Annotated in this window: 60 protein-coding genes (1 of these 60 running past the window's edge); 37 read left to right on the plus strand and 23 right to left on the minus strand. The window is 65.2% G+C overall.

What is annotated here, in order from left to right; translation table 11 throughout:
* Positions 1-32: 32 nt before the first annotated feature.
* The gene (locus B4F51_RS23805) at positions 33-1,433 is read right to left on the minus strand and encodes a GntP family permease (RefSeq protein ID WP_296229287.1); all 1,401 of its coding nucleotides are present in this window, start codon (positions 1,431-1,433) and stop codon (positions 33-35) included.
* A gap of 149 nt (positions 1,434-1,582) precedes the next feature.
* Positions 1,583-1,930 carry a hypothetical protein gene (locus B4F51_RS23810; RefSeq protein ID WP_296229289.1) on the minus strand — a complete coding sequence of 116 codons (348 nt, stop codon included), beginning with the start codon at positions 1,928-1,930 and terminating at the stop codon, positions 1,583-1,585.
* Between the two features lie 179 nt (positions 1,931-2,109).
* On the opposite strand from B4F51_RS23810, the gene B4F51_RS23815 reads away from it, so the two are divergent.
* Positions 2,110-3,441 (plus strand): MFS transporter, encoded by a 1,332-nt coding sequence (locus B4F51_RS23815; protein WP_296229290.1) that lies wholly within the window; start codon positions 2,110-2,112, stop codon positions 3,439-3,441.
* Positions 3,442-3,478: 37 nt separating this feature from the next.
* Here the strand turns inward: B4F51_RS23815 and B4F51_RS23820 are convergent, their stop codons facing one another.
* Positions 3,479-4,231 (minus strand): oxidoreductase, encoded by a 753-nt coding sequence (locus tag B4F51_RS23820; RefSeq protein ID WP_296229291.1) that lies wholly within the window; start codon positions 4,229-4,231, stop codon positions 3,479-3,481.
* Between the two features lie 302 nt (positions 4,232-4,533).
* On the opposite strand from B4F51_RS23820, the gene B4F51_RS23825 reads away from it, so the two are divergent.
* A complete protein-coding gene (locus B4F51_RS23825; protein WP_003272088.1) occupies positions 4,534-4,818 on the plus strand; it encodes an HU family DNA-binding protein in 285 nt (94 codons plus the stop codon).
* An 81-nt stretch (positions 4,819-4,899) separates the two neighbouring features.
* Here B4F51_RS23825 and B4F51_RS23830 read toward each other — a convergent pair whose 3' ends face one another.
* The 7 genes from B4F51_RS23830 to B4F51_RS23860 form a co-directional block, all read right to left on the minus strand.
* Positions 4,900-5,478 (minus strand): HutD family protein, encoded by a 579-nt coding sequence (locus tag B4F51_RS23830; protein WP_296229292.1) that lies wholly within the window; start codon positions 5,476-5,478, stop codon positions 4,900-4,902.
* Positions 5,459-6,421, minus strand: a complete 963-nt coding sequence (hutG, locus tag B4F51_RS23835) for a formimidoylglutamase (protein ID WP_296229293.1) — start codon at positions 6,419-6,421, stop codon at positions 5,459-5,461. The genes B4F51_RS23830 and hutG overlap by 20 nt, the downstream gene beginning before the upstream one ends.
* Positions 6,418-7,221 carry an amino acid ABC transporter ATP-binding protein gene (locus B4F51_RS23840; RefSeq protein WP_296229294.1) on the minus strand — a complete coding sequence of 268 codons (804 nt, stop codon included), beginning with the start codon at positions 7,219-7,221 and terminating at the stop codon, positions 6,418-6,420. The genes hutG and B4F51_RS23840 overlap by 4 nt, the downstream gene beginning before the upstream one ends.
* Positions 7,218-7,886 carry an amino acid ABC transporter permease gene (locus B4F51_RS23845; protein ID WP_296229295.1) on the minus strand — a complete coding sequence of 223 codons (669 nt, stop codon included), beginning with the start codon at positions 7,884-7,886 and terminating at the stop codon, positions 7,218-7,220. The genes B4F51_RS23840 and B4F51_RS23845 overlap by 4 nt, the downstream gene beginning before the upstream one ends.
* A gap of 18 nt (positions 7,887-7,904) precedes the next feature.
* The gene (locus B4F51_RS23850) at positions 7,905-8,660 is read right to left on the minus strand and encodes a glutamine ABC transporter substrate-binding protein (RefSeq protein ID WP_296229297.1); all 756 of its coding nucleotides are present in this window, start codon (positions 8,658-8,660) and stop codon (positions 7,905-7,907) included.
* A 48-nt stretch (positions 8,661-8,708) separates the two neighbouring features.
* Complete coding sequence (locus tag B4F51_RS23855; protein WP_296229298.1) at positions 8,709-9,470, minus strand: IclR family transcriptional regulator; 762 nt, start codon at positions 9,468-9,470, stop codon at positions 8,709-8,711.
* Positions 9,471-9,584: 114 nt separating this feature from the next.
* Positions 9,585-10,103: a hypothetical protein gene (locus B4F51_RS23860; RefSeq protein ID WP_296229300.1), complete on the minus strand. Its 519-nt coding sequence runs from the start codon at positions 10,101-10,103 to the stop codon at positions 9,585-9,587.
* A 254-nt stretch (positions 10,104-10,357) separates the two neighbouring features.
* On the opposite strand from B4F51_RS23860, the gene B4F51_RS23865 reads away from it, so the two are divergent.
* From B4F51_RS23865 to B4F51_RS23875, 3 genes are all read left to right on the plus strand, one after another.
* The gene (locus B4F51_RS23865) at positions 10,358-10,906 is read left to right on the plus strand and encodes an ester cyclase (protein WP_296229302.1); all 549 of its coding nucleotides are present in this window, start codon (positions 10,358-10,360) and stop codon (positions 10,904-10,906) included.
* Between the two features lie 144 nt (positions 10,907-11,050).
* Positions 11,051-11,971, plus strand: a complete 921-nt coding sequence (locus B4F51_RS23870; RefSeq protein ID WP_296229303.1) for a DUF2167 domain-containing protein — start codon at positions 11,051-11,053, stop codon at positions 11,969-11,971.
* Between the two features lie 10 nt (positions 11,972-11,981).
* Complete coding sequence (locus B4F51_RS23875) at positions 11,982-12,707, plus strand: site-2 protease family protein (RefSeq protein ID WP_296229304.1); 726 nt, start codon at positions 11,982-11,984, stop codon at positions 12,705-12,707.
* Between the two features lie 101 nt (positions 12,708-12,808).
* Here B4F51_RS23875 and sodB read toward each other — a convergent pair whose 3' ends face one another.
* On the minus strand, positions 12,809-13,387 hold the full coding sequence (sodB, locus tag B4F51_RS23880) for a superoxide dismutase [Fe] (RefSeq protein ID WP_296229306.1): 579 nt from the start codon (positions 13,385-13,387) through the stop codon (positions 12,809-12,811).
* Positions 13,388-13,532: 145 nt separating this feature from the next.
* Positions 13,533-14,933 (minus strand): exodeoxyribonuclease VII large subunit, encoded by a 1,401-nt coding sequence (gene xseA / locus B4F51_RS23885; RefSeq protein ID WP_296229404.1) that lies wholly within the window; start codon positions 14,931-14,933, stop codon positions 13,533-13,535.
* 1,102 nt (positions 14,934-16,035) lie between these two features.
* On the opposite strand from xseA, the gene B4F51_RS23890 reads away from it, so the two are divergent.
* From B4F51_RS23890 to B4F51_RS23920, 7 genes are all read left to right on the plus strand, one after another.
* Entirely contained in the window at positions 16,036-16,656 is a 621-nt protein-coding gene (locus B4F51_RS23890) for a MotA/TolQ/ExbB proton channel family protein (protein ID WP_296229307.1), read from the plus strand.
* Between the two features lie 25 nt (positions 16,657-16,681).
* Positions 16,682-17,113 carry an ExbD/TolR family protein gene (locus B4F51_RS23895; RefSeq protein ID WP_296229308.1) on the plus strand — a complete coding sequence of 144 codons (432 nt, stop codon included), beginning with the start codon at positions 16,682-16,684 and terminating at the stop codon, positions 17,111-17,113.
* A 29-nt stretch (positions 17,114-17,142) separates the two neighbouring features.
* Entirely contained in the window at positions 17,143-18,192 is a 1,050-nt protein-coding gene (lpxK, locus tag B4F51_RS23900; RefSeq protein WP_296229309.1) for a tetraacyldisaccharide 4'-kinase, read from the plus strand.
* Positions 18,193-18,251: 59 nt separating this feature from the next.
* Positions 18,252-18,440: a Trm112 family protein gene (locus B4F51_RS23905; protein WP_296229310.1), complete on the plus strand. Its 189-nt coding sequence runs from the start codon at positions 18,252-18,254 to the stop codon at positions 18,438-18,440.
* An 18-nt stretch (positions 18,441-18,458) separates the two neighbouring features.
* Positions 18,459-19,265, plus strand: a complete 807-nt coding sequence (kdsB, locus tag B4F51_RS23910; protein ID WP_296229311.1) for a 3-deoxy-manno-octulosonate cytidylyltransferase — start codon at positions 18,459-18,461, stop codon at positions 19,263-19,265.
* A 334-nt stretch (positions 19,266-19,599) separates the two neighbouring features.
* Positions 19,600-20,268: an adenylate kinase gene (gene adk, locus B4F51_RS23915; RefSeq protein ID WP_296229313.1), complete on the plus strand. Its 669-nt coding sequence runs from the start codon at positions 19,600-19,602 to the stop codon at positions 20,266-20,268.
* Between the two features lie 171 nt (positions 20,269-20,439).
* The gene (locus tag B4F51_RS23920; protein ID WP_296229315.1) at positions 20,440-21,198 is read left to right on the plus strand and encodes a 3-hydroxyacyl-CoA dehydrogenase; all 759 of its coding nucleotides are present in this window, start codon (positions 20,440-20,442) and stop codon (positions 21,196-21,198) included.
* Between the two features lie 9 nt (positions 21,199-21,207).
* On the opposite strand, the gene B4F51_RS23925 is transcribed toward B4F51_RS23920, so the two are convergent.
* On the minus strand, positions 21,208-22,101 hold the full coding sequence (locus B4F51_RS23925; RefSeq protein WP_296229316.1) for a LysR family transcriptional regulator: 894 nt from the start codon (positions 22,099-22,101) through the stop codon (positions 21,208-21,210).
* Positions 22,102-22,209: 108 nt separating this feature from the next.
* On the opposite strand from B4F51_RS23925, the gene B4F51_RS23930 reads away from it, so the two are divergent.
* Complete coding sequence (locus B4F51_RS23930; RefSeq protein WP_296229319.1) at positions 22,210-23,229, plus strand: bile acid:sodium symporter family protein; 1,020 nt, start codon at positions 22,210-22,212, stop codon at positions 23,227-23,229.
* Between the two features lie 15 nt (positions 23,230-23,244).
* On the opposite strand, the gene B4F51_RS23935 is transcribed toward B4F51_RS23930, so the two are convergent.
* The 3 genes from B4F51_RS23935 to tsaE are packed head-to-tail and all read right to left on the minus strand — an operon-like array spanning position 23,245 to position 25,893.
* A complete protein-coding gene (locus tag B4F51_RS23935; RefSeq protein ID WP_296229320.1) occupies positions 23,245-23,784 on the minus strand; it encodes a GNAT family N-acetyltransferase in 540 nt (179 codons plus the stop codon).
* Positions 23,784-25,322 (minus strand): N-acetylmuramoyl-L-alanine amidase, encoded by a 1,539-nt coding sequence (locus B4F51_RS23940; protein WP_296229321.1) that lies wholly within the window; start codon positions 25,320-25,322, stop codon positions 23,784-23,786. The genes B4F51_RS23935 and B4F51_RS23940 overlap by 1 nt, the downstream gene beginning before the upstream one ends.
* A gap of 4 nt (positions 25,323-25,326) precedes the next feature.
* Positions 25,327-25,893, minus strand: coding sequence for a tRNA (adenosine(37)-N6)-threonylcarbamoyltransferase complex ATPase subunit type 1 TsaE (tsaE, locus tag B4F51_RS23945; protein WP_296229405.1), 567 nt, complete (start codon positions 25,891-25,893; stop codon positions 25,327-25,329).
* Between the two features lie 16 nt (positions 25,894-25,909).
* Between tsaE and queG the strand changes: the two genes are divergently transcribed.
* From queG to plsY, 7 genes are all read left to right on the plus strand, one after another.
* Complete coding sequence (gene queG, locus B4F51_RS23950; RefSeq protein WP_296229322.1) at positions 25,910-27,091, plus strand: tRNA epoxyqueuosine(34) reductase QueG; 1,182 nt, start codon at positions 25,910-25,912, stop codon at positions 27,089-27,091.
* A 250-nt stretch (positions 27,092-27,341) separates the two neighbouring features.
* Positions 27,342-28,016, plus strand: a complete 675-nt coding sequence (locus B4F51_RS23955; RefSeq protein WP_296229323.1) for a chalcone isomerase family protein — start codon at positions 27,342-27,344, stop codon at positions 28,014-28,016.
* Between the two features lie 86 nt (positions 28,017-28,102).
* Positions 28,103-29,080, plus strand: coding sequence for a tripartite tricarboxylate transporter substrate binding protein BugE (locus tag B4F51_RS23960; RefSeq protein ID WP_296229325.1), 978 nt, complete (start codon positions 28,103-28,105; stop codon positions 29,078-29,080).
* Between the two features lie 62 nt (positions 29,081-29,142).
* Positions 29,143-29,619 (plus strand): methylated-DNA--[protein]-cysteine S-methyltransferase, encoded by a 477-nt coding sequence (locus B4F51_RS23965; RefSeq protein ID WP_296229327.1) that lies wholly within the window; start codon positions 29,143-29,145, stop codon positions 29,617-29,619.
* Positions 29,616-30,560: a site-specific tyrosine recombinase XerD gene (gene xerD, locus B4F51_RS23970; RefSeq protein WP_296229329.1), complete on the plus strand. Its 945-nt coding sequence runs from the start codon at positions 29,616-29,618 to the stop codon at positions 30,558-30,560. Before B4F51_RS23965 ends, xerD begins: the two co-directional genes overlap by 4 nt.
* Positions 30,561-30,582: 22 nt before the next feature.
* Entirely contained in the window at positions 30,583-31,074 is a 492-nt protein-coding gene (ybaK, locus tag B4F51_RS23975) for a Cys-tRNA(Pro) deacylase (protein ID WP_296229330.1), read from the plus strand.
* A gap of 70 nt (positions 31,075-31,144) precedes the next feature.
* Positions 31,145-31,771: a glycerol-3-phosphate 1-O-acyltransferase PlsY gene (gene plsY, locus B4F51_RS23980; protein WP_296229331.1), complete on the plus strand. Its 627-nt coding sequence runs from the start codon at positions 31,145-31,147 to the stop codon at positions 31,769-31,771.
* On the opposite strand, the gene B4F51_RS23985 is transcribed toward plsY, so the two are convergent.
* The gene (locus tag B4F51_RS23985) at positions 31,768-32,784 is read right to left on the minus strand and encodes a GlxA family transcriptional regulator (RefSeq protein WP_296229332.1); all 1,017 of its coding nucleotides are present in this window, start codon (positions 32,782-32,784) and stop codon (positions 31,768-31,770) included. The genes plsY and B4F51_RS23985 overlap by 4 nt on opposite strands.
* Positions 32,785-32,963: 179 nt before the next feature.
* On the opposite strand from B4F51_RS23985, the gene B4F51_RS23990 reads away from it, so the two are divergent.
* Positions 32,964-35,348: an acylase gene (locus tag B4F51_RS23990; protein ID WP_296229333.1), complete on the plus strand. Its 2,385-nt coding sequence runs from the start codon at positions 32,964-32,966 to the stop codon at positions 35,346-35,348.
* Between the two features lie 63 nt (positions 35,349-35,411).
* On the opposite strand, the gene B4F51_RS23995 is transcribed toward B4F51_RS23990, so the two are convergent.
* Positions 35,412-35,897: a YajQ family cyclic di-GMP-binding protein gene (locus B4F51_RS23995; RefSeq protein ID WP_296229334.1), complete on the minus strand. Its 486-nt coding sequence runs from the start codon at positions 35,895-35,897 to the stop codon at positions 35,412-35,414.
* 105 nt (positions 35,898-36,002) lie between these two features.
* On the opposite strand from B4F51_RS23995, the gene murB reads away from it, so the two are divergent.
* A complete protein-coding gene (murB, locus tag B4F51_RS24000) occupies positions 36,003-37,031 on the plus strand; it encodes a UDP-N-acetylmuramate dehydrogenase (RefSeq protein ID WP_296229335.1) in 1,029 nt (342 codons plus the stop codon).
* On the opposite strand, the gene B4F51_RS24005 is transcribed toward murB, so the two are convergent.
* Positions 37,028-38,077: a patatin-like phospholipase family protein gene (locus tag B4F51_RS24005; RefSeq protein WP_296229337.1), complete on the minus strand. Its 1,050-nt coding sequence runs from the start codon at positions 38,075-38,077 to the stop codon at positions 37,028-37,030. The genes murB and B4F51_RS24005 overlap by 4 nt on opposite strands.
* A 107-nt stretch (positions 38,078-38,184) precedes the next feature.
* Between B4F51_RS24005 and B4F51_RS24010 the strand changes: the two genes are divergently transcribed.
* Positions 38,185-38,502: a pyrimidine/purine nucleoside phosphorylase gene (locus B4F51_RS24010; RefSeq protein ID WP_296229339.1), complete on the plus strand. Its 318-nt coding sequence runs from the start codon at positions 38,185-38,187 to the stop codon at positions 38,500-38,502.
* A 67-nt stretch (positions 38,503-38,569) separates the two neighbouring features.
* Positions 38,570-39,907, plus strand: coding sequence for an argininosuccinate synthase (gene argG / locus B4F51_RS24015; protein WP_296229340.1), 1,338 nt, complete (start codon positions 38,570-38,572; stop codon positions 39,905-39,907).
* 81 nt (positions 39,908-39,988) lie between these two features.
* On the opposite strand, the gene argF is transcribed toward argG, so the two are convergent.
* A complete protein-coding gene (argF, locus tag B4F51_RS24020) occupies positions 39,989-40,915 on the minus strand; it encodes an ornithine carbamoyltransferase (protein WP_296229341.1) in 927 nt (308 codons plus the stop codon).
* A 368-nt stretch (positions 40,916-41,283) separates the two neighbouring features.
* Between argF and B4F51_RS24025 the strand changes: the two genes are divergently transcribed.
* A complete protein-coding gene (locus tag B4F51_RS24025; protein ID WP_296229342.1) occupies positions 41,284-41,607 on the plus strand; it encodes a DUF3579 domain-containing protein in 324 nt (107 codons plus the stop codon).
* A 117-nt stretch (positions 41,608-41,724) separates the two neighbouring features.
* Here B4F51_RS24025 and rpsT read toward each other — a convergent pair whose 3' ends face one another.
* Positions 41,725-41,991 (minus strand): 30S ribosomal protein S20, encoded by a 267-nt coding sequence (gene rpsT / locus B4F51_RS24030; protein WP_039600094.1) that lies wholly within the window; start codon positions 41,989-41,991, stop codon positions 41,725-41,727.
* 311 nt (positions 41,992-42,302) lie between these two features.
* Here rpsT and murJ point away from each other — a divergent pair, with 311 nt between their 5' ends.
* Both murJ and B4F51_RS24040 read left to right on the plus strand, forming a co-directional pair.
* A complete protein-coding gene (gene murJ, locus B4F51_RS24035; RefSeq protein ID WP_296229343.1) occupies positions 42,303-43,856 on the plus strand; it encodes a murein biosynthesis integral membrane protein MurJ in 1,554 nt (517 codons plus the stop codon).
* Complete coding sequence (locus B4F51_RS24040; protein WP_296229344.1) at positions 43,856-44,701, plus strand: SirB1 family protein; 846 nt, start codon at positions 43,856-43,858, stop codon at positions 44,699-44,701. Before murJ ends, B4F51_RS24040 begins: the two co-directional genes overlap by 1 nt.
* Before the next feature lie 3 nt (positions 44,702-44,704).
* Here B4F51_RS24040 and B4F51_RS24045 read toward each other — a convergent pair whose 3' ends face one another.
* A complete protein-coding gene (locus B4F51_RS24045) occupies positions 44,705-45,355 on the minus strand; it encodes a VTT domain-containing protein (protein WP_296229345.1) in 651 nt (216 codons plus the stop codon).
* A 126-nt stretch (positions 45,356-45,481) separates the two neighbouring features.
* On the opposite strand from B4F51_RS24045, the gene mutL reads away from it, so the two are divergent.
* From mutL to B4F51_RS24090, 9 genes are all read left to right on the plus strand, one after another.
* Complete coding sequence (gene mutL, locus B4F51_RS24050) at positions 45,482-47,380, plus strand: DNA mismatch repair endonuclease MutL (protein WP_296229346.1); 1,899 nt, start codon at positions 45,482-45,484, stop codon at positions 47,378-47,380.
* Positions 47,381-47,387: 7 nt separating this feature from the next.
* Positions 47,388-48,371, plus strand: coding sequence for a tRNA (adenosine(37)-N6)-dimethylallyltransferase MiaA (gene miaA, locus B4F51_RS24055; protein WP_296229347.1), 984 nt, complete (start codon positions 47,388-47,390; stop codon positions 48,369-48,371).
* A complete protein-coding gene (locus B4F51_RS24060; protein WP_296229348.1) occupies positions 48,368-48,898 on the plus strand; it encodes a GNAT family N-acetyltransferase in 531 nt (176 codons plus the stop codon). The genes miaA and B4F51_RS24060 overlap by 4 nt, the downstream gene beginning before the upstream one ends.
* 94 nt (positions 48,899-48,992) lie before the next feature.
* Complete coding sequence (locus B4F51_RS24065) at positions 48,993-49,733, plus strand: 2OG-Fe(II) oxygenase (RefSeq protein WP_296229349.1); 741 nt, start codon at positions 48,993-48,995, stop codon at positions 49,731-49,733.
* Positions 49,734-49,744: 11 nt separating this feature from the next.
* Entirely contained in the window at positions 49,745-50,410 is a 666-nt protein-coding gene (gene alkB, locus B4F51_RS24070; RefSeq protein WP_296229350.1) for a DNA oxidative demethylase AlkB, read from the plus strand.
* A gap of 1 nt (position 50,411) precedes the next feature.
* A complete protein-coding gene (locus tag B4F51_RS24075; protein ID WP_296229351.1) occupies positions 50,412-51,053 on the plus strand; it encodes a DNA-3-methyladenine glycosylase family protein in 642 nt (213 codons plus the stop codon).
* Between the two features lie 95 nt (positions 51,054-51,148).
* A complete protein-coding gene (gene ada, locus B4F51_RS24080; RefSeq protein ID WP_296229352.1) occupies positions 51,149-52,243 on the plus strand; it encodes a bifunctional DNA-binding transcriptional regulator/O6-methylguanine-DNA methyltransferase Ada in 1,095 nt (364 codons plus the stop codon).
* A complete protein-coding gene (locus B4F51_RS24085; protein ID WP_296229354.1) occupies positions 52,240-52,503 on the plus strand; it encodes an Ada metal-binding domain-containing protein in 264 nt (87 codons plus the stop codon). Before ada ends, B4F51_RS24085 begins: the two co-directional genes overlap by 4 nt.
* Positions 52,504-52,541: 38 nt before the next feature.
* Positions 52,542-52,973, plus strand: coding sequence for a hypothetical protein (locus tag B4F51_RS24090; protein ID WP_296229355.1), 432 nt, complete (start codon positions 52,542-52,544; stop codon positions 52,971-52,973).
* A gap of 74 nt (positions 52,974-53,047) precedes the next feature.
* Here the strand turns inward: B4F51_RS24090 and purM are convergent, their stop codons facing one another.
* Positions 53,048-54,118 carry a phosphoribosylformylglycinamidine cyclo-ligase gene (gene purM / locus B4F51_RS24095; protein ID WP_296229356.1) on the minus strand — a complete coding sequence of 357 codons (1,071 nt, stop codon included), beginning with the start codon at positions 54,116-54,118 and terminating at the stop codon, positions 53,048-53,050.
* 154 nt (positions 54,119-54,272) lie between these two features.
* Here purM and B4F51_RS24100 point away from each other — a divergent pair, with 154 nt between their 5' ends.
* On the plus strand, positions 54,273-54,626 hold the beginning of the coding sequence (locus B4F51_RS24100; protein ID WP_296229357.1) for an AI-2E family transporter. Its footprint extends 717 nt past the window's final position; only the first 354 of its 1,071 coding nucleotides appear in the window; it begins with the start codon at positions 54,273-54,275; its stop codon lies off the right edge, out of view.

A 54,626-nucleotide genomic window follows, 5' to 3' on the forward strand; every position in this document is an offset into this window, starting at 1 on the left:
TGAAACAAGGGATGGACCAACAGCAAAAAACCTCAAACCATCCCAGTCGCATAAAACATCGCAATCACAAAAAACACCGCCGCCGTCTTAATCAACGTCACGCAAAACACGTCGCGATATGCCTCACGGTGCGTGAGGCCGGTCACGGCCAGCAGCGTGATCACGGCGCCGTTGTGCGGCAGCGTATCCATGCCCCCCGAGGCCATCGCCGCCACCCGGTGCAGCACATCCATCGGGATGCCCGTCGCCTGCGCAGCCTGCACGAACTGATCCGCCATCGCGGCCAGCGCGATGCTCATGCCGCCCGAGGCCGAGCCGGTAATACCTGCGAGCGTGCTCACCGTCACGGCTTCGTTGACGAGCGGGTTCGGAATCGCACGCAATCCCTCGGCCAGCACCAGGAAGCCCGGCAGCGCAGCAATGACGCCGCCGAAGCCGTATTCCGACGCAGTGTTCATTGCCGCCAGCAGCGCACCGCCCACGGCCGCTTTGCTGCCCTCTGCAAAGCGATCCTTCACCGCACGGAAACCGAATACGATCACCACGACGATGCCGATCAGCAGCGCGGCTTCCACTGCCCAGATGGCCGTCAGCTTGTCGGCCTCGACGGTCAACGGTTTCGGCAGGCCCGGCAGCGCGACGGTGACGACCTTGCCGTACCACGTCGGAATCCAGCGCGTGAACAGCAGGTTCATCACGCCCACCAGCACGAGCGGCGACAGCGCGATCAGCGGATGGGCGAGCTTGCCGTCCTCGGCGGTTTCGGGCTCGTTGACGAGCTTGGCGAGGCCGTGGCCATAGCCGTGGCCATTGCGCGCGGCCACGCGGCGGCGCCATTCCAGGTAGGCCATGCCCACGATGATGATGAACATCGCACCGGCCGTACCCAGCCACGGCGCGGCCCACGAGGTGGTGTGGAAGAACGTGGTGGGAATGATGTTCTGGATCTGCGGCGTGCCCGGCAGCGAATCCATCGTGAACGAGAATGCGCCCAGCGCAATCGTGCCCGGGATCAGGCGCTTGGGGATGTTGCCCTGGCGGAACATCTCGGCGGCAAACGGATACACCGCAAACACCACCACGAACAGCGACACGCCGCCATACGTCAGCAGTGCGCACACCAGCACGATGGAGAGCATCGCCCGCTTGGCCCCCACCACGCGGATGACGGAGGCGACGATCGCGCGCGAGAAGCCCGACAACTCGATCACCTTGCCGAACACGGCACCGAGCAGGAACACCGGGAAATACAGTTTGACGAAGCCGACCATCTTGTCCATGAAGATGCCGGCAAACACCGGCGCCACGGCAGATGGATCGGTCAGCAGCACCGCGCTCAGAGCGGCCAACGGTGCAAACAGGATGACGCTGTAGCCGCGGTACGCGGCGAACATCAGAAACGCTAGCGCGGCTAGCACGACGATGACGGACATCGACAATCTCCTCGCATTCTTTTCTTTTTAAGAGCGACGGATTGTATGACGCGATGCAGCAGATTCCTGTTACGCAATCACGCGTATTGAACTGGCGGCGGAATTGGCGTCTGGCCGCACAGGACGCGCGTCTTCGTCATGATGACAATTCAGTGACGATGGCCCCAGCCGCTGTGTCCCCCACCCCGTCCGCTCCAGCCGCCATGTCCCCAGTTCCGGCCACCCCAACCACGATGGCAACCCCAGCATCCGCCACCGCCGATCCACACACTCCCGAAAATCGGCGCCGGATACACCGCGGGGCCGTAGTAGTAATAAGGATCGTATGAATACGCCGGATAGGCAGGCGCCGGCGCGACGGCCGCAGGAGCGATCGGATTGCCATAGGCGTCATAGTAAGGGGCAACCACGCAGCCGCCCAGCAATGCGGCCGCGCATGCGGCCAGCACGCCCGGCAGGAAGGCGGCAACGCGACTGCGATGCGATGTCGGGTCCATGATGTGCTCCGTCGAGTGCATGTGCATATGCATTTGACACCGTTTGGCCCATCCGATTCCAAGGACTTGTGACGCCGGCGCTGCCAATCGCTGCGGGATCACTTACCATGACCGCTTCGCCGCCGCGCGGGGGGGAGAGATCGCGGCGGGGGAACCCACAACAATTGGAGGACACATCCATGCAAGCCACGGCAACGCCCACCCAGGGCGCTCGTGCACCGGCTCCGGCCATCTCCGCCACCACCCGACGTAAGGCCATCATTGCCGCCACCATCGGCAACGGCCTCGAGTGGTTCGACTTCACGGTCTACGGCTTCTTTGCGCTCATCATCGCCAAGCTGTTCTTTCCGACTGGCAATGAACTCACCTCGTACCTGCTGACCGCCGCCACGTTTGGCGTGGGGTTCTTCATGCGGCCGGTCGGCGCCGTCGTGCTTGGCATCTACGCCGACCGCGTGGGCCGCAAGGCGGCGCTCACGCTGACCATCATGATGATGGCGCTGGGCACCGCCATCATCGGGCTGGCCCCAACGTACTCGCAGATCGGCATCGGCGCGCCGATCCTGATCGTCATCGCACGACTCATCCAGGGCTTCTCGGCCGGCGGTGAAGTCGGCGGCGCCACGGCGTTTCTGATCGAATACGCGCCCGACGACAAGCGCGGCTACTTCGCCAGTTGGCAACAGGCAAGCCAGGGCATCTCGTTCATCCTTGGCGCGGCAATGGGCGCACTCGTCATCAACGGGTTGTCGCCCGAACAGGTCGACACCTGGGGCTGGCGCATTCCTTTCCTGTTCGGGCTGCTGATCGGGCCGGTCGGCATGTACATCCGCTCGCACCTGCACGAGCCGCCGGCGTTTGAAGAGCAGAAGGCCAAGGCCGCCAAGGAATCGCGCCTGGCACCGCTATCGCAGGTGTTCCGCGATCACCCGCGCGAAGTGCTCGGCGGCCTGGGCGTGACCATCCTCTGGACGGTCTGCACCTATACGCTGGTGTTCTACATGCCGACGTATGCCAAGCAGCAGCTTGGCCTGCCGCTGGGTGCGACGTTCCAGTCCACGGCGCTGTGCGGCGTGATCATCTTCGTGCTGTGCCCGATCATGGGTACGCTGTCCGACCGCATTGGTCGCAAGCGCATGCTGGGTACCGTGGCGCTCATCATCGCGGCCGCCGCGTATCCGCTCTTCCACTGGCTGAACGTCAACCCGACCGTGCAGACGCTGCTGCAGGTGCAGGTGATCCTGGGCGTGCTGCTGGCCGCTTTCACGGGGCCGGCACCAGCAGTGCTGGCCGAACAGTTCCCGACGGCAGTGCGCTCGACTGGCCTGTCCATCTCGTACAACCTGGCGGTGACGGTGTTCGGCGGCTTTGCGCCGCTGATTGTCACGAAGTTGATCGAGGCCACCGGCAGCAAGCTGGCGCCGTCGTACTACGTCATGGTGGCCGCCGTGATCAGCGTGTTTGCGCTGGCCCTGATGCACGACCGCACGGGCAAGCCGATCGAGAAGTAATCTCGTGTAATCGACCCGATCGACAGCGGCCGGTGGCTCAAACCACCGGCCGTTCGTCTTTAGCGGCAAGCAACGCCGCGTTTTCGACTACGCGCACACCCGGCGCATCCACGCGCGCCGCCGTTACCAGCGCCGCCGCCACCGATTCCGCAGGCACCGGCCGCCAGGGCTTGGGCACGAGCGATCCGATGGCGCGCGACAGATTCTGTGCGATCCGTTCCCCCAGACGGAATTCGGTCCGCTTGCCGAGCAGCAACGAAGGCCGCACGACCGTAACCGACGGAAAGCCGATCGACAGGATCTCCGCTTCCACCTCGCCCTTGCAGCGATTGTAAAAAACGCTCGAGCGAGCATCCGCGCCCAGCGCGCTGACCAGCAGGAAATGATGCGCACCGGCCGCGAACGCGCGCCGCGCCAGCTCCGCCGGATACTCAACATCAACCCGCCGGAAGGCCGCCTGCGAGCCGGCCTGGCGGATGGTCGTGCCCAGCGCGCAGATGACGATGTCGGCAGCGAATTCGGACTGCGCCTCAGGCGCACCCAGCCGCTCGAAATCGACCACGCGCTCGCGCAACCGGCCCGGCATCGCCTGCCCGGCAGTCAACGCCCCAGGGCGGCGCACCAGCGCGGTCACACTGCCGGCCCAGGTTTGTGCAACCAGACGGCGCACCACGGCGCGACCGACCAATCCGTTGGCACCGGCCACCAGCACGGCCGGTCCGCGCGGCTGCTCGGCGGCATAACCATCAGCCGCGGGGCCTTGTGCGACAGGCGTTTGCGAACTCGACATGATGTTCTCCATGAGGTTTGCGCTGGTCGCCAAAAACACAGTGTACGGCGGCTGGCGAGCAAACTTCCGACGTGCCGGGTGCGCGTTTGCGGTGCGCAAAGCGTTTTCTGAAATGCAAACAAACCCTGTCGATATCAGGTGTTTCCCGGATGCCCACCCCGCAAACGTAGACAGGACAAGTGTCGGCTGCGAGCAACGGCCCGCAAAGCCTTGCAGTTAGGGGATTTGCAACCCTTCACAACGGTGATATAAAACGGGTCGCAGTACAACGCTGTCCAACAAACCTGAAGTGGGGAACTGACATGACGACCAAATCCGAACTCGTAGCCGCCATTGCGAAAGACGCTGAACTGAGCAACGCCGCCGCCGAGCGCGCACTGAACTCCGCGCTGGAAAACATCAAGAAGACCGTCGCCAAGGGCGGCACCATCACGCTGGTTGGCTTCGGTTCATTCTCGTCGGGCAAGCGTGCTGCACGCACCGGCCGCAACCCGCGCACTGGCGAAGCCATCAAGATCCCGGCAACCAAGACCGTGAAGTTCACGGCTGGCAAGGGCTTCAAGGACGCCGTGAACAAGAAGAAGTAAGAGTCTTCTGCCGCGCCCCACGGGGCCGGGAGACTTGCAAGGGACCCTCCGGGGTCCCTTTTCTTTTGATCGAACGCAACGTCAAGCGATCGGCCAGAGCGCGACCAGATACCCAACCGACCCGACGCGGGCGACCAGCGTTTCGCCACCAGCGGGTGCATCCAGCCAGACCGCCGCGCCCTGCGGCACGTCGAAGCCTCCCGCCGACAGCGTACCGTGCACGCAATACACCAGCCATTGCATGCCCGGACGCGTCAGCGGCAACGACCGGCGCTCGCCTGCGGCCAGCGCAATCGCCTCGGCGTGATGCGCCCAGGCGTTACGCCGCGTCATCACGTTGAAATCCGATAGCGGCGCATCGAGCGTGGCGTGGATCTCCACTTCACCGGGAAAGCGCGCCGGCGCTTCGCCCGGCGCGAGCGAAACCATTTCGCCATCAGCGCGATGCATCGTCAGCCGCCCGCCCGCGATAACCGCTAGCGACCGGTCGATGCCGGCAAAGCGCGAGAACGGCCCGGCTGCGTCCACCTGGGCGGTGCTCACGCGCCAGTCGAAGTTGTCCAGCGTGGCGCCGGCCGGCGCGATGGCGATCTCGGTGGTGACGCCGCCACCGTTCTTCCACGGCATGCGGCGCATCGCATCAGCGGGGATCAGCTTCATGGCGGCCCAATAGGTGATACGCCAGACGTGCGGCTACGCGCACGGTGCGGCGGTCCTGGTCGTATTCGGGATTGGTTTCGGCGATGTCCGCCACGCGCACCTTGCCGGTGGCGCAGACATGCCGCACGAGTTCTTCGAGCACCGGCAGCGTGACGCCGTATGCGGCAGGTGCTGACACGCCGGGCGCCACGGCGGCGGCCAGCACGTCCATGTCGATGGTCAGGTAGATGTGATCGGCGCCGGCCAGCCATGCATCCAGATCGGCCATGCGGGCGTCGAGGTGGCGCTCCTGCACGCTCGCATCTTCCACGTAATGCGCGTGCAGTGCGTTAGCGCGGTCGAACAGCGCGGGCGTGTTCGACAGGCGGCTCACGCCCAGGCAGCAATATGTCAGGTCGATACCGTGCGCGGCGCAGTCTTCGGCGATCTGGTCGAACGGCGTACCGGAGTTGCCAGGGCGGCTGGTGCGCAGGTCGAAATGCGCGTCGAAATTGACGACAGCCAAGCGCCCGCGCCAGCCCTGTGTCTGCCAATGCTGGCGCAGCCCCTGATAGGTGCCGAACGCAACTTCATGACCACCGCCCAGCACGACCGGATGCGCGCCCGCATTGAGCAGACGGAACACCGCGTCGCCAAGCACGGTTTGCGCATGCTCCAGATCGCCGTCGTCGCAGGTCACGTCGCCGGCATCGGCTAGCCGCGTGAGGCCATGTGCCGGCACGTTGGCCAGCGCGCGGCGGATCTCGCGCGGGCCCTGCGCGGCACCGGCGCGGCCGTGGTTGCGCACCACGCCTGCGTCACACGCAAAGCCGAGCACGGCAGGTGCGCCCGACAGGTTCATCGCATCAGCGGGCCGCACAACCTGGAACAGGCGCGTCACATCACCGCGCTCATCCGTGTCGTGGCGACCCTGCCAGACGGAAGCATCGAACGTCATCATCATGACCGCGTTAGCACCGCTTGCAGGAACGACCGCGTACGCGCTTCCTTGGGCGCGCCGAAAATGGTCGAGGGCGGCCCGGCTTCGACGATGCCGCCGCCGTCCATCACCACCACCACGTCGGCCACCTCGCGCGCAAAACCCATCTCGTGCGTGACGACCAGCATCGTCATGCCCTCCTTGGCGAGCAGCTTCATTACCTGCAGCACCTCACCGACGAGCTCCGGATCCAGCGCAGACGTCGGCTCGTCGAACAGCATCACCTTAGGCTGCATCGCCAGCGCACGAGCAATCGCCACGCGTTGCTTCTGGCCGCCGGAGAGGCTTGCGGGCATCGCATCCGCCTTGTGCGCGAGACCAACCTTCTGCAGCAATTCACGGGCCTCGGTTTCGGCCTCTTGCTTCGATTTGCCGCGCAGCATGCGCGGGCCGATCGTGATGTTGTGCAGCACCGAAAGGTGCGGGAACAGGTTGAACGACTGGAACACCATCCCGACCTGCTGGCGCAGGTGGTTCAGATCGTGCTCGGGCAGCAGCGTGCCGTTGTCGATCAGCCGCTTGCCGCAGATGTCGATGGTGCCGCCTTCGGCCACTTCCAGCCCGTTGCAGCAGCGCAGGAAGGTGCTCTTGCCCGAACCGCTGGGGCCGATCACGACCACCACCTGCGACGCATCGACCTCGAAGTCGATGCCTTTGAGCACGGTGTGATCGCCATACGATTTGGTCAAGCCGCGGATCTGGATCATCGGTACATCCAGCGCGGATTTGAGAGTTTGCGGGTGAGCCGCATTTGTCATGCTCATTGCACCATGCCTCCCGCACGGATGTTGCGTTCAAGCCGATGGAGCAAATAGCTGGCAGCACTGGTCAGCACCAGATACACCAGCGCAATCGCCAGATACACCTCCAGCGAGCGATACGACACGCTGATGATCTTCTGCCCTTCGTGCATCAAGTCGTGGATGGTGAGCAGCGACACCAGCGCCGAGTTCTTGATGAGCGCGATGAACTCATTGCCCAGCGGGGGAATCATCCGCACCACGGCCTGCGGCAGGATGATGGCGCGCATCGACTGCGCCGACGACATGCCGATCGAGCGCGCCGCCTCCATCTGCCCGCGATCGACCGACTGGATCGCACCGCGCACGATCTCCGACACATACGCGCCCGAGTACACGCCCAGCCCCAGTACGCCGCACACAAAGGCCGGCAGCAGGATGTCGAACTGCGGCAGCCCGAAGAACAGCAGGAAGAGCTGCACCAGCAGCGGCGTGCCACGGATGAACGTCACGTACACCGTGCAGATGCCGTAGATGAAGCGCCGGCGCGGGTTCAGCCGGCCGATGCCGACCAGCAAGCCCAGCACGCAGCCGAGCACCAGCGCGGCGGCCGTCACCTCCACGGTGACGAGCGCTCCGCGCAGGATGTCCGGCCAGCCGGCCAAGACGGGAGAGAAATCGAGTTCCATCAGCGTGCTCGTGCGTCGTTACTTGGCGGCCGCGCCAAACCACTTCTTGAGGATCTGGTCGTACGTGCCGTCGGCCTTGATCTTCTCCAACGCGGCGTTCAACGCCTTGGTCAGTTCGGGCTGGTCACGGCGCACGGCGATGCCGTATTCCTCGGTGGTCAATGCCGGCTCGACGATGCGCAGGCCGGGGCGCGCACGCACGTAGTACGCCGCGGCCGGGCGGCCCGTGACAGCGGCGTCGGCGCGGCCGATCTCAACCAGGTTGAACATCTCTTGATTCTTCTCGACTTCCACGCGCTCGACCTTCGGGTAGTTCTCACGCAGGTAGTTGACCGACTTGGTGCCCACCTGCACGCTCACTTTCTTGCCGTTCAGATCGGCCGGCGTCTTGACGGCCGTGTTGCCCTGCTTGACCAGCGCCACGAGGCCGCCGTGGTAGTACGGCACCGTGAAGTCGACCACCTTCTTGCGCTCCTCGGTGATGTAGATACCCGAGATGGCCACGTCGAAGCGGCGCGAGATCAGGCCCGGCACGAGGCCCTTGAAGTCGATGTCGGTCCACTCGACCGGCCGGCCCATGGTGCGGGCCAGCGCTTCGATCAGGTCCACATCAAAGCCGGTGCGCTTGCCGTTCTCGACAAACTCCATCGGCGCGAAAGTGGCGTCGGTGGCCACGCGCAGCGGCTCACCCGCAGCGTGAGCAACCGAGGCAAAAGACGCCGCAGCGGACAGCGCCACGGCACAAGCCAGCATGAAACGACGGCGATTCCCCATGAGTGGTCTCCTTGTGTGCATGTGGGGTGAGAAAAACGATTCGAAGATTCAGACGTCTTGCAGCCGTGCCGAAATGGACGCAGCCGCAGCCACGGTCATGTCGATCAGGCGCTGCTCCTTGCCGCGCACGCGCGTGGCGGGCGCCATGAGCGTGATGGAGCCGAGCGCGTGGCCTGGCAGCCGGAATACCGGCACGCTCACACCCCAGACGCCCGGGTCCACTTCGCCTTCGGACAGCGCATAGCCGGCGGCACGAATATCGGTGAGTTCAGTTTGCAGTTGCGCCTGCTGGTCGCGATCGATGGCCAGCAGGTCGGCAAGAATGGCGCGCGCCGCAGTCGGCGGCATGAAAGCAAGCAATGATTTGGCGGAGGCGCCGGCCAGCAGCGGCACGCCGCGCCCCTTTTCGAACGAGCAGCGCAGCGATTGCTGACTCTCGACCATCTCCAGGCACACAGCCTGGTCTTTGACGGCCACCACCAGCCCGACCGATTCGCCCGATGCGACCGCCAGCTTGGTCATGCCGATGCGCGCCTCCTGCACGAGGTGCGAAGCGTGGTCAAAGCCGAGCGCAAGCTGCAGACTGATCGGCCCAGGCGCATAGGTGCCGGCCGATTCGAGCACGAAGCCCCAGCGCTTGAGCATCGCCACCTGGCGGTACAGCGTGCTCTGCGGCAGGCCGGTCAGTTCGACCAGCTCACGCGCCGCAACCGGGCGGCCGTGGCGCGCAATGGTGGCGAGCACCATCAGCACGCGGTCCGCACCGGCGGTGGGTTGTGCTGCAGGTTGTGCTGACCCGGGCTCGGTCATCGCAAAAGCTCCGCTCCGTGGCGTGGAATGCGACGGAGAATGCGACGGTTTTCTCAAATCATCAATGAATGATTCCCGCTCAATGGGAATATTTCGCAAATTCGGTATTTACACCTAGAACGCCTCAATCACATTCCAACCGTCTGCGTTCAGGCGTGCCTCCAGAAAAGCAACCGCGGCGTGGGCGGATGCCTCGCTACGGCACGTGGCCAGCGCGGCGGACAAGGGCGCGGCCAGTCCGTTGAGAAAGTCGATCGGCGCCTCGGGCCCCTCCGCGATGTAGCGCTGCAAAGCGGAGAATGCGCCGGCCTGGCTCAAGCGCCAATCGGCGCTCGATGCCTGCCGCACATGGCGTCCTGCCAGCGGCATGGCCGGCGCAGGTTTCGGTCGCGCCTTGGGCTTGGGCGCGGCCTTCACCGGCGCACGCCCAACCACATAGCCTTCGGCAAGCAGGCGCACGAAGTCATCGGTGTCCGGGCTGGCGCTGCTCAACTGCGCCAGGATTTCCGCTGCCGAGCGCTCGCCGTTGACCAGCAGCAGGACTGCGCGCTGGCGATGCGTCAGGTGCCCGCTGCGCGCTTGCAGTTCCTGCGTACCGCGCTCGGTGCGCGACGGGATTTGGCTCAGGTCCATCGTCTCCCTTCCTTGCTCTTGATATGACTGTTCGATGAAGGGGCAGTCTAGAAAAAACCGGCGCAGCGCGGATCGCTGGAACGTCGTGGGACGTGGCATACCGACTATCACGTGCGCGGCATTGCGTTTGCGCAGTCGCTCAGCTTGGGCGTGCATCGTCAAATCAGAATTGAAACTGGATCGACGCAAAGGCCGTTTATCGTGCCCGGAGAGCCCTCTACAGTGCAGCGCATCGCAACCCATTGGAGTCAACCATGTCCGTCCGCCCCACGATCGTTCGCCCCGCGCTGCTGACCGCTGGCGCGCTCACGCTGCTGGCCGCGCTGCCAGTCTTTGCTGCCACGGACGATGCCGACCTGATCCGAGCTGAACATGTGGCCGCGCCCGACACCCCCCAGGCCACCGCCGCCGTGCTGGCCGCACGCCGCTACGCTACGTTCTGGCACACCGGCGATGCGCGCTATGCCTCGGCAGCGCTATCGCCCAACTTTGCCGACCGCACCCTGCCCGCCGGACGCGCGCAGGGCACGCAAGGCCCGCTCGATGCCTCCAAGGCATTCCGCGCGGCGGTGCCCGACATGCGCGTGCAGATTGAAGACATGATCGTTGCCGGCGACCGCGTGGCAGTCCACCTGCGTTTTCGCGGACACTTCACCGGGCAGTTCGGCACCACGCGGGGCCAGAATCAGCCGATCGACTTCCAGGCCTTCGATTTGTATCGCGTCGCTGACGGCAAGATCGCCGAGAACTGGCACCTGGAAGACAACCAGACGTTGCTGCGGCAGATGGGCCTGCAGCCATGATCGACACGATTTCCCACGGCTTCGTTAACACACATTAACAGGCCGCCACCCCGCTCCCGCTATGCTTCTGCCGAGCTTGCAGTCCGCTGAGTGACTGCAGCCACGAGCCAACCAACACACACAAGAAGTCTTCAGGAGAAGCACATGGGAATGGGGTTTCAGGGCGCACTGCGCGCCTGGGCGAGCACGCTTGCCTGCGCATCGATCATGGGATGGGTGAGCGTCACGGCGGCCCACGCGCAACAGGCCGGCAATCCGGAACAGGAAATGAAGCAGGCCTGGGCGGTTGCCAAGGCCGCTGCCCAACTCGGCCCGACCTCGATCACGCTGCGCGACCAGGCCACGCTCAAGATCGGCGCGAACGAAGTCTTCATCCCGCAGCCAGCCGCCGGGCAGCTCATGCACGCCATGGGCAACAGCAACAACCCCGACATGCTCGGCCTGGTCATGCCGACCGCCGAGGACGATGATTGGATGGTCGTTGCCAAGTACGAAGCCTCGGGCTACATCAAGGATGACGACGCGAAGGACTGGAACGTCGACGACCTCTTCAAATCGCTCAAGGAAGGCACCGCCGCCGCCAACGAAGAGCGCGAGAAGCGCGGCATCCCTGCGCTGGAAATCCAAGGCTGGGTCGAGCGTCCGCACTACGACGCCGCCACGCACCGCCTGATCTGGTCAATGGCCGCGCGCTCCAAGGGCCAGCCCGCCGACGATCCGGGCGCGGTCAACTACAACACCTACGCGCTGGGCCGCGACGGCTACATCAGCCTGAACCTGATCACCGCGCGCGACCATGTGGATGCCGACAAACCGGCCGTGCAGAAGCTGCTGGCCGACCTCGACTTCAAGGACGGCAAGCGCTACGCGGATTTCAATTCGAAGACCGACAAGGTGGCTGAATACGGCCTGGCCGCGCTGGTCGGCGGCATTGCCGCCAAGAAGCTGGGTATGTTTGCCGTGATGGCCGCGTTCCTGGCCAAGTTCGCCAAGGTCGCGATCCTGGCGGTGGCGGGCTTTGGCGCGGCCATCGCCAAGTTCTTCAAGCGCAAGCCGAGCGCCTGAGGGTCATACCGTGGCCAAGTTGCTGATCCTGCTGTTCTCGGGACTGAAGTTCGGCAAGCTGCTGACCACCGGCGGCACCATGCTGCTGTCGGTGGCGGCGTATGCCTTTGTGTTCGGCTGGCGCTACGCGGTGGGCTTCGTGGTGCTGCTGTTCATCCATGAGATGGGCCACTTCATGGCGGCGCGCCAGCGCGGACTGGCGGTAGGCGCACCAACCTTCATCCCGTTCGTCGGCGCGTGGATCGACCTGAAAGAACAGCCGATGGACGTCGAGACCGAGGCGTACATCGGCCTGGCCGGCCCGGTTGCCGGCACGGTTGGCGCGATGCTCTGCTACGGCCTCGCGCGCTACGCCGATAGCCAGTTGCTGCTGGCGTTGGCCTACGCGGGCTGCTTCCTGAACCTGTTCAACCTGATCCCGCTCGCGCCGTTCGACGGCGGGCGCATCACGGCGGTGCTGTCGCCGCGCATCTGGTTTCTGGGAGTGCCGGTGCTGGTGGCGCTGTTCGCCTGGCGGCCGAGCCCCATTCTGATCCTCGTGGCGGTGTTGGCCGTTCCGCAACTGATGAAGGCCTGGCGCTATGATCCGCACGCGCCGGAAAATCGCGCCTACTACAGCATCTCCAACGAATCACGCCTGACTTCTACCGTGTACTACCTCGGCCTGGTCGTCTTCCTGGCGATGATGAGCCATGAGCTGCACGACATGCTGGGCAACGTGCGCTCGGTGAGTTGAGTTGCACGGAAACGAAGCGCGCATAAAAAAACCTCCGCCCGTAAGCGCGGAGGTTTTTTCTTGGCGCTGAGTGTTGATACTCGGCGCGCGGGCGATTCGCCTTAGGCGAAGTTCGCGGCGACGAAGTCCCAGTTGACCAGGTTCCAGAACGCCTCGACGTACTTCGGACGGGCGTTGCGATAGTCGATGTAGTAGGCGTGTTCCCACACGTCGCAGGTCAGCAGCGGCTTGGCGTCCGTCGTGAGCGGCGTGGCGGCGTTGGAGGTCGACACCAGGTCAAGCGAGCCATCGGCCTTCTTCACCAGCCAGGCCCAGCCCGAACCGAACGTGCCGATGGCCGTCTTGGTGAACTCTTCCTTGAACTTGTCGAAGCTGCCCCACTTGGCATTGATGGCGTCAGCCAGCTTGCCGGTCGGTGCGCCGCCGCCGTTCGGCTTCAGGCCGTTCCAGTAGAACGTGTGGTTCCACACCTGCGCGGCGTTGTTGAACACACCGCCCGAGGACTTCTTGACGATGTCTTCCAGGCTCAGGTTCTCAAACTCGGTACCCGGGATCAGGTTGTTCAGGTTCGTGACGTAAGTCTGGTGGTGCTTGCCGTAGTGGAACTCCAGCGTCTCTTTGGAGATGTGCGGAGCCAGAGCGTCGAGCGCGTACGGCAGCGGGGGGAGCGTGTGGGCCATTGTTCTTCCCTTTTGTGGGTTGCGTGGGTTGGGAGCGACGATTGTAGGAGACTTGCAAAACCGGCGCAAACCGCGCGCCGAATCGTCGGAATACCCGCGCACCAGGTGCGGAATCGGGCAAAACGGCAATGTCGTCATGCGCCGCTTACATATCGAGCTTGGGCTGCGCCTGGGCGATCTCGATATCGACCGCGCCCAGCGCCAGCCGCGCCTCGATGCGTGCCCGGGCATGCAATGCATTCGGATCGCGGATTGCATGCCCCTTGGCGTCGAGCAGCACCGCGTAGCCGCGCTCCAGGGTGCGCTGCGGCGCCAACATCTCCAGGCCGGTGTGCTGACGCACCAAACGCTCTTGAGCGCGGATCAAGGTCTCACGCATGGCACGTGCCAGCGTGGCCTCGGCCTGCTGCAGCGCGCCGCGCTGCCGGGTGGCATCGGGGCGCGCGGCGGTCAGACGCATCGCCAGCAGGCGCTGCACGTGCTCGGCACGCTGCACGCGGCCCGTCAGGGCAAAGCGCAGGCGCCCTTCCAGGTGGGACAGTTGCGCATGACGCTCGCGCATCTGCGCCTGCGGGCTGCGCAGGCGGCGCGCGAGCCAGTCGACGGTCTGCGCGCGACGGTCCAACTGGCGGCGGAACTGGGCCGACAGCGCATCCCAGTCGCGGGCCACATCGCGCAGCATGCGGGCACGGTCGGGGCTGACGAGTTCCGCCGCCCCCGTGGGCGTGGGCGCACGCACGTCGGCCACAAAATCCACGATGGTCACATCCGTCTCGTGCCCGACGCCGGCCACGATGGGAATCTCGGAGGCCGCCACGGCGCGTGCAACCGGCTCTTCATTAAAGGCCCACAGGTCTTCAATGCTGCCGCCGCCCCGGCACAGGATGACGACGTCGACTTCTGCCCGGGCATTGACCGTCTCCAACATGGCGGCGATGCGTTCGGCAGCCCCGGCGCCCTGCACCGGCACCGGATAGACGACCACGGGCACATGCGGCGCACGCCGGCGCAGCGTGGTCAGCACGTCGCGCAGGGCCGCCGCCTGCAGCGAAGTCACCACGCCGATCGCACGCGGGTGCCCTGGCAGCGGCCGCTTGCGCTCGGCATCGAACAGGCCCTGCGCCTCCAGCGCGGCCTTCAGCCGCAGGAAAGCCTCATACAGATTGCCCAGGCCGGCACGACGGATAGCCTCGACGCTCAGTTGCAGTTCGCCGCGCGCCTCATACAGCGTGACTACCGCCCGCACCTCGACGGCCTCGCCCTCGCGCGGGGTGAAATCAGCGTATTGATTGCGGCCCTTGAACATCACGCAGCGGATCTGCGCGCCGGCATCCTTGAGCGAGAAATACCAGTGGCCGCTGGCCGCGCGCGTGAAGTTGGAAATCTCCCCACGCACCCAGCCGAGCGGGAAGTTGCGTTCGAGCAGCCCGGCAATCCGCCGGTTGACCTCGGTCACGGTCAACACGTCCTGCCCGCCCCGGTTGGGTGCGGACGGAGGCGACGCCGGAGTCACAGAAGCCGCTGGCGTGGCGGCGGGCGCATCCATCCAGAACGGGCGGCGGGAAGATGGCGACGTGGTCATAAGTGGTTGAAGCAGCGCAAAACGATGGGACCTTGGGGCGACTTCTACCTTGAATAGGGGAGGCAATGCTCGCCGGCGGGGCTACCTGTCCACAGCATAATGCCATTGTCAAGCTTGACAGACCTTGCATGACGCGCTCTCTGCATTTGGACGCAACCCGTTGATTCTTATGATAAATCCGCCCATGTCAAAATTTCAGCAGGGCAAGTAATTTCGTTGTGCGTCAAGCATTTAGCGCACGCGCCCCAAGGATGTTCACAAAGTTATCCACAGCGACACTGGAAAACCGCAAAGTGATGCCTGGGCAGTGGATAAATCGACGGCGGATCGCCCGCGTCCGGAGGCTTCTCCCCCGATTCTCTCGTGGAAAACCCTGCTGCCTATTTTTTGAGCGCGACACCCAACACCCTTTTGAATCAGTCACTTAAGGTGCTTGTTCAGGCAATGTCCACAACCGGTCCACAAGACTGTCCCGCTCCGGTGTGGATTATCGGCCAGATTTGCGGCGCGCCACCCGGCTTATCGGCCGATTCGGCACCGGGAGCCCGGTTGCATCATTTTTGAGCACGACATCGAACTTCCTTTTGCATCAAGCACTTAGTGTGCTTGTTCTGACGATGTCCACAACCCATCCACAAAACTCTCCCGCGGCAATGTGGATTACACGCCGGTTTCGGGGACTTTTCCGGGGCCGCTACCCGGTTCGCCCACAAACCGGTCCTGACAGCCACGTTGCATATTTTTTAAGCACAGCCAAGAACTTCCTTCTGCATCAACGACTTAGCTTGCTTGTCCGGGCAATGTCCACAGCCCGTCCACAAGACTGTCCCGATCCGTTGTGGATTGCGCACAGGCCAGCCTTGATGACAGCGCGTTGACCGTCGCGCAGTCGCGTCGCCCCTGCGCGCCATCGTGTTGCCGAGGCTGGTCCGACGCGCTAGAGTGCTGCCTGTTTTTGCCGCAACGGACCGCGTTCGGGGACGCGGACGGCACGAACAGCGATCGGGGACGTGCCAATCGCGCTCCCGAATCACACTCCTTTCACAACGACAAAACGGGTTGTCCAGTGTTTTCCATCATTCAAGCCGCCGGCTGGCCGATCTGGCCGCTGTTGATCGCCTCGGTATTTGCCCTTGCGCTCATCATCGAACGCTTCGTCGCCTTGCAACGCAAGAAGATCATTCCGCCCAAGGTGTATGACGAAGCCCTGACCGTGGCGCACCAGCGCAAGGCCACGCCGGAGGTGGTGAACACGCTGGAGCAAGGTTCGCCGCTGGGCCGCCTGCTGGCCGCCGCGCTGCGCCACGTGGTGCTGCATCCCAACACCACGCGTGACGCCGCCAAGGAAGTGGTGGAAGAAGCCGGCCAGAACGTCGCTCACCGCCTGGAGCGCTACCTCAACGCGCTCGGCACAATCGCCTCGGTGGCACCGCTGATGGGCCTGTTTGGCACCGTGGTCGGCATGATCGAAATCTTCGGCAGCCAGACCGCCGCCGGTACCAACCCGCAAACGCTGGCACACGGCATCTCCGTCGCCCTGTACAACACCGCGCTGGGCCTGGTCGTGGCCATCCCGACGTTGATCTTCTGGCGCTACTTCCGCGGCGTGGTCGATAACTACGTGGCCGAGTTGGAGCACCTGTCGACCATGTACCTCGACGCGATCCTGCCGCCGCGGCGCGGCTGACGCGGCAACGCAACTGGAACACGCCATGCGCTTCCGCCCGCGCCACGCCCGCGAAGAGCCGGAGATCAACCTGATCCCGCTGATCGACGTGCTGCTCGTGATCCTCATCTTTTTGATGATCACGACCACGTATTCCCGCTATACCGAACTGAAGGTCAACCTGCCGACCGCCGACGCCGAGAAGGCGACAGAGCGCCCCGGCCAGATCGTCGTGTCCGTCACCGCCAACGGCGTCTACTCCGTGGACAAGCAAGTGCTCGACACGCGCGACGTCACCAGCCTCGCCGATGCGCTGCGCAATGCCTCGGGCAATGCCGGCGGCCGTGAGCCCATCGTGATCGTCAACGCCGATGCGCAGGCCGCGCACCAGGCGGTGGTCAATGTGATGGAAGCTGCCCGCGTGGCCGGCCTGTCGCACCTGACCTTCGCCACGCAAACCGGCAACGTCGCCCACTGACCCGCCCGTAAACCAGCCGCCCCGACCGCATGCCTGTCGCCCAGCACCGCCTCGCCAGCTTCGTCACCCGCCAATGGCAGCAGCGTGGCTGGTTCGCGTGGATGCTGTGGCCGCTGTCGTGGCTGTTTGGGGCGGTGAGCGGGCTGCGCCGGCTGCTGTTCCGCTGGGGCTGGCTGCGCTCGGTGCGGCTGCCGATGCCGGTGGTGGTGGTCGGCAACGTCACGGTGGGCGGTGCCGGCAAGACACCGGCCGTGATTGCGCTGGCCTCGGCACTGGCCGAAGCTGGCTTGCGCCCGGGCATCGTCTCGCGCGGCTATGGCGTGCAACTCAGGCACCCGCGCCCCGTGCGCGAACACTCCCGCGCTGAGGACGTCGGCGACGAGCCGCTGCTGATCGCCCGCGCGACCGGCCTGCCCGTGTGGGTCTTCCCCGACCGCGTGCTGTGCGCGCAAACGCTACTGGCCTCGCATCCGGGCTGCAACGTGATCGTCTGCGACGACGGGTTGCAGCATTACCGTCTGCGCCGCGACATCGAGATCGTCGTATTCGACACGCGCATGGGCGGCAACGGCTTCCTGCTGCCTGCCGGCCCCCTGCGCGAACCAATGACCCGCCAGCGCGACGCCACGCTCATCAACGATCCGAACTACCGCGCCATGCCCGACCGCCCGAACATCTACGGCATGCGGCTGGAACTGCTGGACGCCTACAACCTGGCCGACCCGGCGCTGCGTCACCCGCTGGCCCAGTTCGCACGCATCGAGGGCGAGCAGCTGCTGGCCGCCGCCGGCATCGGCAACCCCGAGCGCTTCTTCGCCTCGCTGCGCGCCGCGGGCCTCAAACCCGGCACCCTGCCGCTGCCCGATCACTACGACTTTGCCAGCAACCCATTTGCCGAGAGCCACGCCGAGGCGATCCTGATCACCGAAAAGGATGCCGTAAAATGCGGCCATCTCGACGACCCGCGCATCTGGGTCGTGCCGACCACGCCGGTGGTCGACCCGGCGCTGGTCGAGCAGGTCTGCCAGCGCGTGCGCGCCCTGGCCGATCGCGCAACGTCTCGGGCGAGCGCACAATAACGTTCTGCCCCCTCTGCCCACCCGACCCTGTGAGTGGCCGCCCCGGAGCCTCTACCGCCATGGACAATCGCCTGCTGGAAATCCTCGTCTGCCCGCTGTGCAAGGGCACGCTGCAACACGACCGCGCCCACAACGAACTGATCTGCCACGTCGACAAGCTGGCCTACCCGATCCGCGACGGCATTCCCGTCATGCTGGTCGACGAGGCTCGCCAGACCGTGGAAGGCACGCCGGTCGATCCGGCTTGACGCATAGGCCGCCCGATCATGTCGCACGCGCCGTTCATCGCCGTCATCCCCGCGCGGTTGGCTTCCACGCGGTTGCCTAACAAGCCGCTGGCCGACATCGACGGCAAGCCGATGGTGGTGCGCGTGGCCGAGCGCGCGCATCAGTCGTCCGCTGCGCGTGTGGTGGTGGCCACCGATGCCGCATCGGTGGCCGACGCCTGCATGCAGCACCACGTGGAAGCCGTGCTCACCCGCGCCGACCATGCCTCGGGCACCGACCGCCTGGCTGAAGTGGCCACCGTGCTCGCGTTGCCCGATGACGCCATCGTCGTCAACGTGCAAGGCGACGAACCGCTGATCCCCCCCACGCTGATCGACAACGTGGCCGCCCACCTGCGTGACCACCCGGACTGCGCCATCGCCACCGCGGCCCACCCGATCCACGACGCCGCCGACGTGTTCAACCCGAACGTGGTGAAGGTCGTGCTGGACGCTGCAGATCGTGCGCTGCTCTTCTCGCGCGCCCCGCTGCCCTGGGCGCGCGACACCTGGACGCCGGCCGTACTCGCGCTACCCGCCGCCGAACGCCCGCTGCCCGCCATGCCGGTGCTGCGCCATATCGGCATCTACGCCTATCGCGCAGGCTTCCTGCGCCGCTTCCCGCAACTGGCCGCCGCGCCGCTTGAGCAAACGGAGCAGCTCGAACAGTTGCGCGCCATGTGGCACGGCGAGCGCATTGCCGTGCTCACTACCGACGATGCCCCCGCCGCCGGCGTCGACACGCCGGAAGACCTCGCCCGCGTGCGCGCGGCCTGGACCGAACTCCTGTCTCAGGACGGCCCCTGAGCACGGAATTCTCGGAACTTTGCGGCCGCCACTCCGAAACCCCGCCGCCGCCATGGCATAATCGTGCGGACGACAAGCCGCATGCCAGCGCCCACGCTAGGCAAGGCAGCGGCAGCAGGGAGACAAATCGAGCCATGGGTGCCGCCGTCCGGCCGGCGCCCGTTCCACTGAGTGTCCCGGTAAGGCTGGCGTCAACTTCGCCAGCTAGGCTGCCTGTTTGCGTCGCCCAGGCATATCAGGCGTATTGGGAATCCGCCCCACTCGGACCGATTCCCAACGCGCTTACCGTCACCAGTAACGCGACAAGCATTCAAAACTTGAGGAACTCGTCACCATGCGGTTGATTCTGTTGGGCGCGCCCGGCGCCGGCAAAGGTACGCAAGCCAAATTCATCTGCGAAAAGTTCGGTATTCCGCAGATCTCCACCGGCGACATGCTGCGCGCAGCCGTCAAGGCCGGCACGCCGCTGGGCGTCGAAGCCAAGAAGGTGATGGACGCCGGCGGCCTGGTGTCGGACGACATCATCATCGGCCTGGTGAAAGACCGCCTGCAGCAGCCCGACTGCAAGAACGGCTACCTGTTCGATGGTTTCCCGCGCACCATCCCGCAAGCCGAAGCCATGAAGGACGCCGGCGTGCCGATCGACTACGTGCTGGAAATCGACGTACCGTTCGACGCCATCATCGAGCGCATGAGCGGCCGCCGCGTGCACGTGGCCTCGGGCCGCACGTATCACGTCAAGTACAACCCGCCCAAGACCGCAGGCGTGGACGACGAAACCGGCGAGCCGCTGATTCAGCGTGACGACGACAAGGAAGAAACCGTGCGCAAGCGCCTGGACGTGTATGAAAGCCAGACGCGCCCGCTGGTGGACTACTACTCGGGCTGGGCGGCCAACGGCAACGGAGCAGCCAAGGTAGCGCCGCCGAAGTACCGCAAGATCGTCGGCGTCGGTGACGTGAACGAGATCACCGCGCGCGTGTTCGGAGCGTTGCAAGGCTGACACGCGCCGTTCCGTACGGACTGCCTGGAAAAACGGCGCCTCAAACATGAGGCGCCGTTTTTTTTGCGTGAATCACTACACGCGAATTTGCCGAAGGCCGACCGCTTCGCGATACCATATGACGTTGACGTAAACGTCAAGTAACTCGCAGACTACACAAGGAGACACGGCATGGAGATTCGCGACCAGGTATTCATCGTCACCGGCGGCGCGTCGGGGCTGGGCGCCGGCACTGCGCGCGCGTTGGCGGAAGCTGGCGGCAAAGTGGTGATTGCAGACCTGAACGAAGCAGCGGGCACGTCGCTGGCGCAGGAGTTGGGCGGGCGCTTCGTGCGCTGCGATGTCGCATCGGAAACCGATGGGCAGGCAGTAGTGGAAGCCGCCGCATCGCTAGGCACGCTGCGTGGGCTGGTGAATTGCGCCGGTATCGCCACGGCCTCGCGCACGGTGGGCAAGACGGGGCCGCATCCGCTGGACCAGTTTGCGCGCGTGATCAACGTCAACCTGGTCGGCACGTTCAACATGATCCGCCTGGCCGCGACGGCCATGGCGGGCAACACGCCCAATGCCGGCGGCGAGCGCGGCGTGATCATCAACACAGCCTCGGTGGCGGCGTTCGATGGGCAGATCGGGCAGGCCGCTTATGCGGCGTCCAAGGGCGGCGTGGTGGCAATGACGCTGGCGATTGCGCGTGACCTGTCGCGCGACGGCATCCGCGTGATGACGATTGCGCCGGGCATCTTCGAAACGCCGATGCTGCTGGGCATGCCGCAGGAAGTGCAGGATGCACTAGGCAAAATGGTGCCGTTCCCGCCGCGCCTGGGTAAGCCGGCGGAGTATGCACAGCTTGCGCGCGCAATCATCGAGAATCCGATGCTCAATGGCGAGACCATCCGCCTGGATGGTGCCATCCGCATGCAGCCGAAGTAAGCAACGCGATCAGGCGGCCGGCAGCGCCATGCGGCGAATCATCTGCCACGCCGCCTCGGCCGCCGGCGAAAGCGATCGGTCATGCCGGCGCGCCAGCACGATGCCGCGCGTCTCTTTCGGTGTGAGCGACACCGACACCAACTGCGACGACGACGGCAGCGGCAACGACAGCGCCGGCACCACGCCCGCGCCGATGCCCGCCTCCACCATGCCGAACACGGCGCTGCTGTGACCCATCTCCTGCGCCACATCCGGCTGCACGCCGTGGCGCAGAAAGATGCGGTCGATCAGCGGGCGACTGCCCGAGGCATGGTCGAGCAACACGACCGGCGTGCGGTGCAGGTCTTTCCAGCGCACGCTGCTGCGCTGGGCGAACGGGTGGTCGCGGCGGCAGACCAGGCAGAACGGATCGGTCAGCAAAGGCTCCGTCCACAGGCCTTCGGTATCGAGCGGCTCCACCACCACGCCAAAATCCGCCCCGCCCGTGCGAATGAGCTGCAGCGTGTCGACCTGCACCGAGTCGCGCACGATCAAGCGGATGTCGGGATAACGCGCCGCGCATTCGGCCACATAGACGGGCATCAACCGGGTCGACACCGTGGGGCTCGATGCCACCACCACGCGCCCGCGCCGCTGCTCGCCCACCTGGCGTGCCTGGTGCAGCGTGTCATCCAGATCGGCAATCAGGCGGTCGAGCGCGGTGGCCAATGACCGCCCGACTTCGGTCAGCACGACTTCGCGCGTGGTGCGGTCGAGCAGCTTTAAACCCAACTCGCCTTCCAGCTCCGAAATTGATCGGCTGACAGCGGGCTGCGTGAGGCCGATCGTGTCGCCCGCGCGACTGAAGCTGTGCGCGCGCGCCACAGCCAGGAAGACGCGCAACTGACGCAGGGTGACATTCATGCTGGCACCGTATGAATTGATTCGATCAATGCATTTGTATTCTAGACGGGGATGTCGTGCAATAACGCCTATTCCTGCATCCCACCCGCGCCGTGACTGCGCACGCACATGAAGATTCCGCTGTTGTCTCGTATTGATGGGTTCATCCGCGCCATGCTGGTGATGGTTGCGCTGGCCCTGCTCTTCCCGTCGCTGGGTGCCAGCGATGGCCCGCTGCATCTGGACGTTGTCACCATCATTGGTGTGTCGCTGGTGTTCTTTCTGCACGGCGCAGCGCTCTCGCGCGAGAAAATTGTCGAGGGTGCGCGCAACTGGCGTTTGCACCTGTTCGTGCAGAGTTGCACCTTCATCCTGTTCCCGCTGATCGGCGCGGTGATCCTGTTTGCATGCAAGCCGTTCATTCCGGCCGAGTTGCTGCTGGGCGTGTTCTACCTATGCGCACTGCCGTCCACCGTGTCGTCTTCCGTGGCGATGACTGCGATGGCCAAGGGCAATGTGCCGGCCGCCATCTTCAACGCCACCATCTCGGGGCTGATCGGCATGATTGCCACGCCGCTGCTGATGAGTTTCGTGATCCAGGCGTCGGGGGCGGAACTGTCGGTGGGCAAGGCGCTGCTGGGCGTGGCCGAGCAGTTGCTGCTGCCGTTCGTGCTCGGTCAATTGCTGCGACCGGCCATCGGCAGCCTCATCAACAAGTACAAGGCGATCATCAGTAAGGTGGACCGCGTAGTGATCCTGCTGATCGTGTTCAACTCGTTTGCCGATTCGACGCACGCGGGCGTGTGGTCGAAGTATCCGTGGGAGACCATCGTGGCCGTGTCCATCATGAGCGGCGCGCTGCTGTTCGTAGTGCTGGGCACGACAACATGGCTCTCGCGGCGCGCGGGCTTTGGCCTGACCGACGAGATTACCGCGGTGTTCTGTGGCTCGAAGAAGAGCCTGGCCAACGGCATACCGATGGCAAAGATCCTGTTTGCCGGCAACCCGGCACTAGGCCTGATCGTGCTGCCAACCATGATCTATCATCAGTTGCAGTTGATCGTGTGCTCGGCGCTGGCACGCAAGTATGCGGACCGCGTCGCGCACGCGGAGGCCGGCGCCGGCGCACCGGCCCGCCGTCCGGCCTGACCAAGCCTGATCAGATCAGCGCAGGGCCATCAGCCCCGCCAACTCCGGCCAATGGTAGGTAAGCACCCATGCGTGCCCGCCATCGGCTGTCTCCAGCCAGCTTCGGCTGACCGGCACACCGCCCAGGGCTTCGTAGAAGCCGATCGCGGCAGTGTTCGCCTCGTACACCAGCAGATGCAGTTGCATGACACCTTGGGCTGCGGCCCAGCGGGCGGCCTCGCCCATCAGGCGCTTGCCGACGCCATGGCCGCGCGAGGCAGCCAGTAGATGGAGGTTATCGACGAGCGCGCCCCAGGGCGTGCCATCTTCACGCAGCGCGCAGAGGAAGCCGACGGTCTGGCCATCGAGATCGGCGCACCAGACATGCTGCCCGGCCGCCGGCGTAGTCATGCGATGGTGCCACTTGGCTTGCATGTCAGCCGGCGCCGCGTCATCGAGATACACATCGGACAGGACGCCGAGCCCGCGATACGCGCTCTGCCAGCTTCGCGCGTGGATGTCGGCGATGGTGCCAGCGTCCGCCGCGCCACCCTCGCGTAGCACGAGCGTCGCCATCAGACGCCCGGGTTACGCGACAGCGGCGGGTTCTTCGCAAAATACGCGCGGATGCCACGCAGAATCGCATCGGCCAACTGGTTCTGGTGGCCCAGATCGTTGAGCTTGGCCTCTTCTTCCGGGTTGGAGATGAAGGCCGTCTCGACCAGGATCGACGGAATGTCCGGCGCCTTGAGTACAGCAAACCCGGCCTGCTCCACCTGCCCCTTGTGCAGCCGGTTGATGCCGCCGATCTGATCCAGCACGGCGCGACCGACCTTCATGCTGTCGGTGATCTGCGCGGTGGTCGACAAATCCAGCAGCACGCGCGTGACCTGGGCGTCCTTCGAGCCCAGATTGGCCCCGCCAATCATGTCGGAGGCGTTCTCCTTGTTGGCGAGCCACTTGGCCTGTGCGCTGGAGGCCCCGCGATCGGAGAGGACGAACACCGACGCCCCGCGCGCCTCCGGCGACAGAAACGCATCGGCGTGAATGGAAACGAACAGGTCGGCCTGCACGCGGCGCGCCTTCTGCACGCGCACGCCCAGCGGGACAAAGTAATCGGCGTCGCGCGTCATCATGGCGCGCATGCTGGGCTGCGCGTCGATCTTGGCTTTGAGCATGCGGGCAATCGACAGCACCACGTCTTTCTCGTGCGTGCCAGCGCCGCCCGTGGCGCCCGGGTCTTCGCCGCCGTGGCCGGGATCGATGGCGACCGTCAGCAGACGACGCATACGCGGACCACCGCCCGGCGCGCGGGGCACCAGCTGCTCGGGTTCGAAGTCCAGCGGTGGCGAGATGGACGACGGCGGGGGCACATTGGCCAGCGTCGACGGCGGATTCGCCTGTGCAGCCGGTGGCGTCTTGTGCGGCGGCGTGCGATTAGCCAATGTCGGGCGGGAATCGTCCGCCGACGGCGTCGCCGGCTTGGTGGGGCCGTTGCCGTTGTTGCGGCGGGCCAGTGCAGCGATGGGGTCGTCGTCAGCCAGCGATGACATCGGCGTGCCGCCCGAGGCGGCAAAGCGCTGCTGCTTGCCTTCGGTGGCCTGCACGAGCTGCATCAGCGGGTCGGGCGGGTTGGTCGGATACAGGTCGAAGACGAGCCGGTTGCGGTAACCGGCAATCGGCAGCAGTGTGAAGACCTGCGGGTTGACGCTTTCCTTCAGGTCAAACACCAGGCGCACGACGCTCGGCCGGTTCTGGCCCACGCGCACCTGGCGGATGTACGGATCGTTCGGCGTGATCTTGGCCACCAGCTCGCGCAGCGTCGGGCTCAGGTCCAGGCCGTCGATGTCGACCATCAGGCGGTCCGGATCCGAGATGAGCTGGTGCGTGGCCCTGAGCGCAACATCGGATTCGATGGTCACGCGCGTGTAGTCCTCCGCCGGCCACACGCGCACCGCCACGATGTTGGCGCCGCGCGCTATCTGCGGACCGGCCAGGCTCAGGATGACGGTGCCCGCGCCGGCCTTCGCCATGCGCGCGAGCCATTGCCTGCGGGCGTGGCTCGGCAGGGTGGGATCATCCGGTTGATCGGTCGGCAGATGCTTGATCAGCATGGGGCTAGGGTTGCAACGACTGGAGAAGTTGGAGGCCGGTCTGCGTGCGTGCGGTGAGGCGCGCTACGCGCGGTGCGTGTTCAACGCCGTCATCGTAGGTTTCATGCACAACGTCGACCGCCAAAGCGATATGTAAATCGGGCGTGCCGAGCAGCGCCTGTGCCTTCTCGGGCCATTCGACCAAGCACAGCGCGGGCTCGGCAAAGCAATCGCGAAAGCCCGCGTCGGTCCACTCCTCCGGGTCAGCAAAGCGGTACAGGTCGAAGTGATAGACCTTCTGCGTGCCGGAGGTTCCCGCCACGTCGTAAGGCTCGACCAGCGTATAGGTGGGACTGCGCACACGCCCGGTATGCCCCAGGCCGCGCAGGATGGCGCGCGAGAGCGTGGTCTTGCCCGCGCCCAGATCGCCTGAGAGCTGCACCTGCACGGGCCGTGGACCGAGTGCCAGCACGGCCTGCGCGAGCGCCGCGCCAAGGGCCGAGGTGGCCGCCTCATCTGCGAGCGGCATGGAGCGCTCGGCAAGCGGCGGGGTCAGGCCAGGGTGTGTATCGGCAGGGAGCACGGTGGGCATTGCGTACAATTTGGGCATGTCCGCCACCCCCACGTCATCGCTCGAAACGAACCTCGATGCGCGCCTGCCTGCCGCCGAGGCCGGCATGACTGCGCTTGTCGCACAGATTCGTTCCTGGGGCGCCGAGCTCGGCTTCGATGCCATCCGCATCGCCGATATCGACCTGTCGCACGCTGAAGAAGGGCTCCAGACGTGGCTTGCGCAGGGGTTTCACGGTGACATGGATTATATGGCGAACCATGGCATGCTCCGCGCCCGCCCTGCCGAACTTGTTGCCGGAACGGTACGCGCCATCGTCGCGCGCATGCCGTATCTGCCACATGGGCACGAGCAGCGCAGCGAAACGGAAGCGGCTGCCCTCCCCTCTGACGCCGACTGGCGCTCCATCGAGTGGGACCGCCTGCGCCGCCCCGAAGACGCCGCCATCTCGCTCTATGCGCGCGGCCGCGATTACCACAAGGTGCTGCGCCAGCGCCTGCAGAAACTCGCCGAGAAGATTGCGGCAGCCGTCGGGCCTTATGGCTTTCGCGTGTTCACTGATTCGGCGCCGGTGCTGGAGGTGGCGCTGGCCAGCAACGGCGGCCTCGGCTGGCGCGGCAAACACACGCTGCTGCTGGATCGCGACGCCGGCTCGATGTTCTTCCTCGGCGAAATCCTGATCGACCTGCCGCTGCCGGTCGACCCGCCCATCGAGGCGCGCTGCGGCAACTGCACGCGCTGCATCGACGTGTGCCCGACCCAGGCCATCGTCGCCCCGTACGTGGTAGATGCGCGACGCTGCATCTCTTACCTGACCATCGAGCACAAGGGCAGCATCCCGGTCGAACTGCGCGAGGCAATGGGTAACCACGTGTACGGCTGCGACGATTGCCAGCTCGTCTGCCCATGGAACAAGTTTGCGGTGCCGGCCAGTCTGCCCGACTTCGACGTGCGCAACGGGCTGGACGCGGCCACGCTGGTCGAGTTGTTCCGCTGGACGGAAGCGGAGTTCAACCAGCGGCTGGAGGGCAGCCCGATCCGGCGCATCGGCCACGAGCGCTGGCTGCGCAACATCGCAGTGGCGCTGGGCAATGCACTGCGCGGGCCGTTGCCGGAAGCCTCGCGCGCGCAACTGCAAGCTGCATTGCGCGCGCGCGTGGATACCCCCTCCGAACTCGTGCGCGAACACGTAGCGTGGGCGCTGGCGCAGTCGGTGTAAGCGCTTGCTCAGCTCTTGCCGAAAGTGAATCGTGTTGCCGATTTAATTCCGCTTTGCAAGCGTGAACAGCCTTTGTTTTAAAAACAAGACAATTGCCGCCTATCACAGATAGACGAATGTGTAGTTAACACAGATCGAAGCAGAGCCTTATTCCGCTTGAAACGCAAACGCTTGCGCATCAGGGCAGATACCAATTGTTTGTCAATCGAATATCGCGAGAATGAGGGCTTATCAAAAACCGCTCATTTCGATGTTCTCCGCTCTTGTTGACGTACGCCGCGCGCTGCGTCTCAAAGTGCGTGCCCGCTTATCCGCACGCTCGTCGGCCCGCTTGTCCGTCATTCGGCGCGCATGGCGCCACAGCATGCTGGGCGCCGCACTGCTCGCCGCCTGTGTGCTGCCGGCGTGGGCCACGGTGGACATCGAGGGCGTGCACTTCGACGAGGCTGCGCGCCTGGCCGGCCGCGAGTTGCCGCTCAACGGCACGGGGCTGCGCTCGGTGTTCGTCATCAAGGGCTACGTGGCCGGGCTGTATCTGCCGGAGCGGGCCAAGAATGCGGCGGTCATCCTGGGGATGAAGGGGCCGAAGCGGCTGCAGATCCACCCGCTGCGCGACGTCGGTGCCGACACCTTCATCCACGCGCTGAACGACGGCATCCACCGCAACCAGACCGAGATCCAAGTGCAAAGGCTATCCGACCGCCTGACGCAACTCGAAGACGCCATGCGCCAGATCGGCGCCACGCGGCGCGGCGACACCATCAACTTTGACTACATGCCCGAGGCAGGCACCATCATCAGCGTCAACGGCGTGGCGCGCGGCAAGCCCATCCTCGGCGAGGATTTCTACCAGGCCGTGCTGAGCATCTTCATCGGCAATAACCCGGTCGACCGTGACCTGAAAAACGGGCTGCTCGGAACCTGACGATCCGCTTTCCAGGCCCTCCAGGCACGCCGGCTGGCCATGCGATTCTGCAGTCTTTCCACAGAAGAAAGACACAGGAGGAGACGATGCCCCAAAGACGCCTGACTGCCCTGTTGATCGCCACCGCCGCGGCGCTGATGTGCTCGTCGGCGCTGGCGGAAATGTATCCGACCAAGCCTCTGCGGCTGGTGATTCCGTTCCCGCCCGGCGGCACGACCGACATCGTCGGGCGAGGCGTGGCCGATCAGCTCGCCAAGGTGCTCGGCCAGCCCGTGGTGGTGGAGAACAAGGGTGGCGGCGGCGGTTCGATCGGCGCGGACGTCATCGCCAAAGCGGCACCGGACGGCTACACCATCGGCATTGCCACCGTCTCCACGCACGCGGTGAACCCGGCCTGCAACCCGAAGCTCTCGTACGACCCGCTCAAGGATTTCAAGCCGATCACCAACCTGGCCACGGTGGCCAACGTGATTGCCGTCAACCCGACCTTCCCAGCCAAGAACTACAAGGAATTCGTGGCCGTGCTGACGGCCAACCCGGGCAAGTATTCGTTTGCCACCTCGGGCACCTGCGGGATCGGCCACATGCTGGGCGAAGAATTCAAGGTGCTGACCAAGACGCAGATGGTGCACGTGCCGTATCGCGGCGCGGGCCCGGCATTGAACGACGTGCTGGCCAACCAGGTGCCGATCATGGTCGACAACCTGCCGTCGTCGATGCAGTTCATCAAGGGCGGCAAGCTGCGCCCGATCGTGGTGGCGTGGGACAAACGCATCGACAGCCTGCCCGACGTGCCCACCTTTGCCGAGATGGGCCTGAAGGATGCGAATGACCCGGCGTGGTACGGCCTCGTCGCGCCGGCCGGCACGCCGGACGACATCATCCGCAAGCTCAACGAGGCATCGGTGCAGGCACTAAAGGACCCGGGCCTGATCGCCCGCTTCCGCGGTGCGGGCGCCGAGCCGATCGGCAACACGCCGCAGCAATACTCGGCCGAGATCAAGCGCGAATTCGACAAGATGCGCGCGCTGGTCAAGCAGCAGAACATCAAGCTCGATCAGTAGTCCGTCAATCCCCGGGGCCTGTGCTAGATTCGCAGGATCGTTTTTCCACACCGGCCCCTGTCATGCCATCCCCCTTCGATGCCGTTCTGGAAGCGCCCTTCGGCAAGCTGGGGGTGCGCGTGGCCGATGGCGCCCTACGGGAGCTCGCCTACCTGCCGGACAGCACGCCCGCCGTCGACGCCAAGAACGCATTGATCCGCAACCTCGCGCGCCAGCTCGACGCTTATTACGACAACCCGGAGGCTGGCTTCGACATCCCGCTCGCTCCGGCTGGCACAGATTTCCAGCGCCGCGTGTGGGATGCCATCTGTGCGGTGCCGTGCGGCAGCGTCATCACCTACGGCGCCATCGCCAAGCAGATCGGCAGCGTGCCGCGCGCCGTTGGCCAGGCGTGCGGCGACAACTGGTTTCCGATCCTCATCCCGTGCCACCGCGTGGTGTCGGCCTCCGGCATCGGCGGGTTCTCGCACCACGTCGATGGATACCTGCTGAACATCAAGCACTGGCTGCTGCGCCACGAAGGCGTGATGCTGATATGAGCAAAGCCGCACTGAAGACAGTAGAAGCTCCCGCCCTGCCCCCGCGCAGCGCGGACGCCATCCAGCGCTTCTGCGACGCGCTCTGGCTCGAAGATGGCCTCGCCCGCAATACACTCGATGCGTACCGGCGCGACCTCACGCTCTACGCGCACTGGTTGGCCGAGCGCAGCAAATCCATTGCCGAAACGGAAGACGGCGACCTGGCCGACTACTTTGCCGCGCGCCATGCCGAGAGCCGCGCATCTTCCGCCAACCGGCGCCGCACCGTATTCAAGCGCTTCTTCCAATGGGCCTTGCGCGAGCACGTGGTCAGCACCGATCCGTCGCGCCTGCTGCCGACCGCCAAGCAACCGCCGCGCTTTCCCAAGACGTTGTCGGAGACGCAGGTCGAGGCGCTCATCGGCGCGCCGGACGTCGACACGCCGCTCGGCCTGCGCGACCGCGCCATGATCGAACTGATGTATGCAAGCGGCCTGCGCGTGTCGGAAATCGTCGCGCTGAAGACAGTGGAAGTCGGCTTGAACGAGGGCGTGGTGCGCGTGATCGGCGGCAAGGGCGGCAAGGACCGGCTGGTACCGTTCGGCGCTGAGGCCGGCGACTGGCTGCGGCGCTATCTCCAGGATCGTCAAACGGGCCGCACCGCGCTGCTGGGCGAGCGCACCGCCGATGCGCTGTTCGTCACCGCGCGCGGCGATGGCATGACGCGCCAGACGTTCTGGCACCTCATCAAGCGCTATGCACTGCGCGCCGACATCCACGCGCCGCTGTCACCGCACACGTTGCGGCATGCGTTCGCCACGCACCTGCTCAACCACGGCGCCGACCTGCGCGTGGTGCAGATGCTGCTCGGCCACGCGGATATCTCCACCACGCAGATCTATACCCACGTCGCGCGCGAGCGGCTGCGCACGCTGCATGCGCAGCACCATCCGCGCGGATAGTAATCGTTCCCCCCTGCCCCGCATGAGCAAGTCCAAACACGTTTCCGAGACGCCCGCCACGCAGTTCCTCAAGGCGCATGGCGTCGCCTATACCGAACACTCCTACGACTACGTCGACCACGGCGGCACGACGGAATCGTCCCGCCAGCTTGGCGTGGACGAACACCACGTCGTCAAAACGCTGGTGATGGAAGACGAGCATGCCAAGCCGCTGATCGTGCTGATGCACGGCGATTGCTCGGTCTCCACCAAGAACCTCGCGCGCCAGACTGGCCGCAAGAGCGTGCAGCCGTGCAAACCCGACGTGGCGCAGCGGCACAGCGGCTACCTGGTCGGCGGCACCTCACCTTTTGGCGTGCGTAAAGCGATGCCGGTATACGTCGAGGCCTCGGTGCTGGAACTGGAGCGCATCTACATCAACGGCGGGCGGCGCGGCTTTCTGGTGAGCTTGGCGCCCAGCGTGCTGACCACGGTGCTGAATGCGCAGCCGGTCAACTGTGCAAACCCCGATTGAAACGCACACGGCGGCTGAGGCACCCTACGCGCCACGCTACAATCCCGCAGCCTGAATTCACCGATTCCTCATGTCCTCTGTCGTCGCAACCGTCGTTTTTGCCGTGGCCGCCTACCTGATCGGCTCAGTCTCCTTTGCCGTGGTGGTCAGCCGCGCCATGGGCCTGGCTGATCCGCGCACCTACGGCTCGGGCAACCCAGGCGCCACCAACGTGCTGCGCTCGGGCAACAAGAAGGCGGCGATCCTCACGCTGCTGGGCGACGCAGCCAAGGGTTGGCTGGCGGTGTGGCTGGCGCTACTGCTGGCGCCGCGCTTTGGCGTGGAGGAGAGCGGCATCGCGCTGGTGGTCATCGCCGTGTTCCTCGGCCACCTGTATCCGGTGTTCCACCGCTTTGCCGGCGGCAAGGGTGTGGCCACGGCGGCGGGCATTCTGCTGGCGATCAACGTATGGCTCGGCCTGGCAACGCTGGCGACGTGGATCATCATCGCCTGGTTCTTCCGCTATTCGTCGTTGGCGGCGCTGGTGTCGGCGGTGTTCGCGCCGTTCTTCTACGTGCTGATGAACAATAGCTTCGACTGGATTGCCGGTGCCGTTGCGCTGATGGCCGTGCTGCTGATTGCGCGGCATCGCGCCAATATCGCCAAGCTGCTGGCCGGCAAGGAAAGCCGCATCGGCGAGAAGAAGAAAGCCACCTAATTCCGCAGCTCGGCACGCACCGAATGCGCGCGCCGATGTTCTCCCGGCGGCCGCCCCGTGTGCCGCCGGATCAGCCGCCGGAAGGCGGACATATCCTGATAGCCGCACTGCTCAGCAATCGCCGTCAGGCTCAGCGTGCTGACTTCCAGCAGGTGACACGCGCGCTCCACGCGCAGCCGGTGCAGCAGTTGCAGCGGCGATGTTCCCACCGTCTTCGTGAAATGCCGCAGCAACGTCCGCTCGCTGGTCGAAGCGGCGGCGGCCAGCTTTCCCAGATCGAATGGCTCGTGCAGATGCTGCTGCAGATAGCGCCGCGCGCGCAGCACCACGCTGTCGCGGATGGCCGGCTTGCTGCGCAGCCAGATGCCAATGGCCTCGCCGCGCGACGGGTGGTCGAGCACCGTGTTGGCCAGCGTGCGCGCGAGTCGCGCATCGGCCAGCCGGCTGACCACGCGGTGCGCCAGTGCTACGCCATGCTCCATCGCCCGCGCGGTGATCACGTTGCCGCTGCTGACGATGGCCTGCCCCGGCACCACTTTCAAGCGGGGGAAATTGCCCTGCACCCAGCCGGCGATGAGCCACGTGACCGTCAACCGCTGGCCGGGTGGCAGCACGTCGGCCAGCATCGCCACGCCAGTAAAAGACGACGCCACCAGCCGCCCCGCTTCCAGATACCGGCGGATGGTGGCGCGCTCCAGCTCCAGCAGGGCCAGATGCTGCTCCATGGTGCTGATGTGGTCGAAATGCAGGGGCGGAACGATCAGCGCGTCACCGAGCTGCGCATCGTCGTCGGGTAACGGATCGCAGCGGCAGGCCAGCGTCTGGGCGGTGGCCCGCCAGCGTGCCGGATCGCTGGCGACAAGCCGCCAGCCGAATACCGGTGCACTGGCGGCATCAGCCCGCTTGCCGGCCTGCATGGAGGCCAGCGCATTGGCCACACCAAGCGTGTCGGCAGCGGTTGCCAGCGTGGAAAAACCGGCGTCGGGAAAGGTCAGCAGGTCGATGGTCGGCATGCCGCAGAGTATAGGAAAAAGCGGGCACAGGCAGCCATTTTGATGGCGATATTGACACCAACTCTGGCGGGAATACCTCTTTCAGATCAGACCCGTCCGATTGACGATGCGTCGGTGCTGGCGCAGGCACAGACGCAAGCGCCGCCACCTAAAACAACACCGATACCAGGAGACATCGCATGACGCAGGGATTCGCACTGCGCAGCACGCTTGCTGTGGCCGCGCTTGCGGCGCTGGCCGGCTGCGCAAGCACCGCCGACGGGGGCTGGGCTACGCCGTCGGACACCGGCCTCTCGGCCGAAATCCGCCGCACCGCCTTCGGCATTCCGCACATCCGCGCCAATGATTACGCCAGCCTCGGCTTTGGCATGGCCTATGCCTACGCGCAGGACAACGTCTGCCTGCTGGCCGATCAAGTCGTCACCGTCAACGGCGAGCGCTCGAAGACCTTCGGGCCGGAAGGCACCGTGACCGTGTCGTTCAAGCCGATCCCGAATTCGCAGTCGGACGCCTTCTTCAAGGGCGCCTTCGACGAGGCCGGCCTGCGTGCCGGCTATGCACAGATGTCGCCCGAGGCGCGTGAGCTGCTGCGCGGCTACATGGCGGGCTACAACCGCTATCTGAAGGACACGCTGCCGGCCAACTATCCGGCCGCCTGCCGCAACGCCGCCTGGGTGCGCCCGCTCACGCTGGCCGACATGATGCGCATGGGCGAAGAGAAGGCCATCCAGGCCAGCGCGGGCGCCATGCTCGCGAGCATCGTCGCCGCGCAGCCGCCGGGCGGTGCCCCGGTGTCGAGTTCAGCGATCCCGCCGCACGCCATTGATACGGCAGCACTCGACCGCGAACTGCAACTGCGCGACATGCCCATCGGCTCCAACGGCTGGGCCTTCGGCAAGGCCGCCACCGACAACGGCCGCGGCGTGCTGCTCGGCAATCCGCACTTTCCGTGGACGACCACCAACCGCTTCTACCAAGTCCACCTGACCGTGCCCGGCAAGCTGGACGTGATGGGCGCGTCGATCGCGGCCTTCCCAGTGGTCAGCATCGGCTTCAACAAGGACGTGGCGTGGACGCACACCGTCTCCACCGGCCGCCGCTTCACGCTGTTCGAGTTGAAACTGGCCGAGGGCGACCCGACCACTTACCTGATCGACGGCACGCCGCACAAGATGACCACGCGCACCGTGGCCTTCGACGTGAAGCTGCCGGACGGCCGCATCGAGCGCCGCACGCACACCTTCTACGACACCCTCTACGGCCCCGTGCTGTCGATGCCTGCCGGCGGCATGCCGTGGACCACGCAGAAGGCCTACACGCTGCGCGACGCCAACCGCAACAACACGCGCTCGATCGACACGTGGCTGCACATTGCGCAAGCCAAGGACGTGGCGGACATCCGCCAGGCGATCGGCAACCTCGGCATCCCCTGGGTCAACACGATTGCGACCGACCGCAACGGCCGCGCGCTGTTTGCGGATGTGTCCACCACGCCGGACGTTTCTGCCGAGACGCTCAAGCGCTGCGCCCCGTCGCCCCTGGCCGACAAGCTCTTCAAGGGTGTGGGGCTGGTGCTGCTCGACGGTTCGCGCAGCACGTGCAACTGGCAGGTCGATCCGGCCTCGCCGGTGCCTGGGCTGGTGGCGCCTGCGCGCATGCCGGTGCTGGAGCGTGACGACTTCGTCGCCAACAGCAACGACAGCTCGTGGCTGACCAACCCTGCGCAGAAGCTGACCGGCTTCTCACCGGTGATGGGCTCGATCGACGTGCCGCAGCGCCTGCGCACGCGCATCGGCCTGATCGAGATCGGCCGCCGCCTGAACGGCACCGATGGCCTGCCCGGCAACCGCGTCAACCCGCCGAACCTGCAGGCGATGATCTTCCGCGATGCCAACCTCGCCGGACACCTCGTGCGCGACGATCTGCTGGCAGCGTGCAAAGCGACGCCCAACCTCGACGCCGATGCGCGTGACGGTTGCGCCGCGCTCTCGCAATGGAATCGCACCAGCAACGCCGACGCCCGCGCCGCACACCTGTTTCGCGAGTTCTGGATGCGCGCCAAAGATATCCCGCACATCTACGCCGTGGACTTCAACCCGACTGACCCGATCTACACGCCGCGCGACCTGCGCATGAACGATGCAGCGGTCCGCACGGCGGTATTCAAGGCGCTCAAGGATGCGGTGAACGCGGTGCGCACGGCCGGCTTTGCGCTGGATGCGCCGCTGGGCACGGTGCAGGCGTTACGCTCGCCCAACGGCCTCATCCCGCTGCAAGGCGGCGAGGAGTACGAAGGCGTGCTCAACAAGCTGCAAAGCACGCCGATCGGACCGAAGGGTCTGCAGGTGTACTTCGGCACCAGCTACATCCAGACTGTGACCTTCGACGATCAGGGTCCGGTGGCTGACGCCATCCTCACCTACGGTGAATCGACCGACCCCGCCTCGCCGCACGCGTTCGACCAGATGCGCGAGTTCTCGGCCAAGCGCTGGAACCGGCTGCCGTTCTCGGAAGCCGCCATTGCCGGCGATCCGGCACTGAAGGTGACCAGGCTGTCGCAGTAATCACCACACTCAAATGCAAACGCCCCGCTTGTGCGGGGCGTTTTGCCTGGTGACGCGATCGGCTTAGTCGCGGAAGTTGTTGAAATCCAGCGGCGTGTCGGTCACGTCCTTGCGTAGCATGGCGATCACGCTTTGCAGGTCATCGCGCTTGGCGCCGGTCACGCGCACGGCGTCGCCCTGGATGCTGGACTGGACCTTGATCTTGCTGTCCTTGATCTGCTTGACGATCTTCTTGGCCAGATCGCCCGACACGCCCTTCTTGATCTTGACGACCTGCTTCATCTTGTCGCCGCCGATCTTCTGCTTGTCCTGGTAGTCCAGGAAGCGCACGTCGACGTTGCGCTTGGCGAGCTTGTTCACCAGCACATCGTTGACCTGGCCAATCTTGAAATCGTCATCGGCAAACAGCGTCAACTCCTGCTCCTTCTGCTCGACGCGGGCATCCGAGCCCTTGAAGTCGAATCGCGTCGAAATTTCCTTGTTGGCCTGTTCCACGGCGTTCTTCAGCTCCACCATGTTGGCTTCGCATACCACGTCAAACGACGGCATCGTATTCTCCTTGCAGACTTGAATTCGGGTTCCTGCGGCGGCAACCACTCGGCCCGCCCGCGCCATGGCTCTTATAATTCAGGCTTTTCCAGCTTCACCTGCGCCATGGCGTTGCTCGACACGCATTATCCCCTAGGCCGGCACAACACGTTCCGTTTTGAGGCCACCGCCCGCTACGCCGCACACGTGCGCACACCCGAAGACATCCCTGCCGCGCTGGCCGATCCGCGCGTGCAGGACCTGCCAGTGCTGGTGCTCGGCGGTGGCAGCAACGTCGTGCTCACGCGCGATTTCGATGGCTTGGTGCTGCTGATGGAGATTCCAGGCATCGTTACCGCCCAAGCGATGCTCGATGGGCGTGCCGTGCACACCGTCACCGCCGGCGGCGGCGAATCGTGGCACGGCCTGGTTTCGTACACCGTCGCCAATGGCTTGCCTGGGCTGGAAAACCTCGCGCTGATTCCCGGCACCGTGGGCGCCGCGCCCATCCAGAACATCGGCGCATATGGCGTCGAGATCAAAGACCGCTTCCACTCCCTGCGCGCCTACGACCGCCACGCCGGCGAGTTCGTCACGCTGGACGCCGCCGACTGCGCCTTCGGCTACCGCGACAGCCTCTTCAAGCGGGCGGGCGCCGATCGCTACATCCTCACCGAGGTCACCTTTGCCCTGCCCGTCGACTGGCAGCCCGACACGCACTACGCAGAACTGGCGCGCGAGCTGGCGGCGCAAGGCATCACTGCACCGACTGCAAAAAACATCTTCGACGCGGTGGTCACCATCCGCCGCCGCAAGCTGCCCGACCCGGCCGAGATCGGCAATGCGGGCAGCTTCTTCAAGAACCCCATCGTCGATGCCGCCACGCGCGATGCGCTGGTTGAACGCTTCCCGAACCTGGTCGGTTATGTGCAGCCGGATGGCATGGTCAAGCTCGCCGCCGGCTGGCTGATTGACCAATGCGGCTTCAAGGGCCGGCAGAGCGGCGCGGTGGGCGTGTATGAAAAGCAGGCGCTGGTGCTGGTGCACCGTGGTGGTGGCAGCGCCGTGCAGTTGATGACGCTGGCGCGTGAGATTCAGGATACGGTCTATGCACACTTTGGCGTGCGCATCGAGCCGGAACCCGTGGTGATCTAAATCGCCTCGCCGCGCAGGTATTCCTGCTGGATATCGACAGTGCCCTGCTTGCCCACATCGTCGAAATGCTTGCGCAGCCACGCCTTGCCTTCGTGTCGGCCACGCTCCTTGAGCATGGTCAGGAAGCTCCAGTCCGTCACCAGCTTGGTCGACGAGGAGAGATCGCCCAGCGGCTTGTCAGCGCGGATGGCGTGCAGGTAGATGTATTTGAGCCGGTCTCGGTATTCGGGCTTGAGCCAATCCTCGGCAATGAGCTTCTGTACAAACGCGATGGCGCGCATCTCGCGCAGCAATGACGCGTTGAAGGTGATCTCGTTCAGGCGTTCCATCACCTCGTGCGGCTGGTCAGGCACCTCCTTGCGCACGATCGGGTTCACGTGCACGAGCAGGATGTCCTGCGTCTTCGTCTCGTAAAAGAACGGGAACAGCACCGGGTTGCCCATGTAGCCGCCGTCCCAATAGTGGCGTTGGTGGATCTCGATGGCCGGATACAGGTATGGCAGGCAGGCGGAGGCCAGCACAACTTCGGCGTCGATCTCGGGCGTGTTGAACACGCGCACGTTGCCGGTGTTGACGTCGGTGGCGGCCAGGAAGAGCTTGGTGTTGGGGCAGGCGCGCAGGCGGTCGAAATCGACGTGGTTGGCGAGCAGATCGCGCAGCGGGTTGTAGTGCGTGCCCTGTGAGGTGGCGCTGATCCAGTTGTCCCATTGGCGCATCCAGTCGGCCAGGGGCCAGCTATCGGGAAACAGTGGCTTGCCCGAGAACAGTGCCTGTGCGTTCTCGCCCAAAGCAGAGAGCGGCGAGCCGGCGGTGGACACCGCCAGCCAGAATGCATGCAGTTTTTCACGCGCACGCTCGGGGCCGCCTTCGAGCAGCCCGTCCAGCGTCACTACCGCGTTCATCGAACCGGCGCTCGTGCCAGTGATGCCCTCGAACGACAGTCGCCCATCTTCGAGTAGCGCGTCAAGCACACCCCACGTGAACGCCCCGTGGGCACCGCCACCCTGCAGCGCGAGGTTAATGTGCTTGCCATGTGGCTTCTGCATGACTTCCCTCCCCTGGAAGCGTGCGCCCCCGTGGCGCTGGTCGGATCATGCCCTAAAATGGCGGGTTTGACCCTAGACTACGACTTTCGCGTTCCCTTCTTCCTTCCATGACCACCGAAACCATCGACGGCGTCCGCCTCACCACCAAGGCCAATGTGTACTTTGACGGAAAGTGCGTCAGCCACAGCTTTACGCTGCCCGACGGCACCAAGAAGTCCGTCGGCGTAGTGCTGCCTGCCACACTGACCTTCGGCACCGCCGCCGCCGAAATCATGGAATGCGTGGGCGGTTCCTGCGAATACAAGCTCGACGGCACCGACGAGTGGAAGTCCTCCGGCCTCGGCGAAAGCTTCCAGATTCCCGCGAACTCGAAGTTCGACATTCGCGTGACCGAGGCGTACCACTACATCTGCCACTACGCCTGAACCTGTTCAGGATCCAAGCACCGAAAGACTGTTTAGCCGCTGGCGCGACTATTTGAAGAGACACACCATGGAAACCATCCTGCAACACGTTCCCGTCGGCCAGAAGGTCGGCATCGCCTTCTCCGGCGGCCTGGATACCAGCGCGGCCCTGCGCTGGATGAAGAACAAGGGCGCCTTGCCCTATGCCTATACCGCAAATCTCGGCCAGCCCGACGAGGAAGACTACGATGCCATCCCGCGCAAGGCCATGGAATATGGTGCAGAGAAGGCCCGCCTGATTGACTGCCGCCCCCAACTGGCCAACGAAGGCATTGCCGCCATCCAGGCCGGCGCCTTCCATATCTCCACCGGCGGCATCACCTACTTCAACACCACGCCGCTGGGCCGCGCCGTAACCGGCACCATGCTGGTAGCCGCCATGAAGGAAGACGACGTCAACATCTGGGGCGACGGTTCGACCTTCAAGGGCAACGACATCGAGCGCTTCTACCGCTACGGCCTGCTGACCAACCCGGCGCTGAAGATCTACAAGCCCTGGCTGGACCAGACCTTCATCGACGAACTGGGCGGCCGCGCCGAAATGTCGGCCTTCATGACCAAGGAAGGCTTCGGCTACAAGATGAGCGCCGAAAAGGCCTACTCGACCGACTCCAACATGCTGGGCGCCACCCACGAGGCCAAGGACCTGGAGCACCTGAACAGCGGCATCCGCATCGTCAACCCGATCATGGGCGTGGCGTTCTGGAAGCCGGATGTCGAGGTCAAGGCGGAAGAGGTTTCGGTCACCTTCGACGAAGGCCGGCCGGTCGCCGTCAACGGCAAGGAAATTGCCGACCCGGTGGAAATGTTCCTGGAGCTCAACCGCATCGGCGGCCGCCATGGTCTGGGCATGAGCGACCAGATCGAAAACCGCATCATCGAAGCCAAGAGCCGCGGCATCTACGAAGCCCCGGGCATGGCGCTGCTGCACATTGCCTACGAGCGCCTGGTCACCGGCATCCACAACGAAGACACCATCGAGCAGTACCGCATCAACGGCCTGCGCCTGGGCCGCTTGCTGTACCAGGGCCGCTGGTTCGACCCGCAGGCCATCATGCTGCGCGAAACCGCCCAGCGCTGGGTGGCCCGTGCCGTGACCGGCACCGTGACGCTGGAGCTGCGCCGTGGCAACGACTACTCGATCCTGAATACTGAGTCGCCCAACCTGACCTACGCGCCCGAGCGCCTGTCGATGGAAAAGGTCGAAGACGCACCGTTCAGCCCGGCCGATCGGATCGGCCAACTGACCATGCGCAATCTGGACCTGATGGACACGCGCGACAAGCTGGCCATCTACTCCAAGGCTGGCCTGCTGTCCCTGGGCACCAGCAGCGCCCTGCCCCAGCTCGGCGGCGACAAGAAGTAACCGGCTGCCTCGCAGCCTTAAGGCAAAAAAGGCCGCTCCGACATGAATCGGAGCGGCCTTTTTCTTTGTTGTTGACGCAGCTTAGTACCGGCCGCAGAGCAGGTATTCCATCAGCGCCTTCTGCACGTGCAGGCGGTTCTCGGCCTCGTCCCACACCACGCTCTGCCTACCGTCGATGACGGCGGCTTCGACTTCCTCGCCGCGATGCGCGGGCAGGCAGTGCATGAACAGCGCATCGGGCTGCGCGCGCTGCATCATTGCCTCGGTCACCATCCAGTCGCCGAAGGCCTTCTTGCGGGCTTCGTTCTCGGCTTCGTAGCCCATGCTGGTCCACACGTCGGTGGTCACCAGGTGGGCGCCTTCACAGGCCTCCAACGGGCTTTCGAACACGTGCACGAACGGACGGCTGGAATCGGCCACCATGGCCGGATCGAGCTGGTAGCCTTTGGGCGCAGAGAAATGGAAGTTGAAGCCGAGAATCTCGGCTGCCTGGATCCAGGTGTACGCCATGTTGTTGGCGTCGCCCACCCAGGTGACGGTCTTGCCCTTGATCGGGCCGCGCTGCTCGATGAAGGTAAAGATGTCGGCCAGCACCTGGCACGGATGGTATTCGTTGGTCAGCCCGTTGATGACCGGCACGCGCGAATGCGCGGCAAAGCGCTCGATGATCTCTTGCCCGAAGGTGCGGATCATAATGATGTCGGTCATGCGGGAGATAACCTGCGCCGCGTCTTCGATCGGCTCGCCGCGACCGAGCTGCGAGTCGCGCGTGTTCAGGAAGACCGCGTGGCCGCCAAGCTGGTGGATGCCAGCCTCGAACGACAGGCGCGTACGCGTGGAATTCTTCTCGAAGATCATGGCCAGCGTGCGGTCGTGCAGCGGATGCCACGTCTCGTAGTTCTTGAACTTGGCCTTGAGGATCGCGGAACGGTCCAGCAGGTATTCGTACTCTTCCAGCGAAAAGTCCTTGAACTGCAGGTAGTGCTTGATCTTGCTTGGTGGGTTCATAAAACAACGAAGGCGGCCCGCAGATGACGCGCCGGGGAATCCCGTGGCACGTCGCCCTAGCCGCCTTGTCTGGTGAAGATTCATCCCATCATACGGGATCGCCGCCAGTTTGGCGAGTTTCGCACCGGCCGGGCCGAGCTAGCACAAAGACGCCGCTGAAAGGCCGATGAAAGTCTTATATAAGATATAATACTGGCTGTCCTGGAAGCTCCAACCGCCCGCAAACCAGCGTCGGAATTCAATTCGACGGGTTCACGAGCCCGCAACCAGGCCAGCGCATCAGCAGCACCACAAGTGCACCCCACTCGAACGTTGCGGCACCCGTGCGGTCGAAGTCGTTTGCAAATCTCCACAGCCCCACGCAGTCCATGGCAGCCAACCCTCGCCAATTCTTTATCCAGGGCGTCACCCGTGACGGAAAAACCTTCCGCCCGAGCGACTGGGCCGACCGGCTGTGCGGAGTGATGGCGCAGTTCCGCCCCGCCGGCGATACCGGCGACCCCCGCTTCACCTACTCCCCTTACGTGCGCCCCGTCATGTCGGGGGGCATTAAGAGCGTGTTCGTCGACGAACGTCTGCGCGAGATCGAACCCAAGGCACTGGATTTCGTGCTGAACTTCGCGCACGACAACAACCTGCAACTGGTGGAAGCCTGCATCCTGCCGGAAGCCGGCACACCCACGAAAAGCTGAAGCCGGCTCTGCAAGCAGCGCACAAAAGCAAAAAGCCTGTCCGAAGACAGGCTTTTTTATCGTCGGCGCGTGACGTTGACCGCCACGCTATGCCGGCCAAGCCAGCATCACCCGAACTTAGGCAGCCATTGCCTTGATGGCAGCGGACAGACGCGACTTGGCGCGTGCAGCCTTGTTCTTGTGGACGATCTTCTTGTCAGCGATGCTGTCGATCGTGCTCTGAGCGGTTTTGAATGCAGCGGCGGCTGCAGCCTTGTCGCCACCAGCCACAGCCTTGCGGACGGTCTTGATCGCGGTGCGCAGACGCGAGCGCAGTGCCGAATTGTGGGCGTTCAGAACGACGGCCTGGCGTGCGCGCTTGCGTGCTTGTGCGGTGTTTGCCATGGAAAATTTCCTGAAGAAAACTGTTGCAAGCGCCCCGGGAGACACGGAAGGCCGAAGCGCGCGAATGCGTGAGAAACGGCAATTATACGCAGATTCCCCCACCGGATGCAAACCGTGTTGCGAAATCGCCTGAGCAGCGTTGCATTGAGGCTCTTGCTGCACTTTTAGGCATGCAGCGAGGTGATCCCTATAATACGGCCGCAATTGCGCCACACCGCCGCACCGGCCGCGAACCCCGCATGGCAACGCCGGTCTGACCGCCATTGCCGCGCCGTTGTCAGTTGAGGGCGGCGCCCAACCACGCATCCATCTTGAATCTCCTCAAAACCCTCGCCACGATCAGCGGCCTGACGATGATGTCGCGCATCACCGGGCTCATTCGCGAAACGCTGATCGCCCGCGCCTTCGGCGCATCGGTGTACACCGACGCCTTCAATGTCGCCTTCCGCATCCCCAACCTGCTGCGCCGGCTCTCAGCCGAGGGGGCGTTCTCACAGGCCTTCGTGCCGATCCTGGGCGAGTTCAAGAACCGCCAAGGCGAGGCCGAGACCCGCGCCCTCGTCGACGCGGTGGCCACGGTCATGACGTGGTTCCTGGTGGTGATCTCTGCGCTGGGCGTGATCGGCGCGCCGCTGATCGTCACTGCCGTGGCGACCGGCTTCAAGACGCACGAGAGCCAAGCTTACATCTCGGCGATCTTCATGACGCGGGTGATGTTTCCGTATATCGGGCTGGTGTCCTTGGTGGCGCTGGCCTCGGGCATCCTGAACACGTGGCGCGAATTTGCGGTGCCGGCCTTCACGCCGGTGCTGCTGAACCTGTCGTTCATCGTGGCGGCGCTGTTTGTGGCGCCGTTCCTGGAGACGCCCATCTATGCACAGGCGTATGCCGTGGTGGTGGGCGGCATTCTGCAACTGGCAATCCAGGTTCCGTCATTGCGCCGCGTCGGCATGCTGCCGCGCGTGTCGTTCAACATGCGGGCAGCCTGGCACCACCCGGGCGTGCAGCGCGTGCTCAAGCAGATGCTGCCGGCCACGCTGTCGGTGTCGGTCGCGCAGATCAGCCTCATCATCAATACCAACATCGCCTCACGCTTGCCGGCGGGCAGCGTGTCATGGCTCAACTACGCGGACCGGCTGATGGAATTCCCGACCGCGCTGCTAGGCGTGGCGCTGGGGACGATCCTGCTGCCGAGCCTGTCCAAGGCCAGCGCGGAAGAGCATCGCGAAGAGTATTCCTCCCTGCTCGACTGGGGCCTGCGGCTGACTGTGCTGCTGGCGGTACCGTCCGCGGTGGGGCTGTTCGTCTTCGGCGCGCCGCTCACGGCCACGCTGTTCCACTACGGCAAGTTCAACGGCATGGACGTCGAGATGACCCGCCAGGCGCTGGTGTCGTACGGCGTCGGGCTGATCGGCCTGATCGTCATCAAGATCCTGGCGCCGGGCTTTTATGCTCGGCAGGACATCCGCACGCCGGTGAAGATCGCGCTGGTGGTGCTGGCGGTGACGCAGCTCTCCAACTACTTCTTCGTGCCGGTGTTCGGACACGCCGGGCTGGCGCTGTCCATCAGCTTTGGCGCGACCATCAATGCGGCGCTGCTGTTCTTCGGGCTGCGCCGCCGCGGCTACTACCACCCGCTGCCGGGCTGGGGCCTGTTCCTCGCGCAGGTGACGTCCGCCGTGCTGCTGTTGGGGGGGGTGCTGCTGTGGTTTGCGCATAACTTCGATTGGGTGGGCTTGGGCACCAAGCCGCTCGTGCGCATCGCCCTGTTGGGCGCTTGCCTGGTCCTGTGCGCGGTGGTCTATTTCGGTACACTGTGGCTGACCGGGTTGAAGTTCTCCACGTTCCGAAAGAAGGCAATCTGATGACCACTAAAGTCCTCGATTATTTTTCGGCCCTGGTCGCGGACGACGACAGCATCCCCCTCACCGAAACCGCCCTGTCCATCGCGCAGGACGCGTATCCGGACCTGGACCTGCAGGCAGAGCTTGCCGCCATCGACGTGCTGGTCGCACGCATCAAGAATCGCATTGCCGACGGCACGCCGGCCATCCAACGCCTGCGCCTGCTCAACCAGTTCTTCTACCGCGAACTGGGCTTCGGCCCCAACGCAAACGATTATTACGACCCCGAAAACTCCTATCTGAACGCCGTGCTGCAGAGCCGGCGCGGCATTCCAATCTCGCTCGCGGTGTTGCTCATGGAGATCGGCCAGCAGATCGGACTGCCGCTCAAGGGCGTGTCCTTCCCGAACCACTTCCTGGTGCGCATGAGCATCCCTGCCGGCGAGGTCGTGCTCGATCCGCTGACGGGGCAGACGCTGTCGAAGGAAGAATTGCAGGACATGCTCGACCCATACCTGGAAAAGGAAGGCATCGAAGACCCGAACACGGTGCCGCTCGGGGTGTTCCTGCAGGTGGCCACGCACCGCGAGATCATTGCGCGCATGCTGCGCAACCTGAAGGCGATCTACTTGCAGGAGTCGCGCTGGCAGCGCTTGCTGGCGGTGCAGCAGCGGCTGGTGATCTTGTTGCCGGATTCGATCGAGGAAGTGCGCGACCGGGGGCTGGCCTACGCCAATCTGGAATGCTTCCGGCCGGCCCTGGCCGACCTGGAAGCTTACGTGGATGCCCGGCCCGAAGCGGCCGACACGCCCAAGCTCAAGGAGCGCATGCCGACGCTGCGCGCCATGAGCAAAAACTTGAACTGACGCTTACTTCTGCGCGACAGCGCTGCCGCGGCGGCGCTTGAGCAGCTTCCACAGCCCGCCGAGCATCAGCGGCACAATCGCCGCACCCAGACCGATCAGCACGATCGTGTTCAGGTGATCACGGACGACGGGCACGTTACCAAACGCCTCGCCCGACAGCACCAGGATCGCCACCCACAGCACGGCGCCGATCATGTTGAAAAGCTGGAACTTGGCGAACGTCATCTTCGAGACACCGGCCACGAACGGCGCGAACGTGCGCACCACCGGGATGAAGCGCGCCATCACCAGCATCTTGCCGCCATGGCGCTCGTAGAAGGCGTGTGTCCTAAGCAACGCTTGGTGATCAAGGAAACGGATGTGACCGTCGAATACCTTGGGCCCGATCCACGAACCGACGAAGTAGTTGACGGTATTGCCCGTGACCGCGGCTGTGACCAGCAGCACGATGAGCAGCCAGGCGTCCATCTGACCTGTGGCGCACATGGCGCCTGCAATGAAGAGCAGCGTGTCGCCCGGCAGGAATGGCAGTACCACCAAGCCCGTCTCGGCAAAGACGATGGCGAACAGCAGCACGTAGACCCACGCGCCGTACTGCTGAATGAGCAGTCCCAACGATTTGTCGACATGCAGAACGATGTCGACCAGTTGCATCACGATATCCAAACCAACCCCCGATTAAGCAGCGGGGAATGATACCGGATGTAAATTTGATTTCCCCTAACGCTTGCTGGGCTCGCGTCGGTGCGCCACACAAGGTGTGACATTTATAATGCCGCGATGACTTCCGCCTCGACTTCCCGCCGCCCCATCCGCCCGCTTCCCGACCAGTTGATCAGCCAGATCGCGGCCGGCGAGGTGGTCGAGCGGCCGGCCTCCGTGGTCAAGGAACTGCTGGAAAACGCGCTGGACGCCGGCGCCACCCAGCTCCAGATCAAGCTGGAAGAGGGCGGCGTGCGCCGCATCGCCATTACCGACAACGGTGGCGGTATTCCGGCCGATGAACTGCCGGTGGCGCTGATGCGGCATGCGACCAGCAAGATCGGCTCGCTGGAAGAGCTGGAATCGGTGGCGACGCTGGGTTTTCGCGGTGAAGCGCTGGCCTCGATTGCCTCGGTGGCGGAACTAACGCTCACCTCGCGCACCACCCATGACGCACACGCCACACAAATCGTTGCGCAAACGGGGCGCTCGCTGCCGGCCTCGGGCGGCGTCGGCACCACGGTCGACGTGCAGCACCTGTACTTCAACACGCCGGCACGCCGCAAATTCCTCAAGACCGAACAAACCGAACTGGGCCACTGCCTGGAGGTGATCCGCCGCACCGCGCTGGCGCGGCCGGACGTAGCCATTTCCGTGCATCACAACGGCAAACCGCTGGAGCACTGGAACGCCACGCAGGCCGACTCGCGCACCGCCGCCGTGCTCGGCACCGAATTTGCCCGCGCGCGGCTGCCCTTCGATGAAGAAGCCGGCGAACTGCGCCTCTTCGGCTTTGCTGGCCTGCCGACGGCCTCGCGCGGCCGGGCCGACCACCAGTTCTTCTATGTCAACGGCCGCTTCGTGCGTGATCGCCTGCTCACGCACGCCGTGCGCAGCGCCTACGAAGACGTGCTGCACGGCGACCGCTTCCCTGCCTACGTCCTCTGCCTGGAACTGCCGCCCGAAGCGGTGGACGTCAACGTGCATCCGTCCAAGATCGAGGTGCGCTTCCGCGACAGCCGCGCGGTGCACCAGTTCGTCTACCACGCGGTGCAGCGCGCGCTGTCCCGACATGCCGGCGAACAGGGCGACAGCCTGCGCACCGACATTGCCGAGGCGCCCGAAGTTGCGGCCACGCCCTCGCCTGCCGACAACACGACGCGCTGGATCAACCAGATGGCCGCGCGGCAGATCTCGCTCGGCATTGCGCAGCCGCGTGCGGAATATCTGTCGATGATGGGTGGCGCCAGTGCGCCGCTGGCCTCGTCCCGCCCGGCCTGGATGGCCGATGTGCCGAGCGCCGCGACGCTGTTCGATGGTGGCATTGCAACAGCAGACGCGCCGGCCACAGTCGTTGAACCCGTCACCGAAACCCAAACCAATGACGACGAGGCCCACCCGCTCGGCTTCGCCATCGCCCAGTTGCACGGCATCTACGTGCTGGCGCAGAACGCGCGCGGCATGGTGCTGGTCGACATGCACGCAGCGCACGAGCGCATCCTGTATGAGCAACTGAAAACCGCGCTGGAAGCCAAGCGCGTCGAAGTGCAGCCGCTCCTCATCCCCGTCACGTTTGCCGCTAGCGCGGTGGAGATCGGCACCGCCGAGGAGTTCCGCGACACACTCATGCTGCTGGGTTTCGACATCTCTGCCGTGTCGCCCACCACGCTGGCCGTGCGATCCGTGCCGACGCTGCTGCAGAAGGCTGACGCCCAAGCGCTGGCCCGCGACGTGCTGCGCGACCTGCAAGCCTACGGCGGCTCGCGCGTGCTGGCCGAACGGCAGAACGAACTGCTCGCCACACTGGCCTGCCATTCGGCCGTGCGCGCCAATCGCCGGCTGAACCTGGACGAAATGAACGCGTTGCTGCGCCAGATGGAAGCCACCGAACGCGCGGACCAATGCAATCACGGCCGCCCAACATGGATTCAACTGACCGTGGCCGACCTGGACCGCCTGTTCCTGCGCGGCCAGTGAGTTTCCGATGACTGCATCGTCCGCAACCGCGCCACAGACCGGGCCCCGAGCGGTCTGCTTGCTCGGCCCCACCGCGTCCGGCAAGACGGCTGCCGCATTGAGGTTGGCCGAGCGCTGGCCCATCGAGATCATCAGCATGGATTCGGCGCTGGTGTATCGCGGCATGGACGTCGGCACCGCCAAGCCCAGCCAGGAAGAACAGGCCATCGCGCCACATCACCTGATCGACATCATCGATCCGCTCGACGCATATTCAGCCGCGCAATTCGCCAATGATGCGAATGCGCTGATCGACGCCATCCGCGCACGCGGCAGGCTGCCGCTGATCGTCGGCGGCACGATGCTGTACTACAAGGCACTCACGCAGGGCCTCTCCGATTTGCCCGGCGCCGATCCGGCCATCCGCGCCGAGATCGACGCCGAAGCCGCGCGCGACGGCTGGCCCGCGCTGCATGCGAAGCTCGCGCTGGTCGACCCCGTCACTGCCGCGCGGCTGCACACGACCGACGCGCAGCGCATTCAGCGCGCGCTGGAGCTCTACCGGTTGACGGGCCAGCCGATGTCCGCGCTGCTGGCGCGCGAGGCGGGTGCCAACGCATTCCATCGGCACGAAGCCGCGGCGCCTTACCTGACGATCGCGCTGGAGCCATCGGACCGCCTCGTGCTGCACGCGCGCATCGCCCAGCGCTTTGACGCAATGCTCGCAGGCGGCCTGCTCGACGAGGTGGAAGCCCTGCGCAAACGTGGCGATCTGTCGCCCGCGCTGCCGTCCATTCGCTGCGTGGGATATCGGCAAGCGTGGGCCTACCTCGACGGCGAGATCGACATGGCCGCCCTGCGCGAACAAGGCATCGCAGCCACGCGCCAGCTCTGCAAGCGTCAGATCACGTGGCTGCGCAGCACACCCGAGCGGCACGTGGTCGATTGCCTCGCCCCCGATTACGTCGACCAGGTCGCGCGCCTGGTCCAAACCGCACTGGAAACACAATGACGACAACCGACGCCGCCACCACCTTCACGCTGCGCCCCGCCACGCCGGACGACTGCACTGCGCTGGTCCGCCTGATTTCCGCGCTGGCGGAGTACGAAAAGCTCACGCACCTTGTGCAGACCACGCCCGAGGCGCTCTCTACGATGCTGTTCGGCCCGCGTCCATACTGCGAGGCGGTGCTGGCCGAAGTGGAAGGTCAGGCTGTCGGCTTCGCGCTGTTCTTCCATAACTTCTCGACCTTCCTGTGCAAGCCGGGCTTGTACCTGGAAGACCTGTTCGTGGAGCCCGCCTATCGCGGCTTCGGCATTGGCAAAGCGTTGCTCGTGCACCTCGCGCGACTGGCACAGGAGCGCGACTGCGGCCGCTTCGAATGGAGCGTGCTCGACTGGAACGCCCCGTCGATCGCCTTCTACGAGGCCATGGGCGCCGATGTGCTGCCGGAGTGGCGTATCTGCCGCGCCACCGGCGATGCGCTGACCAAGATGGCCGCCATCCCGATGCCGGCAGCCATGGACACGCAGGGCTGATTACGGGGCCGAATTCGACCGCAAACTCCGGAGTGCCGTGTGCACGCCGGCAAGCGTAGGCTTGGCATATCGAATCCGATCGGATGAAACGAACATGCCGCCCTCCCCACCCGTCACACATACAGACGCGGGCCACCTCCCAACGCTTGACGGCATCGACTGGGATGCCGTTGAAGACACCCTCAACGACGTCGGCAGCGCCGTGCTGCCGAGCCTGCTCACGCACGATGCCTGCGAGACGCTGGCCGCGCTCTACCCGCACGACAACCTCTACCGTTCGCGCGTGGTGATGGAACGCCACGGCTTCGGGCGCGGCGAGTACAAGTACTTCGCCTATCCGTTGCCCGACGTCATTGCGCACTTGCGTACCACGCTGTACCCGCCACTGGCGTCCATCGCCAACCGCTGGAACCAAACGATGGACATCGACGTGCGCTTTCCCGCAAGGCACGCCGATTTCCTGCGCCGCAGCCACGAAGCCGGCCAGTTGCGACCCACGCCGCTGATCCTCAAGTACGGCCCCGGCGATTACAACTGCCTGCATCAAGACCTATACGGCGAGCACGTCTTCCCGCTGCAGGTGGCGATCCTGCTGTCCGAGCCCGGCGTCGATTTCACCGGCGGCGAGTTCGTCATGACCGAGCAGCGCCCGCGCATGCAATCGCGCCCCGAAGTCGTGCCGCTGCGCAAAGGCGATGCGGTGGTCTTTGCCGTGCACCATCGGCCCGTGCAGGGCACGCGCGGTGTGTATCGCGTGAACATGCGCCACGGCGTGAGCCGTCTGCGTTCCGGGCAGCGGCATACTGTGGGCATCATCTTTCACGATGCGCTGTGAGCGCTGAACGCATGGCAACAGGCGATCTCTTTGCCGACCACGAACACATTGACGATGCGCCCGCCGCACCTCTTGTGCTCGGGCCGGCGTCGTTCGTGCTGCGCCGCTTCGCGCAGGCCGACGCGTGTGCCCTGCTCGCCGCCGTCGAGGCCATCGCGCAGCAGGCGCCCTTCCGTCACATGATCACGCCGGGCGGCTTCGAGATGTCGGTAGCGCTGACCAACTGCGGCGCGCTGGGCTGGACGTCCGACCGACGCGGCTACCGCTACGCCACGCACGATCCGCTGACGGGCCAGCCGTGGCCGCCACTGCCCGACGTCTTTCTTCGCCTGGCCCGCAGCGCTGCCGCTGAAGCCGGTTTCCCAGGCTTCACGCCTGACGCCTGCCTCATCAACCGCTATGTGCCCGGCGCACGCCTGTCGCTGCACCAGGACCGCGATGAACAGGATTACGGCGCCCCCATCGTCTCGGTATCGCTCGGCATGCCCGCTGTCTTTTTGTGGGGCGGACTCAAGCGTTCGGACAAGACCCAGCGCATCTCCCTCTTCCATGGCGACGTGGTGGTGTGGGGTGGGCCGGACCGCCTGCGTTATCACGGCGTGGCGCCGCTCAAGGACACACCGCATCCTCTGCTGGGGAGCCAGCGCATCAACCTCACCTTCCGCAAGGCCGGCTGACATGACGACCATCGCCGCCGATCTGTCCGAAGGCGCCTACGTGCGCGCCGCCGATTTCCTCGCGTCGCTCGACGACGACTGGGCACGCCACATCGCCGCCACCGGCCCGTGCCGCCATGCTGCCAAGCCCGCGCGCGAACCCTACGAAGCGCTCGTGCGCGCCATCGCCTACCAGCAACTGCACGCCAAGGCCGGCGACGCCATCCTCGGCCGGTTCCTGGCGCTCTCCCCTGGCGCGGGCTTTCCCACGCCCGAACAGGTGCTCGCCACGGACGAGGCTGCGCTGCGCGGCTGCGGCTTCTCGGCGACCAAGCTGGCGACCATTCGCGGCATCGCCCAGGCCACGATTGACGGCGTCGTGCCCACGCGTGCGTTGGCGCTCGCCATGCCCGACGAGACGCTCGTCGATCGGCTCGTCACGCTGCGCGGCGTCGGCCGCTGGACGGTCGAGATGCTGCTGATCTACACGCTGGAGCGCTCCGATATCTTGCCCGCCGACGACTTCGGCGTGCGCGACGGCTACCGGCGCCTGAAATGCCTGGAAACGGCTCCCACGCGCAAGCAGATGATGGAGATCGGCCGCGCGTGGAGCCCGTACCGCACCATCGCAGCGTGGTATCTCTGGCGCATGCCACCCAGGTGACGCACTCGCCTCATCGAATTTGACCGCAAGACGCGGAGTGTTCCGACCGGGGCTCGCACCTACAGTACAGGCATCGCTTTCCAATGGATCACGCCATGCAAACGTCCGCCCAAGCCGTACCGGCCACCGCCGTCGAACACGACCCGCGCTGGGCTCGCGTGCTCGCGCGCGATGCCTCCGCCGACGGCCAGTTCGTCTACGCCGTGAAGACCACCGGCGTGTATTGCCAGCCGAGCAGCCCTTCGCGCCTGCCGCGCCCCGAGAACGTCGAGTTCTTCGACTCGGCCGCCGATGCGGAGGCCGCTGGCTATCGCCCCAGCCGCCGCTCCAGCCCCGACCAAACCACAGTGCGCGCGCAGCAGGCCGCGTTGGCCGCTGCCGCCTGCCGCCGCATCGAAGCCGCCGAAACCCCGCCGACACTCGAAGCCCTAGCGCAGGACGCCGGCCTGAGCACGTACCACTTCCACCGCCTATTCAAGAGCGTGACGGGCCTCACCCCCAAGGCCTATGCTGCCGCCCACCGGGCGCGCAAGCTGCGCGCGCAATTGGGCCGCGGCAGCTCCGTCACCGAAGCCATCTACGATGCGGGCTTCAACGCCAGCAGCCGGTTCTACGAGGCGTCGGACAACGTGCTAGGCATGACCGCTAGCCGCTACCGCGCGGGCGGCGCGCAGACCACGATCCGCTTTGCGGTGGGCGAATGCTCGCTGGGCTCCATTCTGGTGGCGCAGAGCGACCGCGGCATCTGCGCGATCCTGATGGGCGACGATCCGGATGCCCTCGCGCGCGACCTGCAGGACACCTTCCCAAAGGCCGAGCTGATCGGCGGAGATGCGGACTTCGAAAATACGGTGGCAAAAGTGGTGGGCCTGATCGAGGCACCGTCCATCGGACTGGACCTGCCGCTGGACGTGCGTGGCACGGCGTTTCAGGAACGCGTGTGGCAGGCCCTGCGCGAAGTGCCGCCCGGCAGGACCACGAGCTACACCGAAATTGCCGCGCGCATCGGCGCCCCCAAGGCGGTCCGGGCAGTGGCCCAGGCGTGCGCGGCCAACCACATCGCCGTAGCCATCCCATGCCATCGCGTGATCCGCCGCGACGGCAACACCTCCGGCTACCGCTGGGGCGTGGAGCGCAAGCGAGCGCTGCTGGAGCGCGAGGCGCATCCCGAGGCCCAGCCGGTCGCGTGAGAACCTGGTCGCTGATCGGCGCGGACGGTCAGTGTTACGAAAGCGTCGTGCCCGGCAGGCTGGGCGGGCACCGGCGCGCACGCATTTACGGCCGCCTCGATTGCCGCGCGGCACGCCAGGCTATCGCGCGTGGCGGCTATGTGCGACATCGCGTGTTCTTTCTGAACGAGGCCGACGCACGCGCGGCCGGTTATCGGCCCTGCGCGGTCTGCATGCCCCAGGCGTACGCGGCATGGAAAGAATCGGTGGGTTCCGGGTAAAGTCGCGGTCTCATCATTGAAGACACGCTCCGCGCGCCATGATCAAACCCCTGCTTCTTGCCGTACTCGCCTCCCTCGCGCTGGCAGGCTGCGGCCGTTCCGACGAAGCGCCAAAACCCGCTGCGCCGGCCCAGGCTTCCGCACCGGCTGCCGCCACAGCAAGCACGCCCACGGCGCCAGCCGCCGGCGTGCCCGCGCTCAGCGAAGCTGAGCAGGCCAAGGCTGCGGACATTGCCCGCGCTGCCATCCTGAAATACAAGTTGACCAGCCTGTCGCCGGAATGCCTGTCGTTCCTCGCCGATCAGGAAGACGCCACACACTACAGCGTCGAAGTGCTGGAAAACCACACGCCGGCCTGCGGCGGCGATCCGAACACCGCGCCGCGTGTCGTCACGCTGCTGATCGACAAGAACACGGGCGCGCTGCAGAAAGACGACCCCGCAACCGGCGACTACGTGCCGTTGAAGTAAGCCGCTTGCCGAACACCGCGCATAAAAAAACCGCCGAACACATCGGCGGTTTTTGATTGGGCGCGAACTTCGCGTCAGACGACGATCGTCTGCGCTTCGCCGGCCTGGCGGGCGCGGATTTCGCCGATCTGGTAGACCGTCTCGCCCGCGTCCTTCAGGTGGGCGATGGCCGCCGGCGCATCCGCCGCCGACACGATCACGATCATGCCGATGCCGCAGTTGAACACGCGATGCATCTCGGCATCCGCCACGTTGCCGGCCTTCTGCAGCCACTGGAACAGCGGCGGCAGCGTCCAGGCGTCCTGATGCAGCACGGCGGTCACGGTCTCGGGCAGCACGCGCGGCACGTTCTCGACCAGGCCGCCACCGGTGATGTGGGCCATGCCCTTGACGTGCAGCTTCTCGATGAGCGCCAGCAGCGGCTTCACATAGATGCGCGTCGGCGCCATGATGGCGTCCTGCAGGCGCTGGCCGTGGAAGTCGGCATTCAGGTCCGGGCGCGACACCTCGATGATCTTGCGCACCAGCGAGTAGCCGTTCGAATGCGCGCCCGACGAGGCCAGGCCCAGCACCACGTCGCCCTCGGCAATGGTGGTGCCGTCGATGATCTTGCTCTTCTCGACCGCGCCGACGGCAAAGCCGGCCAGGTCGTATTCGCCGTCCGGGTACATGCTCGGCATTTCGGCCGTTTCACCGCCGATCAGTGCGCAGCCGGCCAGTTCGCAGCCCTGGGCGATGCCCTTGACCACGGTGGCGGCGGTGTCGACGTCCAGCTTGCCGCAGGCGAAGTAATCCAGGAAGAAGAGCGGCTCGGCGCCCTGCACCAGGATGTCGTTCACGCTCATGGCGACCAGATCCTGGCCGACCGTGTCGTGACGGTTGAGGGCAAACGCCAGCTTGAGCTTGGTGCCCACGCCGTCGGTGCCGGACACCAGCACCGGCTCCTGGAACTTCTTGGACAACTCGAACAGTGCGCCGAAGCCGCCGATGCCGCCCAGCACGCCTTCGCGCATGGTGCGCTTGGCAAACGGCTTGATGCGGTCGACCAGGGCGTCGCCCGCCTCGATGTCGACGCCCGCATCGCGGTAGGAAAGGCCGCCCGACGGGGATACGGTGGATGCGGATGGGGTTTCGGAGGCGCTCATACAGTCGTCTGAATGGTAAAAATCCGGTGGCACGCGGCGGGAAGTCAAAAAAACCGGCCCCGGCGGTCCAGTAAAATCGCGATTTTACCGGATGCAGCCTCCCCAATGGCTGCTTTTCGGACCCGCCTACCCGCCACAGGAACCCCAGTCGCCCATGAACGCCCCCGTGCTGTCGCAGGAAACCAAGCGCACCGTCGCCTGGCTCGCCGTGGCGATCGTCTTTCTGGTCCTGCTCAAGCTGCTGGCGCCAACGCTTACGCCGTTCGTCTTCGCGTTCATCCTCTCGTACATCCTGCACCCGGGCGTGGAATGGCTGCAGCGCCACCGCGTGCCGCGCGCGCTGGGCGTGTTCCTGATGATCCTGCTGCTGACGGTGGTCGGCGCCGCGCTGATGCTGCTGGTCCTGGCGGTGCTGCAGAAGGAGGTTCCGACCATCCACGAGCAATTGCCCGGCATGCTGGCCAAGCTCAACGCCGTGGTCTCGCCCAAGCTGGCGGAAATGGGCGTG

The sequence above is a fragment of the Ralstonia sp. UBA689 genome, from assembly GCF_002298975.1.
Lineage (GTDB): Bacteria > Pseudomonadota > Gammaproteobacteria > Burkholderiales > Burkholderiaceae > Ralstonia.

Coding starts and splice junctions, on each gene's coding strand:
- B4F51_RS23805 (WP_296229287.1), bottom strand. CDS start 1,433: ATGTCCGTCATCGTCGTGCTAGCCGCGCTAGCGTTTCTGATGTTCGCC.
- B4F51_RS23810 (WP_296229289.1), bottom strand. CDS start 1,930: ATGGACCCGACATCGCATCGCAGTCGCGTTGCCGCCTTCCTGCCGGGC.
- B4F51_RS23815 (WP_296229290.1), top strand. CDS start 2,110: ATGCAAGCCACGGCAACGCCCACCCAGGGCGCTCGTGCACCGGCTCCG.
- B4F51_RS23820 (WP_296229291.1), bottom strand. CDS start 4,231: ATGTCGAGTTCGCAAACGCCTGTCGCACAAGGCCCCGCGGCTGATGGT.
- B4F51_RS23825 (WP_003272088.1), top strand. CDS start 4,534: ATGACGACCAAATCCGAACTCGTAGCCGCCATTGCGAAAGACGCTGAA.
- B4F51_RS23830 (WP_296229292.1), bottom strand. CDS start 5,478: ATGAAGCTGATCCCCGCTGATGCGATGCGCCGCATGCCGTGGAAGAAC.
- hutG (WP_296229293.1), bottom strand. CDS start 6,421: ATGATGATGACGTTCGATGCTTCCGTCTGGCAGGGTCGCCACGACACG.
- B4F51_RS23840 (WP_296229294.1), bottom strand. CDS start 7,221: ATGAGCATGACAAATGCGGCTCACCCGCAAACTCTCAAATCCGCGCTG.
- B4F51_RS23845 (WP_296229295.1), bottom strand. CDS start 7,886: ATGGAACTCGATTTCTCTCCCGTCTTGGCCGGCTGGCCGGACATCCTG.
- B4F51_RS23850 (WP_296229297.1), bottom strand. CDS start 8,660: ATGGGGAATCGCCGTCGTTTCATGCTGGCTTGTGCCGTGGCGCTGTCC.
- B4F51_RS23855 (WP_296229298.1), bottom strand. CDS start 9,470: ATGACCGAGCCCGGGTCAGCACAACCTGCAGCACAACCCACCGCCGGT.
- B4F51_RS23860 (WP_296229300.1), bottom strand. CDS start 10,103: ATGGACCTGAGCCAAATCCCGTCGCGCACCGAGCGCGGTACGCAGGAA.
- B4F51_RS23865 (WP_296229302.1), top strand. CDS start 10,358: ATGTCCGTCCGCCCCACGATCGTTCGCCCCGCGCTGCTGACCGCTGGC.
- B4F51_RS23870 (WP_296229303.1), top strand. CDS start 11,051: ATGGGAATGGGGTTTCAGGGCGCACTGCGCGCCTGGGCGAGCACGCTT.
- sodB (WP_296229306.1), bottom strand. CDS start 13,387: ATGGCCCACACGCTCCCCCCGCTGCCGTACGCGCTCGACGCTCTGGCT.
- xseA (WP_296229404.1), bottom strand. CDS start 14,933: ATGGATGCGCCCGCCGCCACGCCAGCGGCTTCTGTGACTCCGGCGTCG.
- B4F51_RS23895 (WP_296229308.1), top strand. CDS start 16,682: ATGCGCTTCCGCCCGCGCCACGCCCGCGAAGAGCCGGAGATCAACCTG.
- lpxK (WP_296229309.1), top strand. CDS start 17,143: ATGCCTGTCGCCCAGCACCGCCTCGCCAGCTTCGTCACCCGCCAATGG.
- B4F51_RS23905 (WP_296229310.1), top strand. CDS start 18,252: ATGGACAATCGCCTGCTGGAAATCCTCGTCTGCCCGCTGTGCAAGGGC.
- kdsB (WP_296229311.1), top strand. CDS start 18,459: ATGTCGCACGCGCCGTTCATCGCCGTCATCCCCGCGCGGTTGGCTTCC.
- adk (WP_296229313.1), top strand. CDS start 19,600: ATGCGGTTGATTCTGTTGGGCGCGCCCGGCGCCGGCAAAGGTACGCAA.
- B4F51_RS23920 (WP_296229315.1), top strand. CDS start 20,440: ATGGAGATTCGCGACCAGGTATTCATCGTCACCGGCGGCGCGTCGGGG.
- B4F51_RS23925 (WP_296229316.1), bottom strand. CDS start 22,101: ATGAATGTCACCCTGCGTCAGTTGCGCGTCTTCCTGGCTGTGGCGCGC.
- B4F51_RS23930 (WP_296229319.1), top strand. CDS start 22,210: ATGAAGATTCCGCTGTTGTCTCGTATTGATGGGTTCATCCGCGCCATG.
- B4F51_RS23935 (WP_296229320.1), bottom strand. CDS start 23,784: ATGGCGACGCTCGTGCTACGCGAGGGTGGCGCGGCGGACGCTGGCACC.
- B4F51_RS23940 (WP_296229321.1), bottom strand. CDS start 25,322: ATGCTGATCAAGCATCTGCCGACCGATCAACCGGATGATCCCACCCTG.
- tsaE (WP_296229405.1), bottom strand. CDS start 25,893: ATGCCCACCGTGCTCCCTGCCGATACACACCCTGGCCTGACCCCGCCG.
- queG (WP_296229322.1), top strand. CDS start 25,910: ATGTCCGCCACCCCCACGTCATCGCTCGAAACGAACCTCGATGCGCGC.
- B4F51_RS23955 (WP_296229323.1), top strand. CDS start 27,342: ATGTTCTCCGCTCTTGTTGACGTACGCCGCGCGCTGCGTCTCAAAGTG.
- B4F51_RS23960 (WP_296229325.1), top strand. CDS start 28,103: ATGCCCCAAAGACGCCTGACTGCCCTGTTGATCGCCACCGCCGCGGCG.
- B4F51_RS23965 (WP_296229327.1), top strand. CDS start 29,143: ATGCCATCCCCCTTCGATGCCGTTCTGGAAGCGCCCTTCGGCAAGCTG.
- xerD (WP_296229329.1), top strand. CDS start 29,616: ATGAGCAAAGCCGCACTGAAGACAGTAGAAGCTCCCGCCCTGCCCCCG.
- ybaK (WP_296229330.1), top strand. CDS start 30,583: ATGAGCAAGTCCAAACACGTTTCCGAGACGCCCGCCACGCAGTTCCTC.
- plsY (WP_296229331.1), top strand. CDS start 31,145: ATGTCCTCTGTCGTCGCAACCGTCGTTTTTGCCGTGGCCGCCTACCTG.
- B4F51_RS23985 (WP_296229332.1), bottom strand. CDS start 32,784: ATGCCGACCATCGACCTGCTGACCTTTCCCGACGCCGGTTTTTCCACG.
- B4F51_RS23990 (WP_296229333.1), top strand. CDS start 32,964: ATGACGCAGGGATTCGCACTGCGCAGCACGCTTGCTGTGGCCGCGCTT.
- B4F51_RS23995 (WP_296229334.1), bottom strand. CDS start 35,897: ATGCCGTCGTTTGACGTGGTATGCGAAGCCAACATGGTGGAGCTGAAG.
- murB (WP_296229335.1), top strand. CDS start 36,003: ATGGCGTTGCTCGACACGCATTATCCCCTAGGCCGGCACAACACGTTC.
- B4F51_RS24005 (WP_296229337.1), bottom strand. CDS start 38,077: ATGCAGAAGCCACATGGCAAGCACATTAACCTCGCGCTGCAGGGTGGC.
- B4F51_RS24010 (WP_296229339.1), top strand. CDS start 38,185: ATGACCACCGAAACCATCGACGGCGTCCGCCTCACCACCAAGGCCAAT.
- argG (WP_296229340.1), top strand. CDS start 38,570: ATGGAAACCATCCTGCAACACGTTCCCGTCGGCCAGAAGGTCGGCATC.
- argF (WP_296229341.1), bottom strand. CDS start 40,915: ATGAACCCACCAAGCAAGATCAAGCACTACCTGCAGTTCAAGGACTTT.
- B4F51_RS24025 (WP_296229342.1), top strand. CDS start 41,284: ATGGCAGCCAACCCTCGCCAATTCTTTATCCAGGGCGTCACCCGTGAC.
- rpsT (WP_039600094.1), bottom strand. CDS start 41,991: ATGGCAAACACCGCACAAGCACGCAAGCGCGCACGCCAGGCCGTCGTT.
- B4F51_RS24040 (WP_296229344.1), top strand. CDS start 43,856: ATGACCACTAAAGTCCTCGATTATTTTTCGGCCCTGGTCGCGGACGAC.
- B4F51_RS24045 (WP_296229345.1), bottom strand. CDS start 45,355: ATGCAACTGGTCGACATCGTTCTGCATGTCGACAAATCGTTGGGACTG.
- mutL (WP_296229346.1), top strand. CDS start 45,482: ATGACTTCCGCCTCGACTTCCCGCCGCCCCATCCGCCCGCTTCCCGAC.
- miaA (WP_296229347.1), top strand. CDS start 47,388: ATGACTGCATCGTCCGCAACCGCGCCACAGACCGGGCCCCGAGCGGTC.
- B4F51_RS24060 (WP_296229348.1), top strand. CDS start 48,368: ATGACGACAACCGACGCCGCCACCACCTTCACGCTGCGCCCCGCCACG.
- B4F51_RS24065 (WP_296229349.1), top strand. CDS start 48,993: ATGCCGCCCTCCCCACCCGTCACACATACAGACGCGGGCCACCTCCCA.
- alkB (WP_296229350.1), top strand. CDS start 49,745: ATGGCAACAGGCGATCTCTTTGCCGACCACGAACACATTGACGATGCG.
- B4F51_RS24075 (WP_296229351.1), top strand. CDS start 50,412: ATGACGACCATCGCCGCCGATCTGTCCGAAGGCGCCTACGTGCGCGCC.
- ada (WP_296229352.1), top strand. CDS start 51,149: ATGCAAACGTCCGCCCAAGCCGTACCGGCCACCGCCGTCGAACACGAC.
- B4F51_RS24090 (WP_296229355.1), top strand. CDS start 52,542: ATGATCAAACCCCTGCTTCTTGCCGTACTCGCCTCCCTCGCGCTGGCA.
- purM (WP_296229356.1), bottom strand. CDS start 54,118: ATGAGCGCCTCCGAAACCCCATCCGCATCCACCGTATCCCCGTCGGGC.